At 71.1% G+C, this 55,136-nt stretch carries 56 protein-coding genes and 2 riboswitches (2 of these 58 cut by a window edge); of the genes, 24 read left to right on the forward strand and 32 right to left on the reverse strand.

What is annotated here, in order from left to right; translation table 11 throughout:
* The 3 genes from ACZ6ZP_RS01910 to ACZ6ZP_RS01920 all read left to right on the forward strand — a co-directional run.
* A protein-coding gene (locus ACZ6ZP_RS01910; RefSeq protein WP_351162424.1) for a TetR/AcrR family transcriptional regulator crosses the window boundary here: on the forward strand, positions 1–296 show its 3' portion. 322 nt of this gene lie to the left of the window's left edge; only the last 296 of its 618 coding nucleotides appear in the window; its start codon lies off the left edge, out of view; the stop codon is at positions 294–296.
* 413 nt (positions 297–709) lie between these two features.
* Positions 710–1,324 carry a DUF4126 domain-containing protein gene (locus ACZ6ZP_RS01915; protein ID WP_361463770.1) on the forward strand — a complete coding sequence of 205 codons (615 nt, stop codon included), beginning with the start codon at positions 710–712 and terminating at the stop codon, positions 1,322–1,324.
* Positions 1,325–1,369: 45 nt separating this feature from the next.
* Positions 1,370–2,896: a phytoene desaturase family protein gene (locus ACZ6ZP_RS01920; RefSeq protein ID WP_469405211.1), complete on the forward strand. Its 1,527-nt coding sequence runs from the start codon at positions 1,370–1,372 to the stop codon at positions 2,894–2,896.
* Positions 2,897–2,945: 49 nt separating this feature from the next.
* Here ACZ6ZP_RS01920 and ACZ6ZP_RS01925 read toward each other — a convergent pair whose 3' ends face one another.
* The 5 genes from ACZ6ZP_RS01925 to ACZ6ZP_RS01945 all read right to left on the reverse strand — a co-directional run bounded on the left by ACZ6ZP_RS01925 (position 2,946) and on the right by ACZ6ZP_RS01945 (position 7,200).
* Entirely contained in the window at positions 2,946–3,821 is an 876-nt protein-coding gene (locus ACZ6ZP_RS01925; protein WP_399977674.1) for a hypothetical protein, read from the reverse strand.
* A 45-nt stretch (positions 3,822–3,866) separates the two neighbouring features.
* The gene (gene metF, locus ACZ6ZP_RS01930; protein ID WP_361463775.1) at positions 3,867–4,787 is read right to left on the reverse strand and encodes a methylenetetrahydrofolate reductase [NAD(P)H]; all 921 of its coding nucleotides are present in this window, start codon (positions 4,785–4,787) and stop codon (positions 3,867–3,869) included.
* An 88-nt stretch (positions 4,788–4,875) separates the two neighbouring features.
* The gene (thiE, locus tag ACZ6ZP_RS01935) at positions 4,876–5,526 is read right to left on the reverse strand and encodes a thiamine phosphate synthase (protein WP_351162434.1); all 651 of its coding nucleotides are present in this window, start codon (positions 5,524–5,526) and stop codon (positions 4,876–4,878) included.
* A gap of 87 nt (positions 5,527–5,613) precedes the next feature.
* Entirely contained in the window at positions 5,614–5,979 is a 366-nt protein-coding gene (locus ACZ6ZP_RS01940; RefSeq protein ID WP_351162436.1) for an Rv2175c family DNA-binding protein, read from the reverse strand.
* Positions 5,980–6,033: 54 nt separating this feature from the next.
* The gene (locus ACZ6ZP_RS01945; RefSeq protein ID WP_351162539.1) at positions 6,034–7,200 is read right to left on the reverse strand and encodes an NAD(P)/FAD-dependent oxidoreductase; all 1,167 of its coding nucleotides are present in this window, start codon (positions 7,198–7,200) and stop codon (positions 6,034–6,036) included.
* Positions 7,201–7,384: 184 nt separating this feature from the next.
* Positions 7,385–7,497, forward strand: a riboswitch (TPP riboswitch).
* On the opposite strand from ACZ6ZP_RS01945, the gene thiO reads away from it, so the two are divergent.
* The 6 genes from thiO to ACZ6ZP_RS01975 all read left to right on the forward strand — a co-directional run bounded on the left by thiO (position 7,495) and on the right by ACZ6ZP_RS01975 (position 13,267).
* Positions 7,495–8,685, forward strand: coding sequence for a glycine oxidase ThiO (gene thiO / locus ACZ6ZP_RS01950; RefSeq protein ID WP_469405215.1), 1,191 nt, complete (start codon positions 7,495–7,497; stop codon positions 8,683–8,685). (Overlaps the previous riboswitch by 3 nt.)
* Positions 8,682–8,900, forward strand: a complete 219-nt coding sequence (gene thiS, locus ACZ6ZP_RS01955; protein WP_351162440.1) for a sulfur carrier protein ThiS — start codon at positions 8,682–8,684, stop codon at positions 8,898–8,900. Before thiO ends, thiS begins: the two co-directional genes overlap by 4 nt.
* Before the next feature lie 6 nt (positions 8,901–8,906).
* Complete coding sequence (locus ACZ6ZP_RS01960; protein WP_351162442.1) at positions 8,907–9,701, forward strand: thiazole synthase; 795 nt, start codon at positions 8,907–8,909, stop codon at positions 9,699–9,701.
* Between the two features lie 91 nt (positions 9,702–9,792).
* Positions 9,793–11,757, forward strand: a complete 1,965-nt coding sequence (gene pknB / locus ACZ6ZP_RS01965; RefSeq protein WP_469405217.1) for a Stk1 family PASTA domain-containing Ser/Thr kinase — start codon at positions 9,793–9,795, stop codon at positions 11,755–11,757.
* A 35-nt stretch (positions 11,758–11,792) separates the two neighbouring features.
* A complete protein-coding gene (locus tag ACZ6ZP_RS01970) occupies positions 11,793–12,677 on the forward strand; it encodes a deoxyribonuclease IV (RefSeq protein WP_351162446.1) in 885 nt (294 codons plus the stop codon).
* An 89-nt stretch (positions 12,678–12,766) separates the two neighbouring features.
* Entirely contained in the window at positions 12,767–13,267 is a 501-nt protein-coding gene (locus ACZ6ZP_RS01975) for a DUF4396 domain-containing protein (protein WP_351162448.1), read from the forward strand.
* A gap of 25 nt (positions 13,268–13,292) precedes the next feature.
* Here the strand turns inward: ACZ6ZP_RS01975 and ACZ6ZP_RS01980 are convergent, their stop codons facing one another.
* Positions 13,293–13,925 (reverse strand): sulfite oxidase-like oxidoreductase, encoded by a 633-nt coding sequence (locus ACZ6ZP_RS01980; protein WP_351162450.1) that lies wholly within the window; start codon positions 13,923–13,925, stop codon positions 13,293–13,295.
* Positions 13,926–14,099: 174 nt separating this feature from the next.
* Here ACZ6ZP_RS01980 and bfr point away from each other — a divergent pair, with 174 nt between their 5' ends.
* Positions 14,100–14,579, forward strand: a complete 480-nt coding sequence (gene bfr / locus ACZ6ZP_RS01985) for a bacterioferritin (RefSeq protein WP_351162452.1) — start codon at positions 14,100–14,102, stop codon at positions 14,577–14,579.
* 16 nt (positions 14,580–14,595) lie between these two features.
* On the opposite strand, the gene ACZ6ZP_RS01990 is transcribed toward bfr, so the two are convergent.
* The 3 genes from ACZ6ZP_RS01990 to ACZ6ZP_RS02000 form a co-directional block, all read right to left on the reverse strand.
* On the reverse strand, positions 14,596–14,841 hold the full coding sequence (locus ACZ6ZP_RS01990; protein ID WP_351162454.1) for a (2Fe-2S)-binding protein: 246 nt from the start codon (positions 14,839–14,841) through the stop codon (positions 14,596–14,598).
* Between the two features lie 163 nt (positions 14,842–15,004).
* Positions 15,005–16,357: a class II 3-deoxy-7-phosphoheptulonate synthase gene (locus tag ACZ6ZP_RS01995; protein ID WP_351162456.1), complete on the reverse strand. Its 1,353-nt coding sequence runs from the start codon at positions 16,355–16,357 to the stop codon at positions 15,005–15,007.
* A gap of 35 nt (positions 16,358–16,392) precedes the next feature.
* The gene (locus ACZ6ZP_RS02000; protein WP_469405220.1) at positions 16,393–17,322 is read right to left on the reverse strand and encodes a DUF2867 domain-containing protein; all 930 of its coding nucleotides are present in this window, start codon (positions 17,320–17,322) and stop codon (positions 16,393–16,395) included.
* 51 nt (positions 17,323–17,373) lie between these two features.
* On the opposite strand from ACZ6ZP_RS02000, the gene ACZ6ZP_RS02005 reads away from it, so the two are divergent.
* The 3 genes from ACZ6ZP_RS02005 (at position 17,374) to ACZ6ZP_RS02015 (ending at position 20,057) form a co-directional block, all read left to right on the forward strand.
* Positions 17,374–17,961: a TetR/AcrR family transcriptional regulator gene (locus ACZ6ZP_RS02005; protein WP_468617735.1), complete on the forward strand. Its 588-nt coding sequence runs from the start codon at positions 17,374–17,376 to the stop codon at positions 17,959–17,961.
* A 10-nt stretch (positions 17,962–17,971) separates the two neighbouring features.
* The gene (locus ACZ6ZP_RS02010; protein ID WP_351162541.1) at positions 17,972–18,028 is read left to right on the forward strand and encodes a trp operon leader peptide; all 57 of its coding nucleotides are present in this window, start codon (positions 17,972–17,974) and stop codon (positions 18,026–18,028) included.
* A 124-nt stretch (positions 18,029–18,152) separates the two neighbouring features.
* Positions 18,153–20,057 carry an anthranilate synthase family protein gene (locus ACZ6ZP_RS02015; RefSeq protein WP_351162462.1) on the forward strand — a complete coding sequence of 635 codons (1,905 nt, stop codon included), beginning with the start codon at positions 18,153–18,155 and terminating at the stop codon, positions 20,055–20,057.
* On the opposite strand, the gene ACZ6ZP_RS02020 is transcribed toward ACZ6ZP_RS02015, so the two are convergent.
* From ACZ6ZP_RS02020 to ACZ6ZP_RS02040, 5 genes are all read right to left on the reverse strand, one after another.
* Positions 20,054–21,058 carry a 2-hydroxyacid dehydrogenase gene (locus ACZ6ZP_RS02020; protein ID WP_351162464.1) on the reverse strand — a complete coding sequence of 335 codons (1,005 nt, stop codon included), beginning with the start codon at positions 21,056–21,058 and terminating at the stop codon, positions 20,054–20,056. The genes ACZ6ZP_RS02015 and ACZ6ZP_RS02020 overlap by 4 nt on opposite strands.
* Positions 21,059–21,165: 107 nt before the next feature.
* The gene (locus ACZ6ZP_RS02025) at positions 21,166–22,203 is read right to left on the reverse strand and encodes a 6-phosphofructokinase (protein WP_351162466.1); all 1,038 of its coding nucleotides are present in this window, start codon (positions 22,201–22,203) and stop codon (positions 21,166–21,168) included.
* Positions 22,204–22,336: 133 nt separating this feature from the next.
* The gene (locus tag ACZ6ZP_RS02030; RefSeq protein WP_351162468.1) at positions 22,337–23,035 is read right to left on the reverse strand and encodes a response regulator transcription factor; all 699 of its coding nucleotides are present in this window, start codon (positions 23,033–23,035) and stop codon (positions 22,337–22,339) included.
* On the reverse strand, positions 23,032–24,294 hold the full coding sequence (gene macS, locus ACZ6ZP_RS02035) for a MacS family sensor histidine kinase (RefSeq protein WP_351162470.1): 1,263 nt from the start codon (positions 24,292–24,294) through the stop codon (positions 23,032–23,034). Before macS ends, ACZ6ZP_RS02030 begins: the two co-directional genes overlap by 4 nt.
* A gap of 66 nt (positions 24,295–24,360) precedes the next feature.
* The gene (locus tag ACZ6ZP_RS02040; RefSeq protein ID WP_249593080.1) at positions 24,361–25,107 is read right to left on the reverse strand and encodes a lysophospholipid acyltransferase family protein; all 747 of its coding nucleotides are present in this window, start codon (positions 25,105–25,107) and stop codon (positions 24,361–24,363) included.
* 147 nt (positions 25,108–25,254) lie between these two features.
* On the opposite strand from ACZ6ZP_RS02040, the gene ACZ6ZP_RS02045 reads away from it, so the two are divergent.
* On the forward strand, positions 25,255–26,034 hold the full coding sequence (locus ACZ6ZP_RS02045; protein ID WP_351162472.1) for an alpha/beta hydrolase: 780 nt from the start codon (positions 25,255–25,257) through the stop codon (positions 26,032–26,034).
* Positions 25,946–26,662: a hypothetical protein gene (locus ACZ6ZP_RS02050; RefSeq protein WP_469405225.1), complete on the forward strand. Its 717-nt coding sequence runs from the start codon at positions 25,946–25,948 to the stop codon at positions 26,660–26,662. Before ACZ6ZP_RS02045 ends, ACZ6ZP_RS02050 begins: the two co-directional genes overlap by 89 nt.
* Before the next feature lie 5 nt (positions 26,663–26,667).
* Here the strand turns inward: ACZ6ZP_RS02050 and ACZ6ZP_RS02055 are convergent, their stop codons facing one another.
* From ACZ6ZP_RS02055 to ACZ6ZP_RS02080, 6 genes are all read right to left on the reverse strand, one after another.
* Positions 26,668–27,423: an endonuclease/exonuclease/phosphatase family protein gene (locus tag ACZ6ZP_RS02055; protein ID WP_469405227.1), complete on the reverse strand. Its 756-nt coding sequence runs from the start codon at positions 27,421–27,423 to the stop codon at positions 26,668–26,670.
* An 89-nt stretch (positions 27,424–27,512) separates the two neighbouring features.
* A complete protein-coding gene (locus ACZ6ZP_RS02060) occupies positions 27,513–28,454 on the reverse strand; it encodes an ROK family glucokinase (RefSeq protein WP_351162478.1) in 942 nt (313 codons plus the stop codon).
* A gap of 54 nt (positions 28,455–28,508) precedes the next feature.
* Positions 28,509–28,979 carry a DUF5304 domain-containing protein gene (locus tag ACZ6ZP_RS02065; RefSeq protein WP_351162480.1) on the reverse strand — a complete coding sequence of 157 codons (471 nt, stop codon included), beginning with the start codon at positions 28,977–28,979 and terminating at the stop codon, positions 28,509–28,511.
* A 71-nt stretch (positions 28,980–29,050) separates the two neighbouring features.
* Positions 29,051–30,199 carry an ArsA family ATPase gene (locus ACZ6ZP_RS02070; RefSeq protein WP_366462263.1) on the reverse strand — a complete coding sequence of 383 codons (1,149 nt, stop codon included), beginning with the start codon at positions 30,197–30,199 and terminating at the stop codon, positions 29,051–29,053.
* A gap of 41 nt (positions 30,200–30,240) precedes the next feature.
* On the reverse strand, positions 30,241–30,684 hold the full coding sequence (locus ACZ6ZP_RS02075; protein WP_351162484.1) for an SRPBCC family protein: 444 nt from the start codon (positions 30,682–30,684) through the stop codon (positions 30,241–30,243).
* A 90-nt stretch (positions 30,685–30,774) separates the two neighbouring features.
* Positions 30,775–31,545 carry a metallophosphoesterase family protein gene (locus ACZ6ZP_RS02080; protein ID WP_469405232.1) on the reverse strand — a complete coding sequence of 257 codons (771 nt, stop codon included), beginning with the start codon at positions 31,543–31,545 and terminating at the stop codon, positions 30,775–30,777.
* A gap of 318 nt (positions 31,546–31,863) precedes the next feature.
* Here ACZ6ZP_RS02080 and ACZ6ZP_RS02085 point away from each other — a divergent pair, with 318 nt between their 5' ends.
* Positions 31,864–33,660: an AMP-dependent synthetase/ligase gene (locus ACZ6ZP_RS02085; RefSeq protein WP_351162488.1), complete on the forward strand. Its 1,797-nt coding sequence runs from the start codon at positions 31,864–31,866 to the stop codon at positions 33,658–33,660.
* Between the two features lie 159 nt (positions 33,661–33,819).
* On the opposite strand, the gene ACZ6ZP_RS02090 is transcribed toward ACZ6ZP_RS02085, so the two are convergent.
* On the reverse strand, positions 33,820–34,962 hold the full coding sequence (locus tag ACZ6ZP_RS02090) for a glycosyltransferase family 4 protein (protein WP_351159423.1): 1,143 nt from the start codon (positions 34,960–34,962) through the stop codon (positions 33,820–33,822).
* Positions 34,963–35,076: 114 nt separating this feature from the next.
* On the opposite strand from ACZ6ZP_RS02090, the gene ACZ6ZP_RS02095 reads away from it, so the two are divergent.
* Positions 35,077–36,345: a glycosyltransferase 87 family protein gene (locus ACZ6ZP_RS02095; protein ID WP_399974680.1), complete on the forward strand. Its 1,269-nt coding sequence runs from the start codon at positions 35,077–35,079 to the stop codon at positions 36,343–36,345.
* On the opposite strand, the gene ACZ6ZP_RS02100 is transcribed toward ACZ6ZP_RS02095, so the two are convergent.
* The 5 genes from ACZ6ZP_RS02100 to ACZ6ZP_RS02120 all read right to left on the reverse strand — a co-directional run bounded on the left by ACZ6ZP_RS02100 (position 36,302) and on the right by ACZ6ZP_RS02120 (position 41,849).
* On the reverse strand, positions 36,302–37,498 hold the full coding sequence (locus ACZ6ZP_RS02100; RefSeq protein ID WP_469405233.1) for a hypothetical protein: 1,197 nt from the start codon (positions 37,496–37,498) through the stop codon (positions 36,302–36,304). The two genes, ACZ6ZP_RS02095 and ACZ6ZP_RS02100, sit on opposite strands and share 44 nt — an antisense overlap.
* Positions 37,499–37,536: 38 nt before the next feature.
* Positions 37,537–38,565 (reverse strand): C40 family peptidase, encoded by a 1,029-nt coding sequence (locus ACZ6ZP_RS02105; protein ID WP_351159431.1) that lies wholly within the window; start codon positions 38,563–38,565, stop codon positions 37,537–37,539.
* A 312-nt stretch (positions 38,566–38,877) separates the two neighbouring features.
* A complete protein-coding gene (locus ACZ6ZP_RS02110; protein WP_351159433.1) occupies positions 38,878–39,909 on the reverse strand; it encodes a C40 family peptidase in 1,032 nt (343 codons plus the stop codon).
* A gap of 316 nt (positions 39,910–40,225) precedes the next feature.
* A complete protein-coding gene (locus tag ACZ6ZP_RS02115) occupies positions 40,226–41,575 on the reverse strand; it encodes an NYN domain-containing protein (protein WP_351159435.1) in 1,350 nt (449 codons plus the stop codon).
* 34 nt (positions 41,576–41,609) lie between these two features.
* Positions 41,610–41,849: a hypothetical protein gene (locus tag ACZ6ZP_RS02120; protein ID WP_351159438.1), complete on the reverse strand. Its 240-nt coding sequence runs from the start codon at positions 41,847–41,849 to the stop codon at positions 41,610–41,612.
* A 139-nt stretch (positions 41,850–41,988) separates the two neighbouring features.
* Between ACZ6ZP_RS02120 and ACZ6ZP_RS02125 the strand changes: the two genes are divergently transcribed.
* The 7 genes from ACZ6ZP_RS02125 (at position 41,989) to ACZ6ZP_RS02155 (ending at position 48,235) form a co-directional block, all read left to right on the forward strand.
* A complete protein-coding gene (locus tag ACZ6ZP_RS02125; protein ID WP_351159441.1) occupies positions 41,989–42,720 on the forward strand; it encodes a rhomboid family intramembrane serine protease in 732 nt (243 codons plus the stop codon).
* Positions 42,717–42,998: an Lrp/AsnC family transcriptional regulator gene (locus tag ACZ6ZP_RS02130; protein ID WP_249590376.1), complete on the forward strand. Its 282-nt coding sequence runs from the start codon at positions 42,717–42,719 to the stop codon at positions 42,996–42,998. The genes ACZ6ZP_RS02125 and ACZ6ZP_RS02130 overlap by 4 nt, the downstream gene beginning before the upstream one ends.
* 114 nt (positions 42,999–43,112) lie before the next feature.
* Positions 43,113–43,427, forward strand: a complete 315-nt coding sequence (locus tag ACZ6ZP_RS02135) for a small secreted hydrophilic protein (RefSeq protein WP_351159445.1) — start codon at positions 43,113–43,115, stop codon at positions 43,425–43,427.
* Positions 43,414–44,859: a sensor histidine kinase gene (locus tag ACZ6ZP_RS02140; protein ID WP_351159448.1), complete on the forward strand. Its 1,446-nt coding sequence runs from the start codon at positions 43,414–43,416 to the stop codon at positions 44,857–44,859. Before ACZ6ZP_RS02135 ends, ACZ6ZP_RS02140 begins: the two co-directional genes overlap by 14 nt.
* Positions 44,856–45,518, forward strand: a complete 663-nt coding sequence (locus tag ACZ6ZP_RS02145; RefSeq protein ID WP_361470511.1) for a response regulator transcription factor — start codon at positions 44,856–44,858, stop codon at positions 45,516–45,518. The genes ACZ6ZP_RS02140 and ACZ6ZP_RS02145 overlap by 4 nt, the downstream gene beginning before the upstream one ends.
* 75 nt (positions 45,519–45,593) lie before the next feature.
* Positions 45,594–47,006: an SLC13 family permease gene (locus ACZ6ZP_RS02150; protein WP_469405238.1), complete on the forward strand. Its 1,413-nt coding sequence runs from the start codon at positions 45,594–45,596 to the stop codon at positions 47,004–47,006.
* A 23-nt stretch (positions 47,007–47,029) separates the two neighbouring features.
* Positions 47,030–48,235, forward strand: a complete 1,206-nt coding sequence (locus ACZ6ZP_RS02155) for a glycerate kinase family protein (RefSeq protein ID WP_361470515.1) — start codon at positions 47,030–47,032, stop codon at positions 48,233–48,235.
* Here ACZ6ZP_RS02155 and ACZ6ZP_RS02160 read toward each other — a convergent pair.
* From ACZ6ZP_RS02160 to ctaE, 6 genes are all read right to left on the reverse strand, one after another.
* On the reverse strand, positions 48,187–49,560 hold the full coding sequence (locus ACZ6ZP_RS02160) for an aminotransferase class V-fold PLP-dependent enzyme (protein WP_469405239.1): 1,374 nt from the start codon (positions 49,558–49,560) through the stop codon (positions 48,187–48,189). The two genes, ACZ6ZP_RS02155 and ACZ6ZP_RS02160, sit on opposite strands and share 49 nt — an antisense overlap.
* Positions 49,561–49,725: 165 nt before the next feature.
* Positions 49,726–49,842, reverse strand: a riboswitch (SAM riboswitch).
* A gap of 74 nt (positions 49,843–49,916) precedes the next feature.
* Entirely contained in the window at positions 49,917–50,981 is a 1,065-nt protein-coding gene (gene trpD, locus ACZ6ZP_RS02165; RefSeq protein WP_366464513.1) for an anthranilate phosphoribosyltransferase, read from the reverse strand.
* Between the two features lie 137 nt (positions 50,982–51,118).
* Positions 51,119–52,750: a cytochrome bc1 complex cytochrome b subunit gene (gene qcrB / locus ACZ6ZP_RS02170; RefSeq protein WP_351159460.1), complete on the reverse strand. Its 1,632-nt coding sequence runs from the start codon at positions 52,748–52,750 to the stop codon at positions 51,119–51,121.
* Complete coding sequence (qcrA, locus tag ACZ6ZP_RS02175; protein WP_351159462.1) at positions 52,747–53,802, reverse strand: cytochrome bc1 complex Rieske iron-sulfur subunit; 1,056 nt, start codon at positions 53,800–53,802, stop codon at positions 52,747–52,749. The genes qcrB and qcrA overlap by 4 nt, the downstream gene beginning before the upstream one ends.
* A complete protein-coding gene (gene qcrC / locus ACZ6ZP_RS02180; RefSeq protein ID WP_351159465.1) occupies positions 53,799–54,608 on the reverse strand; it encodes a cytochrome bc1 complex diheme cytochrome c subunit in 810 nt (269 codons plus the stop codon). Before qcrC ends, qcrA begins: the two co-directional genes overlap by 4 nt.
* A gap of 83 nt (positions 54,609–54,691) precedes the next feature.
* A protein-coding gene (gene ctaE / locus ACZ6ZP_RS02185; RefSeq protein ID WP_160504601.1) for an aa3-type cytochrome oxidase subunit III crosses the window boundary here: on the reverse strand, positions 54,692–55,136 show its 3' portion. It continues 176 nt past the right edge of the window; the window shows 445 of its 621 coding nt (coding positions 177–621); its start codon lies beyond the right edge, outside the window; it ends in the stop codon at positions 54,692–54,694.

Here is a 55,136-nt window from a genome sequence, read left to right on the forward strand (position 1 = left end):
CGGCCTTCACCCAGCTGTACGTCGCCGAGCTGTGGCGCACCAACCGTGCCTGGCAGTCCACCTTGATGGTGGTCAGGCAGCAGGCGGTCGCCGTCGTCGAGGACGTGCTGCGCGCGGGCGTCGAGAACGGCGAGCTCAGCGAGGAGATCGACATCCCCCTGACGGCCGCCGCGCTCGTCGGGATGGTCCTGGTGGCGGCGCTCGACTGGCAGGCCTTCCAGCCGGAGCGCTCCCTGGACGACGTGCACTCGGCGCTCTCGCGGCTGCTGCAGGGCCGGGTGAGCGGCGGGCGCTGAGCCCTCCCGAAGCAGCGCCGTCCCGGAAGGCACGCCGTCCCGGAGGCCGCGCACACAAGGGCGCCGGTCCGGTCTCACCTGATCTCCAGGCGGCACCGGACCGGCGCTTCTCGCGTTCCCCCGCAGTCCCCCGTTCGGCCCCCCGGGTGGTCATCCCCCGAGCGGCCGCCCGTCACCCCGTGCCTCACTCCCACCTTCGGCGGGGTGGGAGGAGCGGTTAAGGGCGCCGCGCCGTTCCGCCGCCCCGTGTCGGCGGTACGGGCGCTGCGCCCTTCTCCGTGTCCCTCACTCTTCCGTCCGCGCAGGTCGGGACCCATCCGCGCTACTACTCATCTCCATCACTAGGTACGGATACTCAGACCTGGGTGCTCATCCCCAGGCCGGGACGTTCCCGACTGGTTACGATCGCGTCCGTGTCCGTACTCCCCCTGGTCTTCACCAGCGGCTGGGCAAGCGGGATCAACGCGTACGCCGTGGTCCTGCTGCTCGGTGTCTTCGGCGCGACCGGGATCACCGACGAGGTTCCCGAGTCGCTGCAACGTCCTGATGTGCTGATCGTCGCCGGGGTCCTCTTCGCCTGCGAGGCCGTCGCCGACAAGATCCCGTACGTCGACTCGGTGTGGGACACGGCGCACACCGTGATCAGGCCGGTGTCCGGCGCCGTGGTGGGTGCGCTGCTCGCGGGCCAGAGCGGTTCGCTCCCCGACCTGGCGGCGGGCGCGGTGGGCGGTTCCACCGCGCTGGCGAGCCACTGCGTGAAGGCCGGGACGCGGATGGCGATCAACACGTCGCCCGAACCGTTCAGCAACGTCATCGTGAGCACGGCCGAGGATCTCGGGGTCGGCGGGATCATCAGCTTCGCGATGTTCTATCCGGAGGCGGCGGCGATCATCGCGGCCGTCCTGCTGGTGCTCGGTCTGATCCTGCTGTACTTCCTGATCTCGCGAATCCGGCGGTTCCTGCGGCGCAGGGCGCAGCGGCGCGAGGAGAAACAGCTCGCGGCGCACAGTGGACGGCCACCGGACTGAGGGCTCCCGGCAGGACTGTCAGTGGCGGCCGATAAAGTCCCTGGCATGGCACGGATTGTGGTGATCGGCGCCGGGATGGGCGCGATGGCGGCCGCTGCCCGGCTGGCCGTCGCGGGCCACCGGGTGGTGGTGCACGAGCGGTCGGGTACGTACGGCGGCGCGCTCGGCAGCGTCGAGCGGGACGGCTTCGTCTTCGACACGGGGCCCGGCCTCCTGCAGCTCCCCGCCGTCTATCGCGACCTGTTCGTCAAGACGGGCAAGGAGCCGCTGGAGAAGTGCGTCGAGCTCTCCCAGGTGGAGCCCGCCGTACGGCACGTCTTCGCGGACGGCACGGCGGCCGATCTGCCCAACGCCTCGCGCGCGGGCGTCGGCGAGGCCCTGGACGCGGCGCTCGGCAGCGGCGCGGGCGCTGCCTGGTCGGCGTACATGAACCGCGCCCGTGAGGCGTGGGACCGCACCCGGCGCCCGCTCCTGGAAGAGCCGCTCTGGCCGAACTGGCAGGTTCTCGCAGACCGCGAGCCCTACCCCTCGGTGCCGCACAAGCGCCTCCTGCGGCGCGAGCGGCGCGCGACCACCCTCACCGAGGTCGGCGAGCTCGAACTGGGCGGCGACGCACGGCTCCTGGCGCTCCTCGAGCAGTACGCCCTCGCGTGCGGCCTCGACCCCCGGGCGACCCCGGCGAGCGCGGCCGTCCTGCCCTACCTGGAGCACACCTTCGGCGCGTGGTCCGTGCGCGGCGGGATGCGCGCGCTCGCCACGGCCGTGTACGAGCGGTGCCTCGCCCGGCGGGTCGAGTTCGCGTTCGACTCCCCCATCACCCGGATCATCGAGAAGGACGGCCGCGCGGCCGGCGTCGAACTGGCGGACGGGACGGCGCAGGAGGCGGACTTCGTGGTCGCCGGTGTCGCGCCCGGCGCACTGGACGGCTTGCTGTCCGGTGTATCCGGCATGTCCGCCGCCTCCGGTGTGAACATACGGGCGGAGGGTGAGGTGCAGGCCCGGTCCGGACTGCCCAGCCGCCTCACGGTCTTCCTCGCCCTGCGCGGCTCCCGGCCGGAGGGCACGCCCCACCGGACGGTGCTGCACACACCCGACCGCCAGGACGAGCTCGACCGGCTCTTCGGGCACCGCCCCAAACTGCCCGCCGCCCCCACCCTCACGGTGCTGCGCCCGGACGACCCCGTCCTCACGCCGGACACCGAGCACGAGGCGGTCACTCTGACGGCCACGGTGCCCGCGCACACGGAGGTCACCGAGGCCGACGTGGAGCGCCTGCTGGACCGTGCCGAGTCCGCCGTGCCCGGCCTGCGCGGCCGGCTGCTGTGGCGCGAGGTCCGCACCCCCGCGGACGTCGCGGAGGCCACCGGTGCCGAGGGCGGCGCGGTCCCGCCCCCGTCCCTCGCGGCAGGAGAGGGCCGGCTGCTGCATCCGGCCAACAGCACCCGGCTGCCGGGGCTGTTCGCGGTCGGCGGCTGGGCGCATCCCGGCGGCGGACTTCCGCACGCGGGCATGTCGGGCACGCTGGTCGCCGGGCTGATCGTGGAGGGACCGGAGTTCCGCGGCTCCCAGTGAGCTCGTGAGCTCGTGAGCTTCCGGCCTCGGGTCCGGGCCCTGGCCCGGATCAGTACCGGTACTGCTCGTTGTACCCCGCGTCGTAGCCGTTCTCCTGGGCCTGCTCGCCCTGGTACGGATACGGCTGCTCCGGCGGGAGTTCGCCGCCGTACTGGCCGTAGGGGTCCTCGACGTTGCGCTGCTGGGGCACCCAGACCCCGCCGGGCGGCGTCTCGTTGTACGTATCGGACCCGGCGCCGTACGGATCGGCCGCCGGGTAGGACGCGTACTGCTGCTGGTCGCCGTACGCGTCGTAGCTCTGCTGGCCGCCGTACGTCTGGGTCCCGATGTACGGGTCGGAGTACGCGGCGTACTGCTGCTGGCCCGTCTCGCCGTACGCGTAAGGCTGCTGGGGGTCATAGCCCGCGGTCGCGTACGTGTCGTAGCCGTAGCCGCTGTCCGCCGGGGCGGACTGCTGCTGTGCGTACGCCGTGTCGCTGTAGACGCCGTACTGCCCGGTGTCGTCCGGCAGCGGCTCCGGGGCGTAGACCCCGGTGCCGGGAGCGGTCTCGGGCGGCGGCCCTGCCGGGCCCGCGTCCTCGTACTCCAGGTCGGAGACCTGGAGCGTCGGCTCCTGGGGAGCCTCGCCACCCACGCCCCGCGGCGACTTGCGGCGCTTGCTCAGACCGGGCTGGCCGCCGAGCGCCCAGCCGGTCGAGAAGCCGCGGCGGAACGACAGCGTCACGTACGTCTGTCCCGTGGCGAAGGCGATCGCACCGAGCCCGATGACCACCACCGACGGCAGCAGCACGCCGATGACCACGCCGAGGAAGCCGCCGAAGGCCAGCAGCCGCCAGCGCAGCCGCGCCTTGTACTGCAGCAGCACCTCGCCGAGCAGCCACAGCGCGACGCATCCGAACGCGATGTAGAGGACCGTCCAGCCCATGTACGCCCCTCTCCCCGCGGCCGCCGCCCCCAGGGGTACGGCCGGTCAGGCCTGCGGGTGATGCAGGCCCAGATTCTCGTAGATTTCCAGAGTCGCCGTGGAGTTGTTGAGCGTGATGAAGTGCAGCCCCGGGACACCCTCGGCCAGCAACCGCGCGCAGAACTCCGTCGCGAACTCGATGCCAATGGAGCGTACAGCCGCCGGATCGTCTTTGGCTGTGAGGATGCGCTCTTTGAGCGCCGGAGGGAAGGAAGCGTTGCTGAGCTGGGGCAGCCGCTCCAGCATGCGCACGTTCGTCACCGGCATGATCTCCGGGATGATCGGAGTCGAACAGCCCGCGGCCTCGACCCGGTCGCGCAGGCGCAGATACTCCTCCGGATAGAAGAACATCTGTGTGATCGCGTAGTCGGCGCCCGCGCGGCACTTGTCGACGAAGTGCCGGACGTCGGTGTCCCAGTCGGCCGAGCGCGGATGCATCGCGGGGAAGGCCGCCACGCCCACGCAGAAGTCGCCCGACTCCTTGATCAGCTGGACCAGTTCGGCGGCGTAGGTGAGGCCCTTGGGGTGCTTGACCCAGTCGGCGAGGGGGTCGCCGGGCGGGTCGCCGCGGACCGCGAGCATGTTCCTGATGCCCGCGTCCGCGTACTGCCCGATGATGTTGCGCAGCTCGGCCACGGAGTGGTCGACCGCGGTCAGGTGCGCGACCGGCGTGAGCGTGGAGTCGGCGACGATCTGCTGCGTCTCCTTGACCGTGCCCGCACGCGTCGAGCCGCCCGCTCCGTACGTCACGGAGACGAAGCTGGGAGCCACCGCCTCGACCCGGCGCAGGGCGTTCCACAAGTTCCGCTCGCCCTTCGGGGTCTTCGGCGCGGAGAACTCGAACGAGTACGTCGTCTTGCCGGTGGCGAGCATGTCGCGCACGGTGCGTGCGCGATCAGATCTGGTGGAAGCAGTGCCTAGGGCCATACGGGCAGGTTAGCGACGGGGCACCGCTACCGGCCAATCTCCGTCCAACCTGCGGACAACCTGGCCGAAGTTGGCCGAAGATCGCCGGTCAGGCCGTACGCAGGCGCTTCGCGAAGTCGGCCGCCGCGGCCGCCGGATCGTCGGCCTCGGTGATGGCCCGTACGACGACGACGCGGCGGGCGCCCGCTTCGAGCACCTCGTCCAGATTGCCCGCGTCGATGCCGCCGATGGCGAACCAGGGGCGGTCCGTGCCGAGCGAGGCCGTGTACCGGACGAGGTCGAGTCCAGGGGCGTACCGGCCCGGCTTGGTGGGGGTCGGCCAGCAGGGGCCCGTGCAGAAGTAGTCCACGCCGTCCTGCGTCGCGGCGGCCGCCGCCTCGGCGTCGGCGTGCGTGGAGCGGCCGATCAGGACGTCCTCGCCGAGGATGCGGCGGGCCGCGGGCACCGGCAGGTCGCCCTGGCCCAGGTGGAGCACGTCGGCGCCGATGGCGTGCGCGACGTCCGCGCGGTCGTTCACCGCGAGGAGCTTGCCGTGCCGGCGGGCGGCGTCGGCGAAGACCTGGAGGTGGTCGAGCTCCTCGGCCGCCTCCATGCCCTTGTCGCGCAGCTGCACGATGTCCACGCCGCTGCCGAGGACGGCGTCGAGGAACTCCGGGAGGTCTCCCTGGCGCTTACGGGCGTCCACACACAGGTAGAGGCGGGCGTCGGCGAGCTGCTCGCGGGCAGGCTTGGCGGCCATGGAAAGGTCCCCCCGGTCGTCGGTGGCCTACGGGCCGCGGGTCCCCTGGGGGACGCGCGGCCCGCACGCAACGGTTTTCCGTGTCGGTCAGACGGCGAGCGCCTGGGCGCGGCGCTTCACCTCCGTCCCGCGATTCTCGCTCAGGGCCTGCGCGGGGGTGCCGGGCAGGGTCTCGTCGGGAGTGAAGAGCCACTCCAGCATTTCCTCGTCGGAGAAGCCGTCGTCCCTCAGGAGCGTCAGGGTGCCGGTGAGGCCCTTGACGATCTTGTCGCCGTCGATGAAGGCGGCCGGCACCTGAAGCGCGCGGTTCTCACCACGGCGCACGGCGATCAGCTGGCCCTCCTTGACCAGCTGGCGCACGCGCGTCACCTCGACGTCGAGCAGTTCCGCGATGTCGGGGAGGTGGAGCCAGGCGGGGACAAGAGCATCAGTCTTTGCGTCAATCTCGGTCACGGGGTCAAGCGTAGCTCCGGGCACCGACAGCGGCCGGTCACCGGGTCCCATCGGCTACGGCAGCACGGCCTTCTTCAGCGGCACCGCGGGGTCCGCCACCAGCTCAGGGGCGAGGCGGGCGCCCGCCTCGATCAGCTTGCGGCCCTGCGCCAGGTCCCGGGGGCGGCCCACCGCGAGGACGGCCACCAGGGCGCCCCGCAGGAACCAGCACACGGTCCAGGCGGCGCCCGAGGGGTCGCCGCGCCACACCAGCTCGTCGGCGGTGGCGTGGTGTCCCGCGTACTGGACGAAGCGGCCGAACTGCTCGGACCAGAAGTACGGGACGGGGTCGTACGCCGAAGGGGTCTCGCCGATGATGTTCGCCGCCACCGTGCGCGGTCCCTGGAGGGCGTTGTCCCAGTGGTGCACGAGAAGGCGCTCGCCATACCTTCCCGAAGGGAAGGAGGAGCAGTCGCCGACCGCGTACACATCGGGTTCCGACGTGCGCAGGTGGTCGTCGGCGAGGATCTCCCGGTGGGCGCCCAGGGCGATGCCGGAGTCCGCGAGCCAGTCCGTGGCGGGGCGGGCGCCGATGCCGACGACGACGGCGTCCGCGGGCAGCCGGGTGCCGTCGTCCAGGAGGACGCTGCCGGGCTCGACGCGATCCACGCGCGCGTGGGTGCGCAGTTCGGCGCCGGAGTCGGCGTACCAGGAGGCCATCGGCGCCGCGACCTCCGCGGGAAGGGCCCCCGCGAGCGGTCGCCCGGCGGCTTCGACGACGGTGACCGAGCAGCCCGCCTCACGGGCGGCGGTCGCGAACTCGGCGCCGATCCAGCCCGCGCCGACGACCACGATGCGGTGCTGCTCGGCGAGCACGGGCCGCAGCCGCTCGGCGTCGTCGAGGGTGCGCAGCAGATGGACGCCGGGGACCCCGGAGGCGCCGGGCAGCAGGATCGGTTCGGCTCCGGTGGCGATCACCAGGGCGTCGTACGGGACCGGGCCCCGCTCGGTGTCCAGTTCGTGGTCCGCGGTGCGGACGCCCGTGACCTCGCGGCCCAGGCTCAGCTCGATGCCGAGCGCCTCGAAGTCGATGTCGAAGGCGGAGCCCTCCGCCTTGCCGAGCAGCACGGCCTTGGACAGCGGCGGTCTGTCGTACGGCTGGTGGGGTTCCGCGCCGATCAGGGTGACCGCACCGGGGAACCCCTGCTCGCGCAGGGCCACGGCGGTCTGCACCCCGGCCATCCCCGCGCCGACGACGACCACCCGGCGCTCTTCCTGCCTCCGCTGCTCGCTCACCCGATCACTCTAGGGCGGCGGGCGACGCCGGACTCAGTGCGCGACGGGGAGATCTCTGACACACCGTCACCGCCCATACCCGGACAGCTCCCCTACTGCCGCCGGACGCCAGGGGCTAGGGTGGCCGATGCAGAGCACTCGCGGGAGCCCGGACGCACCGGGCTGAGAGGGAGGCTGGACGGCCTCCGACCGTACGAACCTGATCCGGGTCATGCCGGCGAAGGGAGGGGCTGGACGCCCATGCATCCACGGACACCACCTCACGCGACGACCGACGTCGTGGTCGTAGGCGGCGGCATCATCGGCCTGGTCACGGCCTGGCGGGCGGCCCAGCGCGGCCTGTCCACCGCGGTCGTGGACCCCGAACCGGGCGGCGGCGCGGCGCAGGTCGCCGCGGGCATGCTGGCCGCCGTCACCGAGCTGCACTACGGCGAGCAGACGCTGCTGGCGCTGAATCTGGCCTCCGCGCAGCGCTATCCCGCGTTCGCGGCCGAGCTGGCCGAGGCGAGCGGCCGCGATCTCGGCTACCGCGCGTGCGGCACGCTCGCCGTCGCGCTCGACTCCGACGACCGCGCCCACCTGCGCGAACTGCACACCCTTCAGCAGCGGTCGGGGCTCACGTCGGAGTGGCTGAGCGGGCGCGAGTGCCGCCGTCTGGAGCCGATGCTCGCACCGGGCGTCCGGGGCGGCCTGCGCGTCGACGGCGATCACCAGGTCGACCCGCGCAGGCTCGCCGCCGCGCTCGTCGTGGCCTGCGAGCGGGCGGGAGCGATCTTCCACCGCACCTGGGCGGAGCGCCTGACCGTCGCGGGCGACCGGGCCACCGGAGTCGTCCTCGCCGACGACACCACCCTGGAGGCCGGTCAGACCGTGCTCGCCGCGGGCAGCCTCAGCGGGCGCCTCGCCGGGGTTCCGGAGGGCGTACTGCCGCCCGTGCGCCCCGTGAAGGGGCAGGTCCTTCGGCTCACGGTGCCGGAGCGGTACGCGCCGTTCCTGAGCCGCACCGTGCGCGCCGTCGTGCGCGGCAGCCACGTCTACCTGGTGCCGCGCGAGAACGGCGAGCTCGTCGTCGGCGCGACCAGCGAGGAGCTCGGCTGGGACACGACGGTCACCGCGGGCGGCGTGTACGAGCTGCTTCGGGACGCCCACGAGCTCGTACCGGGCATCACGGAACTGCCGCTGACCGAGACCCGCGCGGGCCTGCGCCCCGGCTCCCCCGACAACGCGCCGCTGCTCGGCCCGACCGCGCTCCCCGGCCTCCAGCTGGCCACCGGCCACTACCGCAACGGCGTACTTCTGACGCCGGTCACCGGTGACGTGATGGCGCACGCCCTGACCACCGGTGAACTGCCCGACGAGGCACGGGGGTTCACCCCCCTGCGCTTCGTCCGCACCCCCCTGACGCAGCCCTTCATGGAGCAGCCCGCATGACTCTCTCAGCCGTTACCGCCGTCTCCGTCAACGGAGAGGCACGCGATGTGGCCGCGGGCACCACGCTCGAAGCCCTCGTCGCCACGCTCACCGCGGCCCCTTCGGGGGTCGCCGCCGCGCTCAACGAAACCGTCGTACCGCGCACCCGGTGGTCCACCACCCCGCTCACCGACGGGGACCGCGTCGAGGTCCTCACCGCGGTCCAGGGAGGCTGAACCGACATGGCGGACGATCCCTTCGTCATCGGCGGGCTCACCCTCTCCTCGCGCCTGATCATGGGTACGGGCGGTGCGCCGAGCCTGGACGTGCTCGAACGTTCCCTGGTCGCCTCCGGTACGGAGCTGACGACGGTCGCGATGCGCCGCCTCGACCCCGGGGTGCAGGGCTCGGTGCTCTCCGTGCTCGACCGGCTCGGCATCCGCGTCCTGCCGAACACGGCGGGCTGCTTCACCGCGGGCGAGGCCGTCCTGACCGCCCGGCTCGCGCGGGAGGCGCTCGGCACCGACCTGATCAAGCTGGAGGTCATCGCGGACGAGCGCACGCTGCTTCCCGACCCGATCGAGCTCATCGACGCCGCCGAGACCCTGGTCGACGACGGCTTCACGGTCCTTCCGTACACGAACGACGACCCGGTCCTCGCCCGGAAGCTGGAGGACGTGGGCTGCGCGGCGATCATGCCGCTCGGCTCCCCCATCGGCTCCGGGCTCGGCATCCGCAACCCGCACAACTTCCAGCTGATCGTCGAACGCGCGGGCGTGCCGGTGATCCTGGACGCGGGGGCGGGCACGGCGTCCGACGCGGCGCTCGCCATGGAGCTGGGGTGCGCGGGTGTGATGCTCGCCTCCGCCGTGACGCGGGCGCAGGAGCCGGTCCTCATGGCCGAGGGCATGCGGCACGGGGTCGAGGCGGGGCGGCTCGCGTACCGGGCCGGGCGAATCCCCCGGCGGCACTTCGCCGAGGCGTCGTCGCCCGTGGAGGGCATGGCCCGGCTCGATCCGGAGCGGCCCGCGTTCTGAGCGTCGCGTGCCTGTCACAGCTCGGCTGCAGTCGGGGCCCGGGCCAACCCGGGCGGGCAACGGTGTCGGCGGTGGCTCGTAGACTCCCTTCGTGGACACGACCCTTCAGGACCCGCTCGTCGGGCAGGTGCTCGACGGCCGCTATCGCGTGGACGGGCGGATCGCGGTGGGCGGGATGGCCACGGTCTACAGGGCCGTGGACACCCGCCTCGACCGCGTGCTCGCGCTCAAGGTGATGCACCCGACGCTGGCCGCCGACGTCTCGTTCGTCGACCGCTTCATCCGCGAGGCGAAGTCGGTCGCCCGGCTCTCGCACCCGAACGTGGTGGGGGTGTACGACCAGGGCGCCGACGGTGCGTACGTCTATCTCGCGATGGAGTACATCGCCGGCTGCACCCTGCGTGACGTGCTCCGCGAGCGCGGCGCCCTGCAGCCGCGCGCGGCCCTCGACATCCTGGAGCCGGTCCTCGCCGCGCTCGGCGCCGCGCACCGCGCCGGGTTCGTGCACCGCGACATGAAGCCGGAGAACGTCCTCATAGGGGACGACGGCCGGGTCAAGGTCGCCGACTTCGGCCTCGTGCGCGCGGTGGACACCGTCACGAACACGACCGGCACGGTGCTCGGCACGGTCTCCTATCTCGCACCCGAGCAGATAGAGCACGGCACGGCCGACACCCGCGTGGACGTGTACGCGTGCGGCGTCGTGCTCTACGAAATGCTGACCGGCGCCAAGCCGCACTCCGGTGAATCGCCCGCCCAGGTGCTCTACCAGCACCTCCACGAGGACGTGCCGCCCCCGTCGGCGATCGTCCCGGGGCTCGCCGTCGAGCTGGACGAGCTGGTGGCCTCCGCCACCGCCCGCACGCCCGACGTCCGCCCGCACGACGCGGTGGCGCTCCTGGGGCAGGCCAGGCAGGCGCGGGCCGCGCTCTCCGTCGAGCAACTGGACGCGGTGCCTCCGCAGGCGCGCGCGGACCACGGAGAGCATGACAACTCCGACGACCGTACGAGCGTGATCCCGCGCGCGGTGCGATCCGTGCAGCTGCCGCTCCCGACGGACGACGATCAAGGCCGGCAGGACCGGCAGGACCAGCTCAACCGCACGAGCGTCCTGCAGACTCCGCCGCCCGCTCCCCCGGCCGCCCCCGGCCGCGGACGGCCCGGCAACCCGCGCCGCGGCGTGCTCGCGGTGGTCGCCGCCGTCCTGCTCGCACTGGGGCTCGGCGCGGGCGTCTGGTACATCAACTCAGGCCAGTTCACGAAGGTCCCGCCGCTCCTGGCGAAGACCGAGTCGGCGGCCAAGAAGCGGCTCGGCGAAGCCGGGCTGGACGTGAAGGACGTCAAGCGCGCGTACAGCGACACCGACAAGCGCGGCACGGTCATGGCCACCGACCCCGGGGCCGGCGAGCGCATCCGTGACAACGGCCGGGTGACGCTGACCGTCTCCATGGGCCCCGAGATCGTGAAGGTCCCGAGCCTCAAGGGCACTTCCCTGGCCGAGGCCAGGAGCAAGCTCAAGGACGCCGGTTTCGCTCCCGGGATGACGAAGAAGGCCTTCAGCGAAGAGGTGCGCAAGGGCTCCGTGATCAGGACGGACCCGAAGTCGGGCACCAAGCGCAAGGCGGGCTCCGCGATCGCGATCGTCGTCAGCAAGGGCCCCGCGATCGACGTTCCGGACGTCACGGGCGAATCCCAGGCCGACGCGACCGCCGAGCTGGAGGACCTGGGCCTCAAGGTCAAGACCAAGACGGAGCGGGTCTACTCCGACGAGGACAAGGGCACCGTCCTCGAACAGTCCCCCACGGAGGACCAGCAGCAGCTCGCCGAGGGCGACACGGTCACGCTCACGCTCTCCAAGGGCCCGGAGATGATCGAGGTCCCGGACGTCGAGGGCATGAGCGTGGACGACGCCACGAAGGAGCTCAAGGACGCGGGCTTCACGGTCGACGAGGACCGCGGGCTGCTGAACATCTTCGGGGACACGGTCAAGGGCCAGTCGGTGGAAGGCGGCGACGAGGCGCCCAAGGGCTCCGAGATCACCATCGAGATCCGTTGACGGGACGCTCACGCGCGCATGCCACCCTTGAGCGCGTGAGCAGCAACAAGTCCCCCATCGCAGCGTCCCGCAATCCCGTCGGCGGCCATGTCCCCGTGGCCGGCGGCCTCGCCTCCGTCGGACTCTCGTACGCCCGTGAGCTGGGCGCCGAGGCCGTCCAGGTCTTCGTCGCCAATCCGCGCGGCTGGGCGACCCCGCCCGGCAATCCGAAGCAGGACGAGGAGTTCCGCGCGGCCTGCGCCGCGGAGAACATCCCGGCGTACGTCCACGCGCCCTACCTCATCAACTTCGGCTCGCACACCGAGGCGACCGCCGAGAAGTCCGTGGAGTCCCTGCGCCACTCGCTGCGCCGGGCCCGCGAGATCGGCGCGCTCGGCGTCGTCGTGCACACCGGCTCGGCGACCGGCGGCCGGGAGCGCTCCGTCGCGCTGCGGCAGGTGCGCGAGCGGATGCTGCCGCTCCTGGACGAGCTGACGCACGACGACGACCCCTTCCTCCTCCTGGAGTCGACCGCGGGCCAGGGCTTCTCGCTCTGCTCCCGCACCTGGGACTTCGGCCCGTACTTCGACGCGCTGGACGCCCATCCGAAGCTGGGCGTCTGCCTGGACACCTGCCACATCTTCGCGGCGGGCCACGATCTGGCCGGTCCCGGCGGCATGAAGCAGACCCTCGACCTGCTGGTCGACACGGTCGGCGAGGGCCGCCTGAAGCTGGTGCACGCCAACGACTCCAAGGACGTGGTCGGCGCCCACAAGGACCGTCACGAGAACATCGGCACCGGCCACATCGGCGAGGACCCCTTCCGCGAGCTCATGCTCCACCCCGCGACCGAGAACGTACCGCTGATCATCGAGACCCCCGGCGGCAAGGAAGGCCACGCGGCGGACGTGGCACGGCTGAAGGAGCTCAGGAGCAGCTAGGGACCCGGAGATCCCTTGAGGAATACCCCCTAGGGGTATACGGTTCTTGCCAGGCGGCAGGAACCGTTGTCCGACGTTGGGGGATTCTCATGCAGCACGATCACGCCACCGAGCACGACCACCACACCCACGAGGGCCATCAGGGCCTGGGCAAGGTCAGCTGGCGGACGGCGGCCCAGGCGACCCTGCACTGCCTCACCGGGTGCGCCATCGGCGAGGTCCTCGGCATGGTCATCGGCACCGCGCTCGGCTGGGGCAACGTACCGACGATGATCCTCGCGATCACCCTGGCCTTCTTCTTCGGATACGCGCTGACCCTGCGCGGCATCCTCAAGGCGGGCGTCGATTTCAGGACGGCGTTCCGGGTCGCGCTCGCCGCGGACACCCTGTCCATCGCGGTGATGGAGCTCATCGACAACGGCGTGATCGCGCTCTGGCCCGGAGCGATGGACGCCCACCTCTCGGACCCCATGTTCTGGTGGATCCTCGCCATCGCCCTGGCCGCCGCGTTCGTGATCACGACCCCGGTCAACAAGTGGATGATCGGCCGCGGCAAGGGCCACGCCGTGGTGCACCAGTACCACCACTGACCAGGCACGACAGAGGTACGCGGGACTAGAGCTCGGGGCCGTCCCCGGGCTCTTCCTGGTACGAGTAGCGCTGCTCGGTCCAGGGGTCGCCGACGTTGTGATAGCCGCGCTCCTCCCAGAAGCCGCGGCGGTCGGCGGTCATGTACTCGACGCCGCGGACCCACTTGGGGCCCTTCCAGGCGTACAGATGAGGCACCACGAGCCGCAGCGGAAAGCCGTGCTCCGCGGTCAGTAGCTCGCCCCCTTTGTGGGTGGCGAAAATCGTGCGCTCGTCCATGAAGTCGGCCATCCGCAGATTCGAGCTGAAGCCGTACTCGGCCCAGACCATCACGTGGGTGGCGTCGGGCGCGGGCGGCGCGATCTCAAGGAGCGCCCTCGCGGGCACCCCGCCCCATTCGGCGCCGAGCATGCTGAACTTGGTGACGCAGTGCAGGTCGCCGACCACGGTGGCGTACGGAAGGGCCGAGAACTCCTCGTGCGTCCAGCAGTGCTTGTCCCCGTCGGCGGTGGCCCCGAAGACCCTGAACTCCCAGCGCTCCGGGCGGAACTTCGGCACCGGGCCGTAGTGTGTGACCGGCCAGCCGCGCTGGAGTCGCTGACCCGGTGGAAGCTCCGGCTCCACTGCTTCCCGAGATGCGCGATCCGCCGGCTGACCCATGCCACCATCCTGACAGACCCGGGGCGGTGGACGTGACCAGGAGGCCGCCGACGGGCGCCGGCCGGACGTTGATTGGGGCAACTCCTACTAAGCGTGCACTTACTGGACGGCCTCTCGCACCGGTGCAAGGATGCGCGGAACCTGCCCAGTTACCACGTGGAAGGAGCCTCTGCGATGCAGGGCGACCCCGAGGTCATCGAATTTCTCAACGAGCAGCTGACCGCCGAGCTCACGGCGATCAACCAGTACTTTCTCCACGCCAAGATGCAGGAGAACTTCGGCTGGCCCAAGCTCGCCAAGTACACCCGGTCCGAGTCGATCGACGAGATGAAGCACGCGGAGATCCTGACCGACCGGATTCTCTTCCTCGACGGCCTGCCCAATTACCAGCGGCTCTTCCACGTGCGCGTGGGCCAGACCGTGACGGAGATGTTCCAGGCCGACCGGCAGATCGAGGCGGAGGCGATCGACCGCCTCAAGCGCGGCATCGAGGTGATGCGCGGCAAGGGAGACATCACTTCCGCGAACATCTTCGAGTCGATCCTCGCGGACGAGGAGCACCACATCGACTATCTCGACACCCAGCTCGAACTGGTCGAGAAGCTGGGCGAGCCGCTCTACATCTCGCAGCTCATCGAGCAGCCGGAGAGCTGACAGCGGGCCAGACGGGCTAGGCCGCCTCGTCCAGGCCGACGTCCAGGCCGGTGAGGACGGGCTCACCCTGGTCGGCCAGCTCCCTGCGGGGGCACGCGCCCCGGCCCAGGAGCGCCTGAATGCTCCGTACACACGAACCGCAGTCGGTGCCCGCCTTGCTGGCGGACGCTATCTGGCGGGGTGTGCAGGCACCGTCCGCCGCGTGCTGTTTCACCTGGGCCTCGGTGACCCCGAAGCAGTTGCAGACGTACACGCGGTTCACCTCCCGGACAGGATTCAATCGGCGGCGCCGCTCCGATTGAATCGGTGAGGCTAACCTAACCTTACCCATGACCCGAGGTCCACAAAAGCCCCCGATACGCCGGTGGGGCACGGATCACATGGATCCGTGCCCCACTCGTACGTTCACCGGGAATACCGGAAGATCACTGGTCGCGGTACATCTCCGCGACCAGGAACGCCAGGTCCAGGGACTGGCTGCGGTTCAGGCGCGGGTCGCAGGCCGTCTCGTAGCGCTGGTGCAGGTCGTCGACGAAGATCTCGTCGCCGCCGCCCACGCACTCGGTGACGTCGTCACCGGTGAGCTCGACGTGGATGCCGCCCGGGTGCGTGCCCAGGGCCTTGTGGACCTCGAAGAAGCCCTTGACCTCATCGAGCACGTCGTCGAAGCGGCGGGTCTTGTGACCGGATGCCGCCTCGTAGGTGTTGCCGTGCATCGGGTCGGTGATCCAGGCGACGGTCGCGCCGGAGGCGGTGACCTTCTCGACGAGCTCGGGGAGCTTGTCGCGGACCTTGTCGGCGCCCATGCGGACGATGAAGGTCAGGCGGCCGGGCTCGCGGTCCGGGTCGAGGCGCTCGATGTACTGAAGCGCCTCCTCCGCGGTCGTCGTCGGGCCGAGCTTGATGCCGACCGGGTTGCGCACCTTGGAGGCGAACTCGATGTGCGCGCCGTCCAGTTGGCGGGTGCGCTCACCGATCCAGACCATGTGGCCCGAGGTGTCGTAGAGCCGCCCGGTGCGCGAGTCCACGCGGGTGAGGGCCGACTCGTAGTCGAGGAGCAGCGCCTCGTGCGAGGCGTAGAACTCGACGGTCTTGAACTCCTCCGGGTCCGTCCCGCAGGCGCGCATGAAGTTGAGCGCGTTGTCGATCTCACGCGCCAGCTGTTCGTAGCGCTGGCCCGAGGGGGACGACTTCACGAAGTCCTGGTTCCAGGCGTGCACCTGGCGCAGGTCGGCGTAGCCGCCGGTGGTGAAGGCGCGCACCAGGTTGAGTGTCGACGCGGACGCGTTGTACATCCGCTTCAGGCGCTCGGGGTCCGGGATGCGGGCCTTCTCGTTGAAGTCGAAGCCGTTGACCGAGTCGCCGCGGTACGTCGGCAGGGTCACGCCGTCGCGGGTCTCGGTGCCCTTGGAGCGCGGCTTCGAGTACTGCCCCGCGATGCGGCCGATCTTCACGACGGGCACGGAGGCCGCGTACGTCAGGACGGCGCCCATCTGGAGCAGCGTCTTCAGCTTGTTCCGGATGTGGTCGGCCGACACGGCGTCGAAGGCCTCGGCGCAGTCGCCGCCCTGAAGCAGGAACGCCTCTCCCTTGGCGACGGAGGCCAGTCGGGCGCGCAGCTGGTCGCACTCGCCCGCGAAGACGAGCGGCGGATACGACTCGAGGTCCGCGATCACATCGCGCAGAGCCTCGGCATCGGGGTACTCGGGCTGCTGCGCCGCGGGAAGGTCTCGCCAGGTGTTGCCACCGGTAGGGGTGGTCTTAGCGTTCACGGTCACCCGCACAACATTACGGGGTGATGTCCGCCGTCCATTCACCCGCTCACCAAGTGAGACGGACCAGACACAGCCGAGCGTCGGCGCTCCAGCTCCCGCTCGCCGGCGTGCGGCGCCGCCAGGGCGAGCGCGCGGTGCGTGCGGCGCAGCATCGTGCGGGCCATGAAGGGGTGCGCGCGCCTGACCGCTCCCCAGTAGATCCGGCCGCGCAGGGTGTCGGCCCGTGCCGCGGTGCTCAGCGTGACGTGCCGGTCGTCGACCAGGATCGAGGCGCGCGCCGTCAGGCCCGCCGTGTCCACGTCCAGGAGGAGTTCGCCGCCCTCGCGGGCCAGGACGGGGAAGGCGTCGCGCAGGATGCCGGTCCAGGCCGCGGGGTCGCGCGGCTGGCCCGGGAGCAGCTCCATGCGGTACGCGTCCTGGTAGCCGGGGCTGTCGACGGCGGCGCGGATCAGGCGGGCGGCCTCGGGTGTCCCGATCGCCTCCGGGCGGCTCCACATGAGCCGGTTGCAGAGGCGCACCAGGGGCGACCACCGGACGGGCCGGGCGCAGCCGCCCGTCGCCGCACGCTCGACGTTGTCGAAGACCTCTTCGATGATCGTGTCGTGCAGGGGCCGGACGAGGGCGGGCCACAGCAGCCGGTCCCGGCCGCGCGGTTCGGTCTCCAGGACATGGCGCACGCGGCAGCGTCCCTTGCCCATCGGCTCGACGCTCAGCTCGTGGAAGCCGTTGTCCGGCGGGGTGAAGGCGAAGCGCACGCGGCGCCCCGGCTCGTACTCCGTGACGCTGTAGCGGACCGGGCCGTGGCCGCCGGTCGCGCCCACGCCGAGCGGGCGGTCGAAGATCATCGCGGCCCAGGCCGGCGTCGGGAAGAGGGGGTCGTCCTCGGCGGAGAGCCGGTCGAGGAGAGCGCCGACCACCTCCGCCGGAGCCTCGATCACACGCTCGTGTTCGTTGAGTACCGCGCCCATCGCACACCTCCATACGCCGCCGTATGGTCGACCATACGGTACCGTACGGACATGGCGCAACGGCAGCAGAAGAAGCCTGCGGGCAAGCCCCGGCTGACCGCTCAGGACTGGGCGGACGCCGCCCTCACCGCGATCGGCGAGGGCGGTCTCGCCGCCGTCGCCGTGGAACCCCTGGCCGTCCGGCTCGGCACCACCAAGGGGAGCTTCTACTGGCACTTCGCCAACCGTGACGCGCTGATCGAGGCCGCCCTGAACCGCTGGGCGGAGCTCCACACCGAGGGGATCATCACCGAGGTCGAGGCCGAGCCCGACCCGCGCCGGCGCATCCGCCTCCTCTTCGGCGAGGCCATCGCGTCGGCCACCTCCGACCCCCTGGAGGTGGCCCTCCTGGCGACCGCGTCGCACCCCCAGGTCGCCGAGGTCCTGCGCCGCGTCACCGATCGCCGGGTGGCGTACGTCGCCGAGCTCTTCGCCGGGCTCGGCTTCCCCGACGCGGAGGCGCGGCGTCGGGGACTGCTCGCGTACACGGTCTATCTGGGGCACGCGCAGCTCGGGCACGCGGTGCCGTCGGCGCTGCCCCCGGCCGACGAGTTCGGCGCGTATCTCGACGAGACCCTGGACGTCCTGATGATGCGCTAGGGTGCGGACCATGCACGCGCAGACAACCCGAAACTGGTGGTGGCCCGCTCATCCGGCGGCCCACTGATTCTGCGCGTATCGAGACTCGCGAAGGCCGCCCGAGGGGCGGCCTTCAGTGTTTTCCGGGACCAGGATCTCCAGATCCCCGGACCGCGGGGCCGTTCCTCTCCGAGTGAGAAGGAACCGAACCCATGCATTCCCAGGCGCACCACCTGCTCGACCTGATCGACGACGACCGCCCCTTCGCCGTGCTCCGCCGCCGCACGCCCGGCCACGACCACGACACGGTCGAGGTCCTGATCGGCTCCGTCACCGCGTACGACCGGCTCGCCGACATCCCCGACGAGGGCCTCGCCCTGATCCCCTTCCGGCAGATCAGGGAGCGCGGCTTCGACGTACGCGACGACGGCACGCCGCTCACGGTCCTGAGCCCCGATCAGACGTACGAACTCCCGCTCTCCGATGCCCTGTCGACGCTGCCCGCCCATGACGTGCGCGTCGAGGGCGGCGCCTTCGACGTCGACGACGCCGCGTACGGAGAGATCGTCGGGCGGGTCCTGCGCGAGGAGATCGGGCAGGGCGAGGGCGCCAACTTCGTCATCCGCCGGACGTACGAGGGCGAGATCCCCGGCTTCGGCAGGGCGGACGCCCTGGCGCTCTTCCGCAGGCTGCTCGTGGGCGAGCGGGGCGCCTACTGGACGTACGTCGTGCACACCGGGGAGCGGACCCTGGTCGGGGCGAGCCCGGAGGTGCATGTGCGGATGTCCGGCGGGACCGTCGTCATGAACCCGATCAGCGGGACCTACCGCTACCCGGCAGAGGGCCCCACCCCGGACGATCTGCTCGGCTTCCTCGCCGACGGCAAGGAGACCGAGGAGCTGTCGATGGTCGTCGACGAGGAGCTCAAGATGATGTGCACGGTCGGCGACATGGGCGGTGTCGTCGTCGGGCCGCGGCTGAAGGAGATGGCCCATCTCGCGCACACCGAGTACGAGCTGCGGGGCAAGTCGTCCCTCGACGTGCGCGAGGTCCTCAAGGAGACGATGTTCGCGGCGACCGTCACCGGCTCGCCCGTGCAGAACGCCTGCCGCGTCATCGAGCGCCACGAGGCGGGCGGGCGCGGCTACTACGCGGGCGCCCTCGCCCTGATCGGCCGTGACGCGGGCGGCGCGCAGACCCTCGACTCCCCCATCCTGATCCGCACCGCCGACATCTCCCCGGACGGCAAGCTGCGGGTCCCGGTCGGCGCGACGCTGGTGCGCGGCTCGGACCCGGCGGGCGAGGTCGCCGAGACGCACGCGAAGGCGGCCGGCGTCCTCGCCGCCCTCGGGGTGCGTCCCGGCCGGCCCCGCGACGAGCGCGTACGCCCGGCCCTCGCCGACGACCCGCGGGTGCGGGCGGCGCTCGACAGCCGGCGGGCCGGGCTCGCGCCGTTCTGGCTGCGGATGCAGGAGCAGGTGGCCGAGCTGTCGGGGCACGCCCTGGTGATCGACGGCGAGGACACGTTCACGGCGATGCTGGCGCATCTGCTGCGCTCCTCGGGCCTCACGGTCTCCGTGCGCCGCTACGACGAACCGGGCCTGCGGGAAGCGGCCCTGGCCCACGAGGGCCCGCTGGTCCTCGGTCCCGGCCCCGGCGATCCGTCGGACCTCACCGACCCGAAGATGACCTTCCTGCGCGCACTGACCGCCGAGGTGATCCTTCCCCAAGCTCTCGGCTTCGCTCGAGCAGGGGAGGCCCCAGTCCACCGCCACGGCGTCCTCGGAGTCTGCCTCGGCCATGAGCTCCTGGCCGCCGAGCTGGGTCTGGAGATCGTCCGCAAGGAGGTCCCCTACCAGGGCGCCCAGACGCGGATCGACCTGTTCGGGCGGCCGGAGACGGTCGGCTTCTACAACAGCTTCGTGGCCCACTGCGACGAGGAGACGGCGCTGGAACTGGCCGCGCACGGCATCGAAGTCAGCAGGGACACCGCCACGGGAGAGGTGCACGCGCTGCGGGGCCACGGCTTCGCGGGGGTCCAGTTCCACCCGGAGTCGGTGCTCTCGCTGCGCGGGACGGCGATCGTGCGCGAACTGCTCTCCGGGGTGCTCGTCTAAGCCGTGGGGGCCGCCGGGACCAGGACGTTCTCGCTGCGGCGGCCCTCCTTGTAGTCCAGGACGTTCCGCACCGTGGCGTCGATGATCTGGCCGACCGCGTCGGCGGTGTAGTAGGCCTGGTGCGAGGTGACCACGACGTTCGGGAACGTCACCAGGCGGGCCAGGGTGTCGTCCTCGACGGCTTCGAGTGACTTGTCGAGGAAGAAGAGCCCGGCCTCCGCCTCGTACACGTCGAGCCCGACCCCCGCGAAGCGCCCCATCCGCAGCTCCGAGACCAGGGCGTCGGTGTCGATCAGGCCGCCGCGGCTGGAGTTCACCAGGATCACGTCGTCCTTCATCATCCGCAGCGCGTCGGCGCCGATGATGTGCTGCGTCGAGGGGAGCAGCGGGACGTGCAGGCTGATCAGATCGGCCTCGGCGAAGAGCCGCTCCTTCGCCACGTACTTCATGCCGAGCTCGACGCACGCCGGGTTCTGGGCGACGTCCCAGCCGAGCAGATTCATGCCGAAGCCGTGCGCGATCCGGGTGAACGCCTCGCCGATCTTCCCGGTGCCGAGCACGCCGACCGTGCGGCCCCGCAGGTCCCGGCCCATCAGGCCGTCGAGCCTGAAGTCGAAGTCACGGGTGCGGTTGCTCGCGCGGACGATGCGGCGGTTGACGGCCATCGCCAGGGTCCAGGCGAACTCGGCGACGGAGTACGGCGAGTAGTACGAGACGCGGGCGATGGTGAACCCGAGGCGCTCGGCGACCTGGAGATCGATGTTGTTGAACCCGGTCGAACGCTGGGCGACCATCTGCGTCCCGCCCGCTGCGAGGGTCTGCAGGACGCGGTTGCCGAGATCGGCGTTCACGCTGGTGGAGACGATCTCGTAGCCGGCGGCGATGGGGGCGGTGTCCTCGGTGAGGAAGACGTCCAGGCAGCGGACGTCGTGGTGGCCCTCGAAGGCCCTCTCGATCAACGGCTTCTCATCGGCCTGCACGCCGAAGGCGAGGATCTCCATGCGGCGAGTCTAGGTATCTCGGGGCAGGACGGCACCACGGGGAACGGGTGGGCGGGTGGGAGAGACCCGCCGCGAAGCGGCGGTACAGGGCACCCGCCCACCGGGGGTCAGCCGAAGAACACCCCGACCTCGGCGTACAGCGCCGGATCCACCGTCTTCAGACGGGCCGTCGCCTCGGCGATCGGGACCCGCACGATGTCCGTGCCCTGCAGCGCGACCATCTTCCCGAAGTCGCCGTCCCGCACGGCCTCGATCGCGTGCAGGCCGAAGCGCGTGGCGAGCCAGCGGTCGAAGGCGCTGGGCGTCCCGCCGCGCTGGACGTGACCGAGGACGGTCGTCCGCGCCTCCTTGCCCGTGCGCCCCTCGATCTCCTTGGCCAGCCACTCCCCCACGCCCGAGAGCCGCACATGCCCGAAGGAGTCCTGCGTCCCGTCCTTGAGGACCATCTCGCCGTCCTTGGGCATGGCCCCTTCGGCGACGACGACGATCGGCGCGTACGACGCCTTGAACCGCGAGGTCACCCAGGCGCACACCTGGTCGACGTCGAAGCGCTGCTCGGGGATGAGGATGACGTTCGCACCCCCGGCGAGCCCGGAGTGCAGCGCGATCCATCCCGCGTGCCGCCCCATGACCTCGACCACGAGGACCCGCATGTGCGACTCGGCGGTGGTGTGCAGCCGGTCGATCGCCTCGGTGGCGATGCCCACCGCGGTGTCGAAGCCGAAGGTGTAGTCCGTGGCGGAGAGGTCGTTGTCGATGGTCTTCGGTACGCCGACGACATTGATGCCGTACTCGTCGGTGAGCCGCGCGGCGACGCCGAGGGTGTCCTCGCCGCCGATCGCGATGAGGGATTCGACCTCGTACTTGGCGAGGTTCTCCTTGATCCGGCGGACGCCGTTCTCCGCCTTGAGCGGGTTGGTGCGCGAGGAGCCGAGGATGGTGCCGCCGCGCGGCAGGATGCCCCGCACGGCAGGGATGTCGAGCTGGACGGTGTCGCCCTCCAGTGGACCGCGCCAGCCGTCCCGGAAGCCGACGAAGTCGTAGCCGTACTCCTGCACGCCCTTGCGGACGACGCCCCGGATGACGGCGTTGAGCCCGGGGCAGTCGCCGCCTCCGGTCAGTACTCCGATTTTGTTGGCCGTCATGGAAACGTCCCTTCGCCTCAGTGACCTGATGCGAGTCACGCTAATGGTGATCCAGGTCACTCAGGGACGGTGCGGACGGTCAATTCCTGGCCGGATCAAGGGAGTTGATCACGCGAGTTCACCCTTATGAGGGTCACGCGTCGTCGAGACCCCGCTCGATCGCGTACCGCACGAGCTCCACGCGGTTGTGCAGCTGGAGCTTGCCCAGGGTGTTCTGCACGTGGTTCTGCACGGTGCGGTGCGAGATGACCAGGCGCTCGGCGATCTGCTTGTAGCTCAGCCCCTTGGCGACGAGCCGCAGCACCTCGGTCTCGCGGTCGGTGAGCTGCGGGGCCTTCGGCTCGTCCGGGGTGCCGGGCGCCGGATCGGACGCCAGGCGGCGGTACTCGCCGAGGACCAGACCCGCGAGACCCGGCGTGAAGACCGTGTCGCCGACGGCCGTGCGGCGCACCGCGTCGGTCAGCTCGGCGGTGGAGGCCGACTTCAGGAGATAGCCGGTGGCGCCGGACTTGACCGCCTCCAGGACGTCGGCGTGCTCGCCGCTGGCCGACAGGACGAGCACGCGCAGGGCCGGGTTGGCACCGACGAGCTCCTTGCAGACCTGGACGCCCGGCTTCAGGGGCAGGTTCAGGTCGAGTACGAGGACGTCGGGTGCGACGGCCTGTGCGCGCCGCACGGCCTGCTCGCCGTCGCCCGCCGTGGCGACCACGTCGAAACCGGCCTCCGCGAGGTCGCGGGCGACCGCGTCCCGCCACATCGGATGGTCGTCGACGACCATGACCCTGACCGGGTCCTTGCCGCCCTCGCCGTCCTGCTGCCGCTGCTCGTTCATCGTTCCTTTCCTGCCTTCCCCCGTGTGCTGCCTGCGTTCGACGGGCCCGCTGCGTGCCGCGGGACCCTCAGTTCCACTTCCGTGCCCTGGCCCGGCACCGAGATCAGCTCGGCCGTGCCGCCGATGTCCCGCAGCCGCCCCCGGATCGACAGGGCGACACCGAGCCGCCCCTCCCCCTCGGCCTCCGCGAGACGGCCGTCGGGAATGCCGGGGCCGTCGTCCCGCACCGTCACGATCACGCAGTCCGGCTCGTCCTCGACGAGGATCCAGGCACCGGCGTCCGGGCCCGCGTGCCGGTGGACGTTGTCCAGGGCGGCGCCCACCGCGGCGGCCAGTTCCCGCGCGGCCTTCGGGGCGAGGGCGACCGGGGCGCCCGGCTCCGAGACGGTCACCTTCGCGCCCGCGTACGGGAAGAGCAGCGACCGCAGGTCACAGGGCTCCTCGTCGTCCGTGCCCTCGGTGGCGTCCGGCTCCTCCACCGCGCGGACGACGGCCCCCATCGAGGCGTCCTCCGACTCGTGCGACGTGCGGACCAGGCCGCCCGCCACCAGCGTGCGCAGCGCGACCTCCTGCTCCCCGGCCATCCTGCCGAGCTCCGCGGCCTCGCCGCCGAGCGCGCTGCCGCGCCGCTGCACCATCGCGAGGACCTGGAGCACGCTGTCGTGGATGTCGCGGGCCAGGCGCTCCCGCTCGCGGGTCGCGGCCTCGATCTCCAGGGCGCGGGCGAGGGTGCGCTCGGAGGCGCGGGCCACCTCGACGACGTAGCCGATGGCGATGGACGCGATGCAGACGAGCAGGACGTTGTGGAGCGTGTCCTGGGTGGGCCTGCCGCGCTGCGCGATGTTGGCGACGCCGACGAGGGCCGACGCGAAGGCCGCCCACCGCCAGCCGCCCTTGATCGCGAACGCGAGGACCGCGCCGGCCGTCCATATCGACGGCAGCGTCGGCCCGTCGTGCACGATCCGCTGGTGCGAGTCGGCGACCGGCGTGAGCAGGATGCCGACCAGCGCGATGGTCAGATCGGTGACCAGGAACCGCTTGGTGCAGTTCGCCGCGTTCGCGACCTTCGGCAGCGTGCCGAAGGTCCAGCCCGCGAGCACCACGTAGTAGGCGACGGCCACCCAGGGGCGGTCGAACTTCTCGTGCGCGGCCACGAAGAGGCCGATCGCGTACAGCATCGTCAGTACGCGGTATCCGGTCAGAGCGCGCCACAGCGGCTGCTCGACCGACATCCTCATGACGCGAACGCGCTTGGTCATGTCCCCCACCCCTTGGGTCGCCCCTCGGGTCCCCCGTGCACCCGGCTCCCCCTCACAGCGACGCGATTACGCGCCGGACCGTTCCTTCTCGGCCGCCGCGGCCGCTTTCTCCGCCTTCTTCTCCGCTTCCTTCTCGGCCTTCGCCGCCTCCGTGAGCTGGCGCTTCGCAGCGGTCGCGTACACGTCGACATACTCCTGGCCGGAAAGCTTCATGATTTCGTACATGACCTCGTCGGTCACCGCCCGCAGGACGAACCGGTCGTGCTCCATGCCGTGGTACCGGCTGAAGTCGAGCGGCTTGCCGATCTTGATGCCCGGCCGCATCAGCTTCGGCACCACCTTGCCGGGCGGCTGGATCTTCTCCGTGTCGATCATCGCCACGGGGAGCACGGGCGCCCCGGTGGCGAGGGCCACGCGCGCGAGGCCGCCGGGCTTGCCACGGTAGAGCCTCCCGTCGGGCGAACGCGTGCCTTCCGGGTAGATGCCGAAGAGCTCACCGCGCTCCAGGACCTCGATGCCGCTCTTGATGGCGGCCTCGCCCGCGCCGCGGCCGCCGGAGCGGTCCACGGGCAGCTGGCCCACGCCCTTGAAGAAGGCCGCCGTGAGCTTGCCCTTCACGCCCGGGGACGTGAAGTACTCCGCCTTCGCGATGAAGGTGACCTTGCGGTCGAGGACCGCGGGCAGGAAAAAGGAGTCGGAGAAGGAGAGATGGTTGCTCGCCAGGATGGCCGGTCCCTCGGCGGGTACGTTCTCAAGGCCCTCCACCCAGGGCCTGAAGCCGAGCTTCAGCGGCCCTCCGATGGCGACCTTCATTGCGCCGTAGATCAAACCGAGTGCCTCCTGTTATGTGTGGATCAGACCTTAACCCGCAGTAAGCCCAAAGGGCCCGACGGCCCTGGTCGGTGTCAGTCCGGTCGCGTACGGTGAAGTACTCCTCCACATCTCACGAAGGAGACCGAAGTGCCGGTCCTCCCCGGAGCCGAGCCGTACCGCCACGAGGGCGGCGAGGTCGGCGTCCTCCTCTGCCACGGCTTCACCGGAACCCCGCAGTCCCTGCGCCCCTGGGCCGAGTACCTCGCGGACCGCGGCCTGACCGTCTCCCTGCCGCTGCTGCCCGGGCACGGCACGCGCTGGGAGGACCTCCAGGTCACCGGCTGGCAGGACTGGTACGCGGAGGTGGAGCGCGAGCTGCGCGCGCTCCTGGAGCGGTGCACGGAGGTCTTCGTCTTCGGCCTCTCCATGGGCGGGGCGCTGGCGCTGCGGCTCGCCGCCAAGCACGGCGACGAGGTGCGCGGCATCGTCGTGGTCAACCCGGGGAACAAGGTGCACGGCCTCGCGGCGCACGCCCTGCCGGTCGCCCGGCATCTGGTGCCGTCGACGAAGGGCATCGTGAGCGACATCGCCCTGGAGGGCTCGGAGGAGGTCGGCTACCACCGGATCCCGCTGCACGCGGCGCACTCCCTGCGCCGGTTCTTCCAGCGGGTGGACGGTGAACTGCCGCAGGTGACCCAGCCGTTGCTGCTGCTGCACAGCCCGCAGGACCACGTCGTGCCGCCCGCCGACTCGGCCAGGATCCTCAGCCGGGTGTCGTCCACGGACGTCACCGAGACGATCCTGGAACAGAGCTACCACGTCGCGACGTTGGACCACGATGCGGACCGGATCTTCGAGGAGAGCTACGCGTTCATCGGCCGGCTCGCCCCCAGTGTCGGTAAGGAAGGGACGGCCACCGGTGGCTGAGCAGGACCGAATCGAACCCGACGGCGACGAGAGCCGCGAGCCCGAGAAGCGGCAGGAGCCCTCCGAGGGCCTGCCGCTGGACGAGGACGCGGCCTGGCAGGCGATCGTCGCGGGGTACGGCCAGGAGCCGGCGGACCCGCCGGGCGCCAAGCCGTTCAAGTCCATCGAGGACCTGGCACTGCTCGAACCGGAGACGAACGACACCCCGGAGACCGACAAGACCGATAAGTCCGACAAGAGCGGCAAGGGCTCCAAGGGTCCCGAGGACTCCGGGTCCAAGAAGCCGCTCGGCGGCTCCGTCTCCTTCGCCCCCGGCGTCGGCGGCCCGCGTGACTACGACGCGCCCGAGGCGTCGGACGACGACCTGGGCGCGGACGACGAGGGTCACTTCGTCCCGCCGGAGCCGCCGCCGCTGCCCGCCGCGGACGTCACGGCGAAGTTCGCCTGGCTCGCCGTGCTCGGCGGCCCGTTGCTGCTGCTGCTCGCGGTGCTGCTCGGCTGGCAGATGACGTGGTGGCTGACGACGCTCAGCATCGGCGGCTTCCTCGGCGGCTTCGGCACACTGGTGGCGCGGATGAAGGGCGACGACGAAGAGGACGAGGACCCGGGCCGCGGCGCGGTGGTCTGAGCGGGCTAGACGCCCTTGGCCGCGGGAATCCTGAGGGCGGCGAGCACCGGCAGGTGATCGGTGGCCGCCCGCAGGTCCGCCTCGCTCACCCCGTCGAGCTCCAACGGCACGCCGCAGCCGAGGATGTCGACCCCCGAGGTGGCGAAGATGGCGTCGATGCGCTGATGCGGGTCGCCCGGCGTCGAGGTGTTCTCGCCGCCCCAGGGCGCGGCCTCCCAGCAGTCCCGCAGCTCCGAGGCGAGCCTGCGGAACGTACGGCCCTTGGGCCGGTCGTTGAGGTCGCCGCCCGCGACGGCGTGCTCCACGCCCATCCCGGCGAGCCGGTCGAGGAGCATCCCGCCCTGTGCGTAGCGCTCGTCGGTCTGCAGGCTCAGGTGGCAGCTCAGGACGCCGAGCCGGGCGCCGCCGAACCGCACGACGGCGGTCGCGAAGCCGCGCCGGTGCAGTCCCGGCGTCAGCGGAAGCAGCACGTCGTCGGTCCGCTCGACGGTGGCCCGCAGCGAGCAGAGCAGCGCGGGCCCCGCCGCGGTGCCGCCGCCCGAGAGCATCACCAGATCGGCGGCGCGCGCGAGCCGCGCCAGCTTCTTGCGCCACCGGAAGAAGCGGGGCGCCTCCTGGACGAGTACGAGGTCGGGTGCGCAGGCGGCGATGACCCGGGCCAGCGCGTCGGTGTCGTCCCGCATGGACCGGATGTTGTAACTGAGCACCCGGATCACGGCTGAACCGTCGTCTTCGGTCCGGGAGTTGGGCAGCGTCACCATGGAGATCAAGATACGCGCTGCGGGGTGCCGCGACGACGAGGCCCGCCGCCCCGAAGGGGACGGCGGGCCTCGTACGAGATCGGTCGGAACTATCCCTGCCGGGCCAGGTCGGCCGCGCCGACGAGCCCCGCCTTGTTGCCCAGCTGCGCTGCCAGCACCTGCGCGTGCGGACGCCACTGTCCGCCGATGAGCCAGCGCCGGAAGGACTTGCGGATCGGGTCGAGCACCAGCTCGCCCTCGTCCGAGAGCCCGCCGCCCACGATGAACGCGGAGGGGTCGAAGAGCGAGGCCAGGTCGGCGAGGCCCGCTCCGGCCCAACGGGCCAGCTCGCGGTAGGAGTCGACGGCGACCGGGTCGCCCTGGCGAGCCGCCTCGCTGATGTGCTTGCCCTCGATGCCTTCCACCGTGCCGTCGCCGAGCCCGAGGAGGATCTCCGCGGCCTCCGGCGTCGCGTTGGCCCGCTGCTGTCCGTACCGCACGAGGGCGCGCCCCGACGCGTACTGCTCCCAGCAGCCCTGGCTGCCGCAGCCGCAAAGGAGACCGTCCGGCACCACCCGGATGTGCCCGAACTCGGCGGCCACGCCGAAGCGCCCGCGCCGCAGCTTGTTGCCGATGATGACGCCGCCGCCCAGGCCCGTGCCCAGCGTGATGACGATGACGTCCTCGTGGCCCTGGCCCGCGCCGAAGCGGTACTCGCCCCAGGCCGCGGCGTTCGCGTCGTTCTCGACGACGACCGGCAGTCCGACCCGCTGCTCGACCTTGTCCTTGAGCGGCTCGTGGCGCCAGTCGATGTTCGGTGCGAAGAGAACGGTGGCGCGCTTGTCGTCGACGTAGCCGGCGGCGCCGATGCCGACGGCCTCCACGTCGTTCCCCTTGCCGGCCCCGGAGACGGCGGCACAGATCGCGTCCACGATGCCTTCGGCGGTCGGCGGCGTGGGCACCTTGTGGGTGTCGAGAATGGTGCCCTCTTCGTCGACCACTCCGGCCGCGATCTTTGTGCCGCCGATATCGACGCCGATGGTGAGTCCCATGTGTCCCTCAGTTTCGGTCGAGCCCCGCTATGGGCAACCGTACCCGAGGGGTGTTCAGTCCAGGTCGATGTGTTCGGCGGGACCGGGGCCCTCGTCGCGCGGGTCGGGGCCCTTCGCGGCGTCGCTCCCGCGGGTCCAGCGGCCCTCCTGGCCCTCGACCGCGGAGCGGTAGGCGGCGAGCAGTTCACTGCCCGCGGCGGCGAGGTGGTCGAAGACGTCGGGGTTGCGCTCGATGACCGGTTCGACCGCGGCCTTCGCCTGCTGGACGACCTGCTTCACGGTCTGCTCGACGGCGCCCGACGCGACCGCGCCGAGCAGCGGACCCTGGAGTCCGGTCAGCTTCTCCGAGACGGCGTCGACGAGCTTGCGCAGCTCCTCGCCGGCCGATCCCGGCGGCGGCCCGTACTGCGCACGGCGCCGGGCCTTCTCCGCCGCGAGATCCTCGGCGCACGCCTTCTGCCACGCGTCGGCGTCGGTGTCGGCCGCTTCGGGTTCGGGCACTTCGCGCTCGGTGGCATCGCTCATGACGGACAGACTCCTGCGGAGGGCGGTTATGGATTCGTACTCTCGACGTTACCCGAACGGCGGTAGCCCGTTCACCGTGTCCGCGGCCACAGATCCGGGTCGGGCGCGAACCGCACCCGCAGCTCGCCGTCGCGCAGTCCGGCGCCCGCGACGGTGCAGCGGCGCAGGGCCGAGGGCAGGGTGACGATGCGCCGGAACGGACCCGCGGTGACGACCAGTTCGTCGCCGCGCCGGATCAGGCCGAGCTCTTCGCGTACGACTCCGGGGAGCGGGATGTGCCAGACCAGGACGCCGTCGTCGGCGAGGGCGTCGACGAGCGGCCAGGTCACGGGCTCGGGGGCCGCCCCGGGGGCGGGCACGCCGAGGGCTGCCAGGTCGTCGGCGCCGCGCGGATCGTGCCCCAGGTGCGCCAGAGGGACGAGGCGTTCGCCGTACGTCTGCGCCCACTCGGCCAGCGTCTTGCGCTGCTGGGCGACGGGCCCGGCGAACCAGGTGCCGGCGGCGTCGTCGGGCAGTACACGGTTGGCGGTCAGGGCCTCGGTGCGCAGGCCCTGCAGGGCGAGGCCGGTGGCGGCGGCGTGCACGGCGTCGGCGCCCGCGGGGCCCGGCTCGGCGACCAGGCCGACCGTCGTGCCCGGGTCCTCGATCACGGCCTGCGCGGCGGCGAGTTCGGTCTCCCAGCGGGCCGCGGTCTCGTACAGCCAGGCCGAGGGCATCGGGACGCCCGCGATGCGGCCGAGCATGGGCCGCAGGGCGCGGGCGGCCTGGCGCTCGGGCGGCAGGAGCCTGCGGAGGTAGCGGCGCAGCTGCTCGGGGAGTGCGAGGACCGCGAGGGCGCGGGGCGTCGGGGGCAGGTCCACGACCACGGTGTCGTACGCGCCCTGCCCGGCGTCGCGCAGGGCGCGCAGCAGGGCGAGCTCGTCGCTGCCGGGCAGCGGGGTGAGCTCCTCGCCCTCCAGGCGTCCGGCGCCGAGCAGGTCGAGCGCCGCTCCCGCGCGCTTCTGGAGGGCCAGGAGGTCGTCACGGAACTCGTCGCCGGGGGCCAGTCGCCGGACGGTGAGGCCGTGCTCTTCGCCGCCGAGTACGCCGAGCACGTCGTCGACCCGGTCGGCGGTGATCAGGAGGGTCCGGTGCCCGGTGCGGGCGGCGGACAGCGCGGTGGCCGCGGCGACAGTGGTTCGGCCGGAGCCGCCGGGGCCGGTGAGCAAAAGGGTGCGCATAAGGGTGAACGGTAGCCCGGCCGCCCGAGCACCCCGTGGTGTCAGGCCTTCGGGCCGGACTCCACCCGCTTCTTGAGCCCCGCCAGCGCCCGGTCGATGATGACCTTCTCGGCCTTGCGCTTGATCATCCCGAGCATGGGGATCTTGACGTCGACGGTCAGCTTGTACGTGACCTCCGTGCCGGTCCCCGCGGGCTTCAGGAGGTACGACCCGTCGAGCGAGCGCAACATCTGCGACTTGACGAGGGTCCAGCTGACTTCGTTGCCGCCGGTCCAGGTGTAGCCGAGCGTCTGGTCGTCCTTGATCGCGCCCGCGTCCATGACGAGGCGGACCTGCTTGGCGCGGCCCTGCTCGTCGGTGTCGAGCACCTCGGCCTCCTTCACCTCACCCGTCCAGTCCGGGTAGCGCGCGAAGTCGGCGATCACCGCCATCACCTCGGCCGGTGCCGCCTCGATCGTGATGCTCGAGCTGGTGTGTTCCGCCATCGCTGTGGCTCCTCCAGATGCGGTCCGGTACGGGGCGTGGTGTGTACGTGTGTGACGCGTGAAGGCTACCGCGCACGAAGTGGCCCGCCTTCACCACTCCAGGGCCCACGGCCTGCCCGAGCTCGCGAAGTGGCCCACGTTCACACACTCCGTCGCCCCGATCCTCATCCGCCGGGTCAGCGGTTGGTGGACGTGGCCGAAAAGTGCGTACCGCGGGCGGGTCTTGTGAATGGCCGAGAGCAGTGCACGGCTGCCGCGCTCGAAACGGCGCGCGACGGTGTCGTACACGAGCTCGGGGACGTCCGGCGGGATGTGCGTGCAGAGCACGTCGACCTCGCCGACCGCCTCGATCTTGGCCGCGTACTCCTCGTCGCTGATCTCGTAGGGCGTCCGCATGGGAGTGCGCAGGCCATCGCCGACGAAGCCGAAGATCCGCCCGCCGATCTCGGCCCGGCCGCCGTCCAGGACGGTGGTGCCGGGGCCCGCGTACTCGGACCAGAGGGCCGGTATGTCGACGTTGCCGTAAGTGGCGTACGTAGGTGTGGGGAAGGCGGCGAACATCTCGGCGTACTGCTTGCGCACCGCTTTCTCGATGGCGGACCCGCGGTCTATCCCCGCCCACAGCCGGGCGCCGAAGTCCCTGGCCTCGTCGAACCGGCGGGCGGTGCGCAGCTCGACCAGGCGGTCGGCGTTCTCCTTGCCGAAGAGGTCGGGGAAGATGCCGCGCGCGTGGTCGGCGTAGTCGAGGAAGAGGACCAGGTCACCGAGGCAGACGAGCGCGTCGGCTCCCTCGCCCGCGCGGGCGAGGTCCTTCGTGTTGCCGTGCACGTCACTGACCACATTGACCCGGAAACCTGGCATGCCGATCACCCTAGAACGAGCGGGCAAAGGTGGGTAGAGGCCCCGAGAGGCACCGAGAAGGGGGCGGACCTGCGGTTACTTCCGAGTCGGGAATGGCGTGGCGTACTGTGCGGTTCAGACCACAACGTCGTGTGACGCACCGAACATCTGGCCCGGACCCCCTACCGAACAAGCCATACCCATGGGTAACGTCCGGGCAGTCCAGTAGTGCTCCAGCCTTCTTTCCCCCCATTTCCACGGAGCACCTGCCCGATCTTGGACCGCACCGTCGCATCGCACAACGTCGTGGCGCCGGCGCCCTATGTAGGAGCAGCAGTCTTGCGCGAGTTCAGCCTTCCGGCCCTGTACGAGGTCCCTGCGGACGGCAATCTGACCGACATCGTCCGCAGAAATGCCGCGCAGCACCCGGATGTCGCCGTCATCGGCCGCAAGGTGGACGGCAGCTGGCAGGACGTCGACGCCAAGACCTTCCTCGTCGAGGTGCGAGCCGCCGCGAAGGGGCTCATCGCCTCCGGTGTGCGCCCCGGCGACCGCGTCGCCCTGATGTCCCGCACCCGCTACGAGTGGACGCTCCTGGACTTCGCGATCTGGAGCGCGGGCGCGGTCACCGTGCCGGTGTACGAGACGAGCTCGGCCGAGCAGATCCAGTGGATCCTGGGCGACTCCGGCACCGTGGCGATCATCGTCGAGCTTGACGCGCACAGCGCCGCCGTCGAGTCCGTGCGCGACCGGCTCCCCGACCTGGTCAACGTCTGGCAGATCGACCGCGGTGGCGTCGACGAGCTGAACCGCGCGGGCGCCGACGTCTCGGAGGAGACCGTCGACGAGCGCAGCGCGGTCGCGGGCGCCGACGACCCGGCCACCATCGTCTACACCTCGGGCACGACGGGCCGCCCCAAGGGCTGTGTCCTCACCCACCGCAGCTTCTTCGCGGAGTGCGGCAACGTGGTGGAGCGTCTCAAGCCGCTCTTCCGCACCGGCGAGTGCTCGGTGCTCCTCTTCCTTCCCGTCGCGCACGTCTTCGGCCGCCTGGTCGAGGTCGCCGCGCTGATGGCGCCGATCAAGCTGGGCCACGCGCCCGACGTGAAGAACCTCACGGACGAGCTGGCGTCGTTCCGGCCGACCATGATCCTGGGCGTCCCGCGCGTCTTCGAGAAGGTCTACAACTCGGCGCGCGCCAAGGCGCAGGCCGACGGCAAGGGCAAGATCTTCGACAAGGCCGCGGACACGGCGATCGCGTACAGCCGCGCGCTGGACACCCCTAGCGGCCCCTCGCTCGGCCTGAAGATCAAGTACAAGACGTTCGACAAGCTGGTCTACAGCAAGCTGCGGGCCGTACTCGGCGGGCGCGGCGAGTTCGCGATCTCGGGCGGCGCGCCGCTCGGCGAGCGCCTGGGCCACTTCTTCCGCGGCATCGGCTTCACGGTCCTGGAGGGCTACGGCCTGACGGAGTCGTGCGCGGCCACCGCCTTCAACCCCTGGGACCGCCAGAAGATCGGCACGGTCGGCCAGCCGCTGCCCGGCTCGGTCGTCCGCATCGCCGACGACGGCGAGGTGCTGCTGCACGGCGAGCACCTGTTCACGAAGTACTGGAACAACGAGGGCGCGACCGAAGAGGCGCTCGCCGACGGCTGGTTCCACACCGGTGACATCGGCACGCTCGACGAGGACGGCTACCTCCGGATCACCGGCCGCAAGAAGGAGATCATCGTGACGGCGGGCGGCAAGAACGTCGCTCCCGCGGTGATCGAGGACCGCATCCGCGCGCACGCGCTCGTCGCGGAGTGCATGGTCGTGGGCGACGGCCGGCCCTTCGTGGGCGCGCTGGTCACGGTGGACGACGAGTTCCTCGGCCGCTGGGCCTCGGACCACGGGAAGCCGGCCGGTTCCACGGCGGCGTCGCTGCGGGACGACGCGGATCTCCTCGCGGAGATCCAGAGCGCGGTGGACGACGGGAACGCGGCCGTCTCCAAGGCGGAGTCGGTGCGCAAGTTCCGTGTCCTGTCCTCGCAGTTCACGGAGGAGTCGGGGCACTTGACTCCGTCGTTGAAGCTGAAGAGGAATGTGGTGGCGAAGGACTACGCGGACGAGATCGAGGCGATTTACCGCGGGTAGCGTTGGCGGGGCCGCCCACTCGCCGTGGGGGGCCTCCTTCGTTTGCGACGTGCGGTCGTGGCTGGTTGCTCGCGCAGTTCCCCGCGCCCCTAGACGGGGCGCGGGGAACTGCGCGACCAGCCCATGACGGCAGTTCGTCGCGCGGCAGCCCCGTAGGCGCTAAAGCAGCTCCCGCAGGCGCTCAGCCAGCAAATCCCAGCGCCACTTCTCCTCCACCCACTCCCGGCCCCGCTCCCCCATGCGCCGGCGCAACTCCCCGTCACCGAGCAGGGTGACGATCCGATCCGCCGCCGCCTCCGGCGAGCCGCCCCGGACGACCCACCCCGTCTCACCGTCCAGCACCGCGTCCGGCGCCCCGCCGGAGTCACCGGCGACCACGGGGAGCCCCGTCGCCGAAGCCTCCAGGTACACGATCCCGAGGCCCTCGACATCAAGGCCGCCCCGCCGGGTACGGCAAGGCATCGCGAAGACGTCGCCCGCGCCGTAGTGCGCGGGAAGTTCCTCCCAGGGCACCGCCCCGGTGAACCGCACGGAGTCCGAGACACCCGTCTCGGCGGCCAGCTTCCGCAGCTCCTTCTCGTAGGGGCCGCCCCCGACGATCAGGAGAACCGCTTCGGGCTCCCGCGCCAGAATCCTCGGCATGGCCAGGATCAGCGTGTCCTGCCCCTTGCGCGGCACGAGCCGCGAGACGCACACCACGACCGGGCGGTCCGTCAGGCCGAGACGGGCCCGCACGGCGTCGCCGCCCGAACCGGGGTGGAACGTCTTCTCGTCGACGCCCGGCGGCAGTTGGACCATCCGCCCGGCCGCCGCGGGCGTCACCGCGGCGGCGATGCGCGAGCGCGTGTACTCACCCAGATAGGTGATCGTGTCCGTCGACTCGCCGATCCGGCGCAGCAGTTGGCGTGAGGCGGGCAGCTGCGCCCACCCCGCCTCGTGCCCGTGCGTCGTGGCGACGAGGCGCCGCGCGCCCGCCTTCCGCAGCGCGGGCGCCATGAGCCCCAGCGGCGCCGCGGCCCCGAACCACACCGACTCGCAGTCGTGTTCCCGCAGGAGCGAGACCGCGCGCCGCGTGACGCGCGGGGTCGGGAGCAGCATCGTCGTGGGGTCGCGTACGACCTTGAAGGGCTGCTCGGCGTCGAAGGCGGCCGTCGCGTCGGCGCCCTCGCGCCCCCGCTTCCACGTGGAGGCGTAGACGACGAGCTGTTCGGGGTCCAGGCGCAGCGCCATGTTGTGCAGGAACGCCTGGATGCCACCGGGCCTGGGCGGGAAGTCGTTCGTGACGATCAGGGTCTTGTGCATCGTCGCCGACAGTACCGAAAGCCCGGCAGAGCGTGGAACGGCCTCGCCTCCCGGACGGCCCCGCCTCATGGCCCCTGCACGGCCGCGCCCGGCATCATGGCTCACCGAACCACAATGAAGTATCCGAAAAGGGGCGTGGTGCGCGTGGCGCGGATCCTGACCGTCTGGGTCCTGACCAGGACCGTGCTGCTGCTCTGCGTCCTCAAGGTGCTCACCGCCCCTGGCCCGGACGTGACCAGCGACGTCTCCGTCATCTACCAGGGCTGGTACGAGGTGCTGCGCACCGGCACCTTCCCCCTCGACGACGTCACCTGGCAGTACCCGCCCGCCGCCGCCCTCGCGGTCCTCTCCCCCGCCCTGCTGCCCTTCCTCGGCTACACCACGGCGTTCTTCGTGCTCGCCCTCCTCGCCGACGCGCTCGTCTGCGGACTGCTCCTGTACGCGGGCGGGCGGCCCGGCAAGTCCCCGCGGGGAGCCTGGACGTGGGTCGTGGGCGTGGCGCTGCTCGGGCCCACCGTCTACGCCCGCTACGACGTGATGGTCACGGCCGTCGCGGTCGCCGCGCTGTTCGCCGGGGCGCGGCACCCCCGCCTGATGGGGGCGCTCGCGGGGTTCGGCGCGCTGCTCAAGGTGTGGCCCGCGCTGCTGCTCATCGGCATGCCACGCGCGCGTGCCACCCGCAGTTCGTGGGGCGCGGCGGTCGCCACCGCCCTCGGCCTGACCCTCGCCTTCCTGGTGACGATGCCCGGCGCGCTGGCCTTCCTGACCTTCCAGCGCGACCGCGGCACCGAGGTCGAGTCGCTCGGCGCGCTCGTCTTCCACGTCGCGCGCCACCTCGGCTGGCAGGGCGAGGTGCAGCTCAACTACGGCTCGGTGGAGTTCCTCGGCCCGTACGTCCCGCTGGTCAGCACGGTGGCGCAAGGGCTGTCCGTGGCGGCCTTCTGCTGGCTCCTCGTGTGGCGGCTGCGCGCCCGTGCCTGGTCGGCGAGCACGGTCGCGGACGCGGCCTTCGTGGCCGTGCTGCTGTTCACGGCGACGAGCCGGGTGATCAGCCCGCAGTACCTCCTGTGGCTGGTCGGGGTCGCCGCCGTGTGCATGGCGTTTCGCGCGAGCCGCATGGCGCTGCCCGCGCGCCTGGTGCTCGCGGCCACGTTCGTCACGTTCCTGGAGTTCCCCATCTGGTTCTCGCACGTGGTGGCGAGCGATCCGCTGGGCATCGCCCTGCTCTTCGTACGCAACGGACTGCTCGTCGCGGCGGCGCTGATCGGCTGCCGGAACCTGTGGCGGCAGACGGTGTCCGAACCCCGGGCCCGCGAGCGCGCGTCGGCGTCCGACGAGGTCAGCCGAGCTCCGCGCGCAGATACGTACGCCACCGCGCCGTGAACTCCTCCGGGGTGATGTCCAGGACGTCGCTCAGCGCGTCCTCCACGGCACCGGGCCTCTTCTTGTGCGCGCCGACCGCTTCGTAGAAGCCCGTCAGCTCCGCATCGCCCCACTGCTCCGCGATCATCCGGCAGGCCAGCCACGACCCTTCGTACGCCTGGGCCAGCTTCCCCGCGTCCCCGCTGAAGCCGAAGGCGTCGTCCTCCGGGAGCGCGCCGGGCAGCTGTTCCTGCTGGACGGCGCGGCGCAGTTCGGGGGCGGCCTGGGCGGCGGTGCGGCCCGTGCCGCGGTAGCCCACCCAGTCGGCGAAGCCCTCGGAGAGCCACAAAGGGGTGGCCGGTGAGGTGTGCGCGCGGGTGGCCACGTGGGTCGTCTCGTGGGTGAGGACGACCTGCTTGCCGAAGTCGCCGAGCACGCCGTACGCCTCGGGGTTGAGGATGACCCGGTCGGCGGGCGCCTTCCCGGAGCCGCCCGCCTCCCCCGTCGTCACCGCCGCGATCCCCTGGTACCCGGAAGCGGGCGCACCGAGCAGCCCGGCCATGCCGTCCAGGGACTTGGGCACCAGGACGACGACCCGCTGCGGCCACTTCCCCGGCCAGGCGCCGCTCACCAGGGGCACCGCGCGGTCGGCGAGGTCCGCGTACCCGCGCAGCGTCTCCTCGTCCCGCTCGCCCCGCCCGATGCCCAGCACAAGGCTGTGTGCGCCCCGTACGGACGTGACGGGCCCCTGGTCCCAGAGTTGCTGCGTGGCCTTCTTCGCGGGGCGCTCAGAGGCGACGTGCCACCGTCCGTCGCGCTCCCGCAGCGTGAGCGCGCGCGAGGTGGTGAGCGGCTCGCTGTCGTAGCCCTTGATGCGGTACCGCAGGTCCGCGGTGGCCGTGGCCCGCGAGCCGTCGCGCTCGAACGCCGTCAGGCGGTACTGCCAGGAATCGAGCGGTACCTCGCGGAGGTTGTCGTAGACCTCGGCGGTCTCTGCGCCGCGGCCCGTCGCGCGGTAGGCCTTCGCGTCCCGGTCGAGCACCGCGTCCGCGCGCCGGTCGAGCAGCCTGCGCACGTCCCCGGGCGCGGCATCGGGCGCCGAGGGACCGCCGCACCCGACGAGCAGGGCGACACAGATTCCAAGGACCCACGACCCACGCCCGCGACCAGCCACGTTTCAGATCGTACGGGCAGCGGGCCGCGGGCCGCCGGTCAGATCCGCGTCACCGACGACACCGGCATCATGCCGACCGGGTCGTAGCGCACGGGCGCCCCGGGGTAGGGCGCGTGCACGACCTGGCCGTTGCCCATGTACATCCCGATGTGGCTCGCGTCGTCCCGGTAGGCCACGAGGTCACCGGGCTGTGCCTGGCCCAGCGGCACCTGCTGCCCCGCGTACCGCTGGGCCTGCGAGGTGCGCGGCAGCCCGACGCCCGCCTGCGCGTACGACCACTGCGTGAGGCCCGAACAGTCGAAACCGGAAGGGCCGTTGGCGCCCCACACGTAGGGCTTGCCGACGGCCGAGCGTGCCGCGGCGATGGCGGCGGCGGCCCGCGAGGAGGACGGCGCGGCGCCCCCGAGGTCCGGCATCTCGTCGCGTCCCGAGCGCGATGCCCTGTCGTACGCCTCCCGGTCCTGCGAGGGCAGGGAGTTGAGCAGCTTGCGCGCCTTGGCGAGCTTGTGCTCGACGCTGCGCTTGTGGCGGGCCACGGCGGTGCGGCTCTTCTCCAGCTCGGAGAGCTTGTGCCCGGCCTCGGTGCGCTCCTGGGCGAGGCTGCGCTGGGCCTGCTGAAGATCGGTCAGTTCACCGGCCTGCCGGGCGCTGATGCGGTCGAGCGCCGCCGCCTTGTCGAGATAGCCGTCCGGGTCGGAGGAGAGCACCAGGGCGAGGGAGGGGTCGATGCCGCCCGAGCGGTACTGCGCCCCGGCGAGCGAACCGAGCGCGCCGCGCATGGTGTTGATGCGCTCCTGGCCGCGGGCGACGCTGTCCTTGGCCCGCTCGACCTGCTCGCGCAGTGTGTCCGCGCGCTCGTCGGCCTTGTTGTAGGCCTCGGTGGCCTTCTCCGCCTGCGCGAAGAGGCGGTCCACCTTGGCCTTGGTGGTGGCCGGGGTGTCCTGCGGCGCGGCGCCCGCCGGTGTGGCGGCGAGGGCGGCCGCGGCGGTGGCCGCGGCGGCTGACAGGACGGTGACGCGCGTGCTCCGGTCCAGACCGGACAGCGCGGGACGACGATGGGACCCCACGGGAAGCCGCTCTCCCTCCGCTGACGAACCCCCGGACGTTGGACGAACCGGGGGAAGTCCCCCCGATCCGTCGGGGGAATGCGCGCGACAGTAGCCGTGGGATCACGTCACGGCCAAAGACCTGGCCGTGTACACAACGTGACACCCCGCCGGAGACGCAGGTCACCGACGGGGCGCGGGGTCAGCTGGAGTTGCCGGAATTCGCCCGTTTGGGCGGTACGCCGGTCGTTTCAGATGCGGACACCCGAGGGTGAACCGCAGCCGACGAACCTCAGATGCGGACACCCGAGGGTGAACCGCAGCCGATGAACCTCAGATGCGGACGCCGAACTGGAAGGAGCCGATGGTCGACATCGACTCGTAGCGCACCACGGCACCCGGCTTCGGGGCGTGCAGCACCTGGCCGTTGCCGGCGTAGAGCCCGACGTGCGCGAGGCTGTTGAAGAACACCAGGTCGCCGGGCTTCAGCTCGCCGCGGCCGATCTTCGGGCCGTCGTTCTGCTGGGTGTAGGTGGTCCGGGTGATCTGGACACCGGCCTGGTTGTACGCCCACTGCGTGAGGCCGGAGCAGTCGTAGGAGTTGGGGCCGCTGCCGCCGGAGACGTAGGGCTTGCCGATCTGCGTCGCGGCGGCGCTCAGGGCGGCCTGGCCGCGCTGCGATGCCGGGGCCTCCTTGCCGAGGTCCACGCGGTCGCCGGCGTCGCGGCTCGCGCGGGTCTCCTTGGCGGCGAGGTCCGCCTTCTCCTTGGCGGTGAGGGTGTTGAGCAGCTTCTGGGCGGCGCCGAGCTTGCTCTGGACTTCCTTCTTCTTCTTGCCCAGTTCCTTGCGCGTGTCGGCGAGGTCCTTGAGCTTGTCGGACGCCTCCTTGCGCTCCTGCGCGAGGGTCCGCTGCTTCTCCTGGACCTTCTTGAGCGCCTCGACCTGCTGACCGCTCAACTGGTCCATGGTGGACGCCTTGTCGAGGTAGTCGTCCGGGTCGGCCGACAGGAAGAGCTGGACGGAGGGGTCGAGGCCGCCGGAGCGGTACTGCGCGCTGGCCATCGAACCGAGGCCGCCGCGCAGGTCGTTGAGGTCCTCCTGGCCGCGCGCGACCTTGTCCTGAAGCTCGCCGATCTCCTTCTCGAGCTTCTCCTGCTTCTCCTTGGCGCCGTTGTACCGGTCGGTGGCCCGGCCCGCGTCCTCGTAGAGCTTGTCGACCTTGGACTTGACCTCGTCCTTGCTCGGCTTCTCGCTCGGCGTCGCGTTGGCCGCCTGGGAGGTGAGTGCGACGGCAGCGGCGGCGGTCGCGGTGAGCACGGTCACGCGCGCGCGGCTCGGCTGCTTGGGTCGACGGTGGGACGCCACGAAGGCGGCTCCTTCTTCCTCCAGCCGCCTACCGAGACACGGTCGGCGGGTACCACCGCTGCCACCCCGGATGGGTGATCAACCGAGCGGAGGTTCGAGGCGAGACCCTAGTGACCTTCTTGTGATCAGTTCAAATCCTGAAGGACAAAAAGTGGGGTGCGGGGCGCATATTTTACCGACGACACACAGGCGGTGATGATGAACTGACGCTACGTCGCGCAGCCGAGGCCTCAATTCGGGCATAGGGCACAGGAGTTACTTGCATGCCCTTAGGTGCGTGAAACCGGCGTGCGCCGGAGTGCGGGAACGGCGCGCGTCAGCCGCGCGAGAGCCGCTTCAGGAGGACGACCGAAGCGACAGGGCGCGCCCCCGCCTTCGCGATCCCGTCGGCCACCTCGCGGTCGGTCGACACGACGACCACGGGGCGCCCGGGAGGCTCGGCGCGCACCAGCTGGCGGATCAGTTCGTCCGCCGTGACGCCCGGTTTGGAGAACAGCACCCGCACCCCGCGCGGCGGCGCGAGCAGCACGGGCGCGGCGAGTTCGGCCCCGTCGAAGACACAGGTCATCTCGGCACCGGTCTGCGCGGCGAGCTGCGAGAGCGAGCCGAGCAGCCGCAGCCGCTGCTTCTCCAGGGGCATGGTCGGATAGCCGGTCTTGGTGACGTTGTAGCCGTCCACGACCATGTGCGCCTGCGGCAGCGCGAGCAGCTGGTCGAGGATCGCCGGGTCGTTCTCGGAGAGCGCGCGGGCGGCGATGTCCTTCGGGGTCATGCGCCCCGGCTCGACGGCGTCCACGGTCTCGGCGGGCCGCACGGAGACGGGCGGCAGGGCCAGTTCGCGGCGCAGCCCCTGGGCGGACTCCAGGACCGTGTCGAGCAGCAGCCGCACCCGCATGTCCTCGACGCTGCGGCCCTCGCGCGCGGCCCTGCGGCTGGCCTCCAGGGCCGCCTCGGTCTCGCTGAGCCGCGCCTTGAGCCGCCGTGACTCGCTCTCGGCGGCGGACAGCTGCGCCTGGCCCTCGGCCCGTGCGGCGTCGGACTCGGCGGCGGCTTTGCGCAGGGCCGCCTCGCCGCGCTTGACGTCGCTGAGGGCGCCGCGCAGCTTGCGATGCATCGATTCGGCTTCCTTCTTCGCCGACTCGAGTTCCGTGCGCAGCCGTTCGGTCTCGGCCTTCGTCTGGCCGCGGGCCGCCGAGAGTTCCTCGCGCAGCCGTTCGAGCTCGGCCCGCGTCTCGTCGTCGACGCGCTCGGCGTCCGCCCGCAGGGCCTCCTCGCCCGCGGCGGTCACCAGCTTCACCCAGCCGGTGGGACGCAGCACATAGGCCGCGGCCGCCACATCGAGGGGGTCCGCGGCCGGGGGTGGTGAGCCCGCGTCCAGGGCGCCGGTGAGTTCGGGCTGCGCCTCTCTGAGGCGTTCGCCGATGCGCTGCCTGAAGAGCGGATCGCCCTCCAGGGCGGTCGCCATCGCGTTGCCCGCGAACTTCGTGCGCCGGGTCGGCGTGAAGCGGGCGTACTGCCGCAGTTGTGCGGGCAGTTCGCTGACCGTGAGCCCGCCGAAGCCGTCCGAGACGATCTGGACGACCCGCCGGCGCACTCCGTCGGGCAGCGGACGGTCGAGCACCTCAGCGGTGCCGTCGTCCGGCTCCCCGCTTGCGCTCTCCACCATCCGTCACCCCACTAGCTGTGCGGGGCCCGCTCCCTCAGGAGCCGGCGCCCGGCCTGTCCACGAGTTCCACCTGGTCCACCGCGTTGCACCAACGGCAGCGCACCGACTCGATGGTCTCACTGACCACCTCGCGTTCCTCGACGTTCGACTCACCGGCCAGGTCGAGGTGCACATATTCGACGACCTTGGACGAGCGGGTCACGTCGAAACGCGTCAGGTTGCCGCACAGCGCGCAGCGCCACCGGGTGGTGTCGGTCGGCAGGGGAACCGTCATCGTGGCTGTTTCGCTTTCCCTCGGAATTCCATGGTGCGTGGTGCCCGTAACCCTAAGGCCTGTAAGGGTCTCCATGCGGCGGCCTCCCACGCGGCGGGGCGCTCTGTACGGTTTGCTGCCCTTACGTCATGCTCTGTTCATGATCAAGACGTGGGGTACGACGGCGAACCGGATGATCAGGGGTCAGTCGGCCCCGGTGACCTACGGCCTGATCGCCGCCTGCTGTCTGGTCTTCGTGATCTCGCCGGTGTCCGGGTTCAACCCCACGTACGGCACGGGCGACGAGCTGCTCGCCGCCCAGCAGGCCTACTTCGAGCGCTGGGGCGTGGTCCCGACGGAGCTGTTCAGCGGGGCGCTGCGGCCCCTGCTCGCCCCGGCCACGGCGCTCTTCGTGCACGGCAGCTGGCTGCACCTCCTGGGCAACATGCTCTTCCTGTACGTCTTCGGGGCGATGGCCGAGGAGCGGATGGGGCACCTCCAGTTCGCGCTCTTCTACCTCGGCTGCGGCTATCTCGCCCTGTTCGCCTACGCGGTCGCGCACGCGGGCTCCGACCAGACCCTGGTGGGCGCGTCGGGGGCGATCTCCGCGGTGCTCGGCGCCTTCCTCCGTCTCTTCCCGAAGGCGCGGGTCACCAGTCTCTTCCCGTTCCTCTTCTTCCTGCCGCTGCGATTCCCGGCGTGGGTGGTGCTGCCGTTCTGGGTGACGCTGCAGTGGCTTGCGGCCTGGCAGGGCGGGCAGGGGCCGGGAGTGGCGTATCTGGCCCACCTGGTGGGCTTCTCCCTGGGCTTTCTGTACGCATGGGGGCGCTACAGGAGGACGGCTAGAGTGAAGAAACCAGCACCGGTTACCGAGGGAGACAGTCAGCCGTGATCACCGCGATCGTGCTCATCAAGACCAGCGTGGACCGGATCCCGGAGATCGCCGAGTCGATCGCCGCACTCGACTGCGTCAGCGAGGTCTTCTCCGTGACCGGCACGTACGACCTGATCGCCATGGTGCGCGTGGGGCGCCACGACGACCTGGCCGACGTCATCCCCGGCAAGATCAGCAAGATCCCGGGCGTGGAGGCGACGGACACGCACGTCGCGTTCCGCACGTACTCGCAGCACGACCTGGAGGCGGCGTTCGCGATCGGCCTCGACTCCTAGGCCCCTGCGCGTGCGGAGACACGGGGAAGCGTGGGAAGCGCAGGGATGCCGGATGAGCGTTTCTTCATCTGCGGCTCATGCTGCTGACGCCCTGCGCCCCGCACGCTCACCGTCATGGTCTTCTCCCACCGCATGGCCGCCCTGGCCGCCGTCGTGGCGATCCCCCTCGGCATCGCCGCGACCAGCTACGCCCTGACCGACGACCCCGAGCCCCCCAAGGTGCCGCCCAAGGTGGAGCTGGACAGCGGCTCGCCCTCCGCCAAGCCCTCCTCGCCCCGGCCGACGCCGAGCGACGAGACGGTGTCGCCCCCTCCGGTCAGCGAGAACCCCTCCGGTGATGACAACGACGACGACCGGAACGAAGAGAGCGGCACAGGCGGCGCCGGGGGCGACGACAACGACGACGACGGCCCCGGTGACGACGGCTGAGTCAGCGCGCCGCTGGGTCTCCGCCCGCGTCCGCATCCTGCTCTGGCTGCTCTTCGTGATGGCCGTCGCGCTCACCGCGGTGGTGGCCACCACCCGCTCGGTGCTGCTGCGCGACGTGGACCACCGCATCGACCGGCTCCTGGCGCAGGAGACCGGCGAGTTCACCAACCTCGTACGCGAAGGGGTCGATCCGCGCACGGGCGAGAAGTTCACCGACCCCGATCCGCTGCTCCGCCTCTTCCTGGAGCGGCAGTACGCCGACCCCGACGAGGAACTCCTCGGCCTCGTCGAACGCCCCGGCAGGGCCCCCGCCAAGAAGGAGCAGTCCCGCGAGCAGCGCATCGACCACCCGCTGGCCAAGGACGCCGCCGCGCTGACCGCCGTCTTCGACTCCCCCGACGCCACCGGCACCCTGCACCGCGCCCAGGGCGAGGTCCGCTGGGCGAAGGTGGAGATCGACTCGGGCGCGGGCCGGCCCCCGGCGGCGTTCGTCGTCGCCTTCCACCCGGCGGGCGAACAGGCCAAGGCGGGCGACGTGTTCACGATGCTCGTCGCCATCTCCGGGGTCGCGCTCCTGATGACGACCGGTATCGGCTGGGCGGTCGCGGGCCGCATCCTCAAGCCCGTACGCCTGGTGCGCACGACCGCCGCGCAGCTCACCGAACAGGACCTGACCCAGCGCATCCCGGTGCAGGGAAGGGACGACATCGCGGCGCTCGCCGAGACGTTCAACGGCATGCTCGACCGTCTGGAGCGCGCGTTCGCCGCGCAGCGCGAGTTCGTCGACGACGCCGGGCACGAGCTGCGCACGCCCATCACCATCGTGCGCGGCCATCTGGAGCTGATGGGCGACGACCCGGGCGAACGCGAGGAGACGGTCCGGATCGTGATGGAGGAGCTCGACCGGATGAGCCGCATCGTCGAGGACCTCCTCCTGCTGGCCAAGGCCGAGCGCCCCGACTTCGTCACCCCGGAGCCGGTGCAGCTCGCCGAGCTGACCGCGGACGTCTTCGTCAAGGCGCGGGCGCTGGGCGACCGCGACTGGAAGTTGGCCGAAGTGGCCGACGGCGAGAGCGCCCTCGACCCGCAGCGCATCACCCAGGCGATGGTGCAGCTCGCCCAGAACGCCGTCCAGCACACCGTCCCCGGCCAGCGCATCGGCATCGGCTCGCGCAGTGCGGCGGGGCGGATCGAGTTGTACGTCGCCGACAGCGGGCCCGGCGTCCAGGAGCGGGACGCCGCGGTGATCTTCGAGCGGTTCCGGCGCGGCACCGCACGCCGCGGCGCACGCGCCACGGGCGCCGGACTCGGTCTTGCCATCGTGCGCGCCATCGCCGAAGGGCACGGCGGGCAGGTCGAACTGCGGCCCACGGAAGGCGGCGGCGCCACCTTCGTACTCGTCTTGCGAGAACAGGAACCAGGACTGCCATGAACCGGATTCTCATCGTCGAGGACGAGGAGCGCATCGCCTCCTTCGTCGAGAAGGGCCTGCGCGCCAACGGCTTCACCACCAGCGTCGTCGGCGACGGCGACGCTGCCTACGACTACGCCCTGACCGGCGGCTTCGACCTGGTCGTCCTGGACATCGGCCTGCCCGGCAAGGACGGCTTCACGGTCCTGCGGCAGCTGCGCGAGGCCCGCGTGTCCACCCCGGTCATCGTGCTGACCGCACGCGACTCGGTCCGGGACACGGTGGCGGGCCTGGAGGGCGGCGCCGACGACTGGATGACCAAGCCGTTCCGCTTCGAGGAGCTGCTGGCACGGGTGCGCCTGCGGCTGCGTACGGCGGCGGGGGCACCGGAGGTGACGGTCCTTCGCGGCGGAGACCTGACGCTGGACCTGCGCACGCGCAGGGCGCGTTCGGGCGAGCGCACGGTCGATCTGACGGCACGTGAGTTCGTGCTGCTCGAGCTCTTCCTGCGCCATCCGGGCCAGGTGCTCTCGCGGGAGCAGATCCTGTCGCACGTGTGGGGCTACGACTTCGACCCCGGGTCCAACATCGTGGACGTGTACGTACGGGCGCTGCGCAAGAAGCTGGGCGCGGAGCGGGTTCAGACGGTGCGCGGGATGGGATACCGGCTGCCCGGGTGACGTCGGGGCCCGCGGGTGAACTTTCCTTCATCCGCGGCTCATTGAGGGCTCACGGCCGGGCCCGAGGCTCAGTGCGTGACCCTGAATCCCCGCCAAGCCATCACCCTGTGCGTCGCGCTGAGCCTGTGCGCGCTGCTCGTGGTGCCCGGCAACTTCCCCGGCCTGAGCGGCGACGCACGGATCACCCTCGCGGTGTTCGCCCTGGCGACCTGTGCGTGGATCGGTACGCCGATCGACGACACGTACATCGCGCTCGGCGCCGGGCTCGCGCTCACCGCGACCGGGGTGATCAGCAGCGACACGCTCTTCGGCACCCTCGGTGACGAGACGGTCTGGCTGCTGATCTGCGCCTTCGTGCTCGCTGCGGCAGTGGCCCGCAGCGGTCTCGCGGGCCGGGCCGCCGCCTTCCTCGTCAGCGGGGCGCGCAGCGTGCGGCAGTTGACGCACCTGACGACGGCCGCCCTGGTCGTGACGGCCTTCGCGGTGCCCGCCACGTCGGGCCGCGCCGCACTCGCGCTGCCCGTCTTCCTCGCCCTCGCCAAGGTCCTGGCCGACCGCAGGCGCCTGGTCGTGATGCTCGCGCTGCTGTTCCCCACCGTGATCCTGCTCTCCGCGGTCGCGACCCTGATCGGCGCGGGCGCGCACCTGATCACCGTCTCCGTGCTGTGGGAGGCCACCGGGGAGCAGATCGGCTTCACGCAGTGGATGCTGCTCGGCCTGCCGCTCGCCATCGCCTCGTCCCATCTGGCGGCGGAGGCCGTCCTGTTGACGACGACACGCAAGGCGGACCGCCAGGGCCCCGTCCACATCACCGTCGAGCAGCTTCAGGAGCACAGCGAGCAGCCGGTCACCGGGGCCTGGGAGGCCGGCGAGACCCGCTGCGCCCTCCTGCTCGCCACGGTCGTCGCGCTCTGGTGCAGCGAGCCGCTGCACCAAGTGCCGCCCGCCGTCGTCGCGTTGATCGGCGCGGTCGTCGCCTCGTCCCCCGCCCTGGGCACCGTACGCCTGAAGGACGCGCTCAAGACGGTGCCCTGGGCGCTGCTGCTCTTCATGGCGGCGACCATGGCGATGGGGGTCGCGCTCGCCGAGTCGGGGGCGGCGAAGTGGCTGGTGGGCGGGGTGCCCCTCGATGTGCCGCCCTGGCTCTTCCTGACCGTCGTCGTCGCGGTCAGCACGGCCGCACACCTGATGCTCCAGTCCCGCTCGGCCCGCTCGTCCGTCCTGGCCCCGCTGGTCGTCGCGGCGGCCGTCGGAGCGGGCGTCAACCCGGTCGCGGCCGCCCTCGCCTCGACGGCGGCGGCCGGCTTCTGCCACACCCTGCCCGCGTCCGCGAAGCCCGTCACACTCTTCGCCGACATCCCGGACACCCCCACCTACACCCCGCGCGACCTGCTGCGCCTCTCCGCGGTCCTGGCACCGCTGACCGCCGCGCTCGTCCTGCTCTTCGCCGTCGCGCTCTGGCCGCTGCTCGGCGTACCCGTCCGCTGATCCCCGCCCGCACTGGAGACCCCATGCTGACCCGTTTCGCCATCGCCCCCAGCGGCTTCAAGGAGTCCCTGTCCGCGCAGTCCGCGGCCGAGGCCATCGCCGAAGGAGTACGCCGTGTCGTCCCGCACGCACAGACCGATCTGATCCCCCTGGTGGACGGCGGCGAGGGCACCGCGCGCGCCCTGGCCACCACCGGCGGCGGCCGCCTGGTCGCACTGCCCGCCACCGGCCCCGTCGGCCAGCGCGTCGGCACCCACTTCGCGCTGCTTCCGTCCGGCGTCGCCGTGGTGGAGATGGCCGCGGTCGCCGGGCTCTCGCTGGTCCCGCGCGATCTGCGCGACCCCGGCGCCACGACGACGTACGGCGTGGGCGAGCTGATCCGTGCCGCGCTCGACACGGGCGCCCGCCGCATCCTCGTGGGCTGCGGCGACTCCGGCACATCGGACGGGGGCGCCGGGGCGCTCCAGGCCCTCGGTGCCCGGCTCCTGGACGCGGACGGCTGGGAACTGCCTCACGGCGGACGGGAGTTGACCCGTCTCAGCCGCATCGACCCCTCGGGCCTCGACCCGCGCCTGAAGGACACCGAGATCCGCGTCGCCTGCAACCCCTTCAACGTCCTGACCGGCGAGCGCGGCGTCGCCCGTGTCTTCGGCCCCCAGAAGGGCGCGACGCCCACCCAGGTCGAACAGCTCGCGGCGGCCCTCGAGCACTGGGCGCACGTCCTGAGGCGCGACCTGCACGTCACGGCGGATCTCTCCCTGGGCCCCGGAACAGGCGCGTCCGGCGGCCTCGGCGCCGGTCTCGCCGCCCTCGGTGCCCAGCTGCTCCCCCGCTTCGACGTGCTGCTCGACCACCTGGACCTGGACGCGCGCCTGGCCCGCGCCGATCTCGTCGTCACCGCCGAGGGCGCCCTCGACCACCAGACGCCGCGCGGCAAGATCCCGGCCGAAGTGGCCAGGCGCGCCAAGCGGTTCGGCCGTCCGGTCCTGGTCCTGGCGGGCACGATCGGCCAGGGCGCGCACCACGTCCGGGCGGTGGGCGTGGACGCCTACAGCGCGATCCTGCCCGCGCCGGTCTCGCTCACCGAGGCGCTCGGGCGTGGCGGTGAGTTCCTCACCGACGCGACCGAGCGGGCCCTGCGGATGATCCAGATCGGCACCCGGCTGCCGGTCTCAAAGGCTCAGGCGGTGGTGGTGTCCGGAACGCAACGCCCGTCCTCCGTGCGGTAGTTCCAGCGCGCGCCGTCCGCCACCAGCTCCTTGACGGCGCGCACGAAGCGCTCCACGTGCTCGTCCGGGGTGCCCGCGCCGAAGCTCACGCGGATCGCGTTCAGCGACTTCTCGCCGGGCGCGGCCTCGGGGGCACCGCACTCGCCCTGGGTCTGCGGGTCGCTGCCGAGCAGGGTGCGCACCAGCGGGTGGGCGCAGAAGAGACCGTCGCGTACGCCGATGCCGTACTCGGCGGAGAGCGCGGCGGCGAAGTGCGAGCTGTTCCAGCCCTCGACGACGAAGGAGATGACGCCGACGCGCGGCGCGTCGTCGCCGAAGAGCGAGAGCACCTTCACGGCGGGTACATCGGCGAGGCCCTCGCGGACCTTGGCGATGAGGTGGCGCTCACGGGCGACGAGCTCGTCGAAGCCCGCCTCGGTCAGCGCCTTGCAGGCGGAGGCGATCGAGTACACGCCGATGACGTTCGGCGAACCGGCCTCGTGCCGCGCCGCGGTGTCGTGCCACTCGACGTCCACGCCGCCGTCCGTACGCCGCGCGACCTTGCGCGACGCGCCGCCGCCCGCGAGGTAGGGCTCGGCGTCCCGCAGCCAGTCGGAGCGGCCCGCGAGGACGCCCGAGCCGAAGGGCGCGTACAGCTTGTGGCCGGAGAAGGCGACCCAGTCGACGTCCAACTCGCTGATGGAGACCGGGTGGTGGGGCGCGAGCTGCGCGGCGTCCAGGACGATGCGGGCGCCGTGCGCGTGGGCGGCGGCGGCGAGTTCCTTGACCGGCCACAGCTCACCGGTGACGTTCGAGGCACCGGTCACGCAGACCAGGGCGGGGCCGTAGGGGTCGCGGTCGGCGAGGGCGCGCTCCAGGGTGGCGACGGCCTGGTCGGCGGTGCGCGGGGCGTTCAGGTACGTCACGCGGGCGTCGCGCCAGGGCAGGAGCGAGGCGTGGTGCTCGGTCTCGAAGACGAAGACCTGGCAGTCGGCGGGCAGCGCGGCGGCGAGCAGGTTGAGCGAGTCGGTGGTCGAACGGGTGAAGACGACCTGGTCGTCCTCGCGGCAGCCGAGGAACTCGGCGACCGTGACGCGGCTGTTCTCGAACAGGTCGGTGGAGAGCTGCGAGAGGTACCCGGCGCCGCGGTGCACGCTGCCGTAGTACGGCGCGTACGCGGCCACGTCGTCCCACACCCGCTGCAGCGCGGGGGCGCTCGCCGCGTAGTCGAGCGCCGCGTAGGTCACCTCGCCGCCGGTCACGAGCGGCACGGTGACGTCACGGCCGAGGACGGGCAGCGGGGCGGCACAGAGGGTCTGGTCGGCGGCAGCGATGGAGACAGACATGGCGAACTCCCGTGGGAAGGCAGGCGAGTTCACTGCAAGGGCGCTCGTACGGCGCTGCAGTGACGAAGAGAAAAAGGGGGTGCGGAAGAGGGGCCGGGAAGCCCTATCGCATTCGCTTGCTCACGAGACTGCTCCCTTGAGGACCAGGACCCCAGGGTTCGCAGGGGTCCGCGCTTGCCACGGACCTTGCTGTCCACGGCCTGGTCTTCACCCGGGGCACCCCGCCACGGACGGAGGGTTGCCGGACAGCGAGCCGGGGCCTAATCGCTGTCACTCATGACCTGCGCAGCATCTTGCCACACGATCTTCCCGGTGCACACCGCAGTCCGGCATCCGGACTGCGGTGTGCGCCACACTCAGCTGTTGCTGGCCACCACCCAGCGCTCCAGGGCCCGCTTCGCGGACCCGGAGTCGATCGCCTGCGCCGCCTTCTCGATACCGGCGCCGATCTGCTCCACCAGGGTGCCGTCGCCCGGCGAGAGGGCCACCAGGGCCGCCGCCGTGTTGAGCAGCACGGCGTCCCGCACGGGGCCGCCCTCGCCGTCCAGGAGGCGCAGCGCCACCTCGGCGTTGTACGAGGCGTCGGCGCCCCGCAGCGCCTCCACGGGGACGAGGTCGAGGCCGACGTCCCGGGGGTCGAAGGCCTCCTCGCGCACGGCGCCGTCCCGCACGACCCAGACCCGGGAGGTCGAGGTGGTCGTCAGCTCGTCGAGGCCGTCGTCGCCGCGGAAGACGAGGGAGGAGTTCCCGCGCTCGGCGAAGACCCCGGCCACGATCGGCGCCATCCGCGGGTCGGCGACGCCGACCGCCTGGGCCCGCACCTTGGCCGGGTTGGTGAGCGGACCGAGCGCGTTGAAGACGGTCCGGATGCCCAGCTGGCTGCGCGCCGCGCCGGCGTGCCGCAGCGCCGGGTGGAACTTCACCGCGAAGCAGAAGGTGATCCCCGCTTCCTCGGCCACCTCGACGACCCGCTTCAGCGGCAGCTCCAGGTTCACCCCGAGCTTCTCCAGGACGTCGGAGGCGCCCGACGCGCTGGACGCGGCGCGGTTGCCGTGCTTGACGACCTTCGCGCCCGCGCCCGCGGCCACGATCGCGGACATCGTGGAGATGTTGACGGTCTTGGCGCCGTCACCGCCGGTGCCGACGATGTCGACGGTCTGCCCCGGCACCTCGATCACATTGGCGTGCTCGTACATCGTGCGTACGAGGCCGGAGATCTCCTCCACGGTCTCGCCCTTGGACCGCAGCGCGACCATGAAGCCCGCGATCTGAGCGTCGGTGGCCTCGCCCCGCATGATGCGGTCCATGGCCCAGGCCGTGTCCTCGGCGCTCTGGTCGCGCCCCTCCAGCAGCCCGTTCAGTACACCGGGCCAGGAACGGGCCGCCGCGGTGTTGCCTCCTGCGGGGGTCACAGCGCTCATCTGCCGCTCCTGGGTTCGTCTAGGCATGGGACAGGAACACCTTATCCAGCTCGGGGAACGGCAAAGAGCCCCGTCCATGCACTGGATGCATGGACGGGGCTCCCGCCGTGGCGATCTCTGGTCGGAGCGTCAGACGATCAGTGGTGGCCGTGGCCGCTCGTGATCTCCTTGTACTCCTCGGTGGTGGGCTTGGGGATCTGACCGTCTTCCCCGTAGTAGCCCTTCGAGAGCTTGGCCCGGAGCTTCTGCGAACCCGACACCTTGCGCTCGACGCCGTTCTCGTCGACCGAGGGGCCGATCTCGAGCGGCGCGTACTGCTCGTGCGCGGTGAGCGTGTGCAGCTGCTCCTGGTTGAGCGGCTCGTGGACCTCGATGAACTCACCGTGCGGCAGGCGCTTGATGATGCCCGACTCGCGGCCGTGCAGGACCTTGTCCTTGTCGCGCCGCTGCAGACCCAGGCAGATCCGCTTGGTGACGATGAAGGCGAGGACCGGTGCCACGAAGAAGGCGATGCGCACGAACCAGGTGATCGCGTTGATCGACAGGTGGAAGTGCGTGGCCCAGAGGTCGTTTCCACCACCGACGAGCAGCACGAAGTACCAGGTGATCCACGCGACGCCGAAGGCCGTTCGGGTCGGGACGTTGCGCGGGCGGTCCAGGATGTGGTGCTCGCGCTTGTCCCCGGTGACCCAGGACTCGATGAACGGGTAGACCGCGATCGCGACCAGGACCAGCGGGAAGATGATCAGCGGGATGAACACGCCCAGGACGAGCGTGTGACCCCAGGCGTTGATCTCCCAGCCCGGCATGACACGGATCAGACCCTCGGAGAAGCCCATGTACCAGTCGGGCTGGGCTCCGGTGGAGACCTGGTCCGGACGGTAGGGACCGAGCGCCCAGATCGGGTTGATCGTGGCGATCGCCGAGATGGCCGCGATCACACCGAAGACCAGGAAGAAGAAGCCTCCGGCCTTCGCCATGTAGACCGGCAGGAGCGGCATGCCGACGACGTTCTTGTTCGTCTTGCCGGGACCCGCGAACTGCGTGTGCTTGTGGTAGAAGACCAGGATCAGGTGCGCCACAACGAGCCCGAGCATGATGCCCGGCAGCAGCAGGATGTGCACCGAGTAGAACCGGGCCACGAAGTCGCCGCCGGGGAACTCCCCGCCGAACAGGAACATCGACAGGTACGTGCCCACGACCGGCACGGACAGGACGGCGCCCTGCATGAAGCGCACACCGGTTCCGGAGAGCAGGTCGTCGGGGAGCGAGTAACCGGTGAAGCCGGTGAACATGCCCAGGACGAACAGCAGGAAGCCGAAGACCCAGTTGACCTCGCGGGGCTTGCGGAAGGCACCCGTGAAGAAGACGCGCATCATGTGCACGAACATCGCCGCGAGGAAGATCAGCGCCGCCCAGTGGTGGATCTGCCGGATCAGCAGACCACCGCGCACATCGAAGCTGATGTGCATGGTCGAGTTGAACGCCTCGGACATCAGCTGACCCTGCAGCGGGATGTAGCTGCCGTGGTACTCCACCTCGTTCATCGACGGGTGGAAGAACAGCGTCAGGTACACACCCGTGAGGATGATGATGATGAAGCTGTAGAGGCAGATCTCACCGAGCATGAAGGACCAGTGGTCCGGGAAGATCTTGCGCATGTTGGCCTTGGCCAGGGAGTAGATCCCCAGGCGACCGTCGGCCCAGTCGGCGACCCGCTCTCCGGCGGGCGCCTCCTTCTTACGCGTATCAGTCGTCGTAGTGCTCATCCGCGCTCCCAGAAAGCAGGACCGACGGGCTCAGCGAAGTCGCCGAGCGCCTCGAGGTAGCCCTCTTCGTTCACGCGGATCCGCAGCTGCGGCAGCGCGTGACCGGCGGGGCCGAAGATCACTCGGGCACCGTCGGAGAGGTCGAAGGTGGACTGGTGGCACGGGCAGAGGACGTGGTGCGTCTGCTGCTCGTACAGGGAGATCGGGCAGCCGACGTGGGTGCAGATCTTGGAGTACGCGACGACACCGTCGTGCGACCACTCGAGCTCCTGCTTGTCCTTGATGTTGTCCGGCTGGATCCGGACGATCATCAGGGCCGCCTTGGCGATCTCCTTCTGGAAGTCGTGATCGTGCTCCTCCAGGCCCTCGGGCTTGGCGAAGGTCAGCGAGCCGACCTGAACGTCCGACGGGCGCAGCGGCTCGTTCGTGTTCATGTTCACGAGCAGCTTGCCCTTGGACCACAGGGTGTGCCGCAGCTTGTCCTCCGGCAGCGGACCGAGGTCACGCAGCAGGACGACGCCGGAGAGCGGCACCATGGCGAGCGCGCCGAACATCGTGTTGCGGATCAGCTTGCGCCGGCCGAACTGCGACTCCGCGGCACCGGCCTTGAAGTCGGCCATGACCTTGGCCTTGACCTCGGGCTCGGCCTCGATGGGGTGCCGCTCGTCGGCGACCTCCACGTCGGACATCAGGGTGCGGGCCCAGTGGACCGCGCCCGCGCCGATGCAGAACAAGGCCACGCCCAGGGTCATGCCCAGGGAGAAGTTCAGCGCGCTGATGTGGCCGATGGGCCAGATGAAGACGCGCTTGTCGACCGGGAACGCCACGTACGAGGCGATGAAGCCGATCGTGGCCAGCATCGAGAGCGTGAACAGGAAGGCGACCGCACGCTCGGACCGCTTGGCGGCCCGCTCGTCGATGTCCTGGACACGATGCTCATGGGGCGGAAGGCCCGGGTCGGCGAACGGGTTCTCGTCCGCTACCGCCACCGAGCCGTGCTCGGTCTCCTGCACGCTGGGCAGGTTCTCTTCTGGATTCTCTTGGCTACTCATGACTTCTTGGCCTTTGCGGTCCGAGCGGCGACCCACACGGCGACCGCGATCAGCGTGCCGAGACCGAAGATCCAGCCGAACAGGCCTTCACTGACCGGACCCAGGCCACCCAGCTTGAGACCGCCAGGGCTCTCGGTCTGCTCGCCGTTGACCGCGTCGAGGTACGCGATGATGTCCTTTTTGTTCTTCTCCGGCATGATCGTGTCGGGGAAGGACGGCATGTTCTGCGGGCCGGTCTGCATGGCCTCGTAGATGTGCTTCGGGGAGACATCCTCCAACGAAGGGGCGAACTTGCCCTTCGTCAACGCGCCGCCCTCACCGGTGAAGTTGTGGCACTGCGCGCAGTTGGTGCGGAACAGCTCGCCACCCTTGGCGATGTCCGCCCCGTCCGGGCTGTACTGCTTCGCGGTGGGGATGGTCGGGCCCGCGCCCAGCGAGGCGATGTACGCCGCGAGCTGGTCGATCTGGGCCTGGTTGTAGATGGCCTTCTTCTTCGGCGCCTGGGCGCCCGGCTGCTGCAGCGGCATACGGCCGGTGCTGACCTGGAAGTCGACGGCGGCTGCGCCGACGCCCACCAGGCTAGGACCGTCGGAGGACCCCTGACCGCCGGTTCCGTGGCAGCTGGAGCAGCCCACGGAGTACAACTTCTTGCCCTCGTCGATGGCGAGGGACTGGGCGGTGTCGTCGGCCTGCGCCTTGTCCGCGGGTGCGAACGCGGCGTACAGCCCCCCGGTGGCCGCCAGCGCGAGGAGTAGTACGACGACCGCCGCCAGCGGGTGGCGTCGTCGTGCGGAGAGCTTTTTCACGGATTACCCCGGTGTCAGGATCTTCTGCGTCGATGCTTCTGGAATGAGTTCGGAACGTCGGGCCCGGCTGAGCCCGGCCCCGTTTACTTGATCATGTAGATCGTGGCAAAGAGACCGATCCAGACAACATCGACGAAGTGCCAGTAGTAGGACACGACGATGGCTGCGGTCGCCTGCTCATGGGTGAACCTCTTGGCCGCATACGTCCTGCCGAGGACCAACAGGAAGGCGATGAGCCCGCCTGTCACATGCATGCCATGGAAGCCGGTGGTCAGGTAGAAGACCGAGCCGTACGGGTCGGACGAGAGCGAGAGGCCCTCGTGCTTGACCAGCTCGGTGTACTCGTACACCTGACCGCCGATAAAGACCGCACCCATGATGAAGGTGACGATGAACCACATCCGGAGCTTCTTCACGTCACCACGCTCGGCGGCGAAGACGCCGAGCTGACAGGTGAGGGAGGAGAGCACCAGGATCGTGGTGTTCGTCGCCGAGAACGGGAAGTTCAGCGCGGACGCCATTTCCTTC

Source organism: Streptomyces sp. NPDC054047, assembly GCF_055585065.1.

Coding starts and splice junctions, on each gene's coding strand:
- ACZ6ZP_RS02145 (WP_361470511.1), top strand. CDS start 44,856: ATGAACCGGATTCTCATCGTCGAGGACGAGGAGCGCATCGCCTCCTTC.
- ACZ6ZP_RS02160 (WP_469405239.1), bottom strand. CDS start 49,560: ATGTCTGTCTCCATCGCTGCCGCCGACCAGACCCTCTGTGCCGCCCCG.
- thiE (WP_351162434.1), bottom strand. CDS start 5,526: ATGGCCGCCAAGCCTGCCCGCGAGCAGCTCGCCGACGCCCGCCTCTAC.
- ACZ6ZP_RS02075 (WP_351162484.1), bottom strand. CDS start 30,684: ATGGCGGAACACACCAGCTCGAGCATCACGATCGAGGCGGCACCGGCC.
- ACZ6ZP_RS02080 (WP_469405232.1), bottom strand. CDS start 31,545: ATGCCAGGTTTCCGGGTCAATGTGGTCAGTGACGTGCACGGCAACACG.
- ACZ6ZP_RS01975 (WP_351162448.1), top strand. CDS start 12,767: ATGCAGCACGATCACGCCACCGAGCACGACCACCACACCCACGAGGGC.
- ACZ6ZP_RS02155 (WP_361470515.1), top strand. CDS start 47,030: ATGCTGACCCGTTTCGCCATCGCCCCCAGCGGCTTCAAGGAGTCCCTG.
- ACZ6ZP_RS01960 (WP_351162442.1), top strand. CDS start 8,907: ATGGCGGACGATCCCTTCGTCATCGGCGGGCTCACCCTCTCCTCGCGC.
- ACZ6ZP_RS02070 (WP_366462263.1), bottom strand. CDS start 30,199: ATGCGCACCCTTTTGCTCACCGGCCCCGGCGGCTCCGGCCGAACCACT.
- ACZ6ZP_RS01920 (WP_469405211.1), top strand. CDS start 1,370: ATGGCACGGATTGTGGTGATCGGCGCCGGGATGGGCGCGATGGCGGCC.
- trpD (WP_366464513.1), bottom strand. CDS start 50,981: ATGAGCGCTGTGACCCCCGCAGGAGGCAACACCGCGGCGGCCCGTTCC.
- ACZ6ZP_RS02115 (WP_351159435.1), bottom strand. CDS start 41,575: ATGGTGGAGAGCGCAAGCGGGGAGCCGGACGACGGCACCGCTGAGGTG.
- ACZ6ZP_RS02005 (WP_468617735.1), top strand. CDS start 17,374: ATGGCGCAACGGCAGCAGAAGAAGCCTGCGGGCAAGCCCCGGCTGACC.
- ACZ6ZP_RS02050 (WP_469405225.1), top strand. CDS start 25,946: ATGCGGACCGGATCTTCGAGGAGAGCTACGCGTTCATCGGCCGGCTCG.
- ACZ6ZP_RS01980 (WP_351162450.1), bottom strand. CDS start 13,925: ATGGGTCAGCCGGCGGATCGCGCATCTCGGGAAGCAGTGGAGCCGGAG.
- thiS (WP_351162440.1), top strand. CDS start 8,682: ATGACTCTCTCAGCCGTTACCGCCGTCTCCGTCAACGGAGAGGCACGC.
- qcrB (WP_351159460.1), bottom strand. CDS start 52,750: ATGAGCACTACGACGACTGATACGCGTAAGAAGGAGGCGCCCGCCGGA.
- ACZ6ZP_RS02000 (WP_469405220.1), bottom strand. CDS start 17,322: ATGGGCGCGGTACTCAACGAACACGAGCGTGTGATCGAGGCTCCGGCG.
- ACZ6ZP_RS02065 (WP_351162480.1), bottom strand. CDS start 28,979: ATGAGCGATGCCACCGAGCGCGAAGTGCCCGAACCCGAAGCGGCCGAC.
- ACZ6ZP_RS02055 (WP_469405227.1), bottom strand. CDS start 27,423: ATGGTGACGCTGCCCAACTCCCGGACCGAAGACGACGGTTCAGCCGTG.
- ACZ6ZP_RS02095 (WP_399974680.1), top strand. CDS start 35,077: ATGAAGTATCCGAAAAGGGGCGTGGTGCGCGTGGCGCGGATCCTGACC.
- macS (WP_351162470.1), bottom strand. CDS start 24,294: ATGACCAAGCGCGTTCGCGTCATGAGGATGTCGGTCGAGCAGCCGCTG.
- ACZ6ZP_RS01945 (WP_351162539.1), bottom strand. CDS start 7,200: ATGGCCGGGGTGCAGACCGCCGTGGCCCTGCGCGAGCAGGGGTTCCCC.
- ACZ6ZP_RS02040 (WP_249593080.1), bottom strand. CDS start 25,107: ATGAAGGTCGCCATCGGAGGGCCGCTGAAGCTCGGCTTCAGGCCCTGG.
- ACZ6ZP_RS02015 (WP_351162462.1), top strand. CDS start 18,153: ATGCATTCCCAGGCGCACCACCTGCTCGACCTGATCGACGACGACCGC.
- bfr (WP_351162452.1), top strand. CDS start 14,100: ATGCAGGGCGACCCCGAGGTCATCGAATTTCTCAACGAGCAGCTGACC.
- ACZ6ZP_RS02120 (WP_351159438.1), bottom strand. CDS start 41,849: ATGACGGTTCCCCTGCCGACCGACACCACCCGGTGGCGCTGCGCGCTG.
- ACZ6ZP_RS02090 (WP_351159423.1), bottom strand. CDS start 34,962: ATGCACAAGACCCTGATCGTCACGAACGACTTCCCGCCCAGGCCCGGT.
- ACZ6ZP_RS02060 (WP_351162478.1), bottom strand. CDS start 28,454: ATGGGACTCACCATCGGCGTCGATATCGGCGGCACAAAGATCGCGGCC.
- metF (WP_361463775.1), bottom strand. CDS start 4,787: ATGGCCCTAGGCACTGCTTCCACCAGATCTGATCGCGCACGCACCGTG.
- ACZ6ZP_RS02125 (WP_351159441.1), top strand. CDS start 41,989: ATGATCAAGACGTGGGGTACGACGGCGAACCGGATGATCAGGGGTCAG.
- ACZ6ZP_RS02020 (WP_351162464.1), bottom strand. CDS start 21,058: ATGGAGATCCTCGCCTTCGGCGTGCAGGCCGATGAGAAGCCGTTGATC.
- qcrA (WP_351159462.1), bottom strand. CDS start 53,802: ATGAGTAGCCAAGAGAATCCAGAAGAGAACCTGCCCAGCGTGCAGGAG.
- ACZ6ZP_RS01925 (WP_399977674.1), bottom strand. CDS start 3,821: ATGGGCTGGACGGTCCTCTACATCGCGTTCGGATGCGTCGCGCTGTGG.
- ACZ6ZP_RS02025 (WP_351162466.1), bottom strand. CDS start 22,203: ATGACGGCCAACAAAATCGGAGTACTGACCGGAGGCGGCGACTGCCCC.
- thiO (WP_469405215.1), top strand. CDS start 7,495: ATGCATCCACGGACACCACCTCACGCGACGACCGACGTCGTGGTCGTA.
- ACZ6ZP_RS02135 (WP_351159445.1), top strand. CDS start 43,113: ATGGTCTTCTCCCACCGCATGGCCGCCCTGGCCGCCGTCGTGGCGATC.
- ACZ6ZP_RS02030 (WP_351162468.1), bottom strand. CDS start 23,035: ATGAACGAGCAGCGGCAGCAGGACGGCGAGGGCGGCAAGGACCCGGTC.